Source organism: Clostridium sp. CAG:265 (assembly GCF_000436575.1).
GTDB classification, from domain to species: Bacteria; Bacillota; Clostridia; order Clostridiales; family Clostridiaceae; genus Clostridium; species Clostridium lentum.
On the sequence record NZ_FR886641.1, the window covers coordinates 1 to 57,671 of the forward strand.

General features: G+C 27.8%; 54 protein-coding genes (1 of these 54 running past the window's edge). 43 read left to right on the forward strand and 11 right to left on the reverse strand.

What is annotated here, in order from left to right:
• Positions 1-39: 39 nt before the first annotated feature.
• Together Q5O29_RS10160 and Q5O29_RS10165 are read right to left on the reverse strand one after the other, a co-directional pair.
• Positions 40-1,098, reverse strand: a complete 1,059-nt coding sequence (locus Q5O29_RS10160) for a transposase (RefSeq protein WP_308779189.1) — start codon at positions 1,096-1,098, stop codon at positions 40-42.
• A complete protein-coding gene (locus tag Q5O29_RS10165) occupies positions 1,088-1,459 on the reverse strand; it encodes a transposase (protein WP_022212833.1) in 372 nt (123 codons plus the stop codon). Before Q5O29_RS10165 ends, Q5O29_RS10160 begins: the two co-directional genes overlap by 11 nt.
• 162 nt (positions 1,460-1,621) lie before the next feature.
• Between Q5O29_RS10165 and Q5O29_RS10170 the strand changes: the two genes are divergently transcribed.
• The 8 genes from Q5O29_RS10170 to galU (Q5O29_RS10205) all read left to right on the forward strand — a co-directional run bounded on the left by Q5O29_RS10170 (position 1,622) and on the right by galU (Q5O29_RS10205) (position 9,456).
• Positions 1,622-2,407 carry a DUF4422 domain-containing protein gene (locus Q5O29_RS10170; RefSeq protein ID WP_022212834.1) on the forward strand — a complete coding sequence of 262 codons (786 nt, stop codon included), beginning with the start codon at positions 1,622-1,624 and terminating at the stop codon, positions 2,405-2,407.
• Position 2,408: 1 nt separating this feature from the next.
• Positions 2,409-3,290 (forward strand): glucose-1-phosphate thymidylyltransferase RfbA, encoded by an 882-nt coding sequence (rfbA, locus tag Q5O29_RS10175; protein WP_022212835.1) that lies wholly within the window; start codon positions 2,409-2,411, stop codon positions 3,288-3,290.
• 32 nt (positions 3,291-3,322) lie between these two features.
• Positions 3,323-3,901 (forward strand): dTDP-4-dehydrorhamnose 3,5-epimerase, encoded by a 579-nt coding sequence (gene rfbC, locus Q5O29_RS10180; RefSeq protein ID WP_022212836.1) that lies wholly within the window; start codon positions 3,323-3,325, stop codon positions 3,899-3,901.
• Between the two features lie 24 nt (positions 3,902-3,925).
• Positions 3,926-4,819: a dTDP-4-dehydrorhamnose reductase gene (gene rfbD / locus Q5O29_RS10185; protein WP_022212837.1), complete on the forward strand. Its 894-nt coding sequence runs from the start codon at positions 3,926-3,928 to the stop codon at positions 4,817-4,819.
• Between the two features lie 52 nt (positions 4,820-4,871).
• Positions 4,872-5,924: a dTDP-glucose 4,6-dehydratase gene (rfbB, locus tag Q5O29_RS10190; protein ID WP_022212838.1), complete on the forward strand. Its 1,053-nt coding sequence runs from the start codon at positions 4,872-4,874 to the stop codon at positions 5,922-5,924.
• Positions 5,925-5,938: 14 nt separating this feature from the next.
• A complete protein-coding gene (glf, locus tag Q5O29_RS10195; RefSeq protein ID WP_022212839.1) occupies positions 5,939-7,048 on the forward strand; it encodes a UDP-galactopyranose mutase in 1,110 nt (369 codons plus the stop codon).
• 5 nt (positions 7,049-7,053) lie between these two features.
• On the forward strand, positions 7,054-8,490 hold the full coding sequence (locus Q5O29_RS10200) for a flippase (RefSeq protein WP_022212840.1): 1,437 nt from the start codon (positions 7,054-7,056) through the stop codon (positions 8,488-8,490).
• 96 nt (positions 8,491-8,586) lie between these two features.
• Positions 8,587-9,456, forward strand: a complete 870-nt coding sequence (galU, locus tag Q5O29_RS10205) for a UTP--glucose-1-phosphate uridylyltransferase GalU (protein WP_022212841.1) — start codon at positions 8,587-8,589, stop codon at positions 9,454-9,456.
• Between the two features lie 92 nt (positions 9,457-9,548).
• On the opposite strand, the gene Q5O29_RS10210 is transcribed toward galU (Q5O29_RS10205), so the two are convergent.
• Both Q5O29_RS10210 and Q5O29_RS10215 read right to left on the reverse strand, forming a co-directional pair.
• Positions 9,549-10,484, reverse strand: a complete 936-nt coding sequence (locus Q5O29_RS10210; protein ID WP_022212842.1) for an LCP family protein — start codon at positions 10,482-10,484, stop codon at positions 9,549-9,551.
• A gap of 78 nt (positions 10,485-10,562) precedes the next feature.
• Positions 10,563-11,570, reverse strand: a complete 1,008-nt coding sequence (locus tag Q5O29_RS10215) for an LCP family protein (RefSeq protein ID WP_022212843.1) — start codon at positions 11,568-11,570, stop codon at positions 10,563-10,565.
• A gap of 177 nt (positions 11,571-11,747) precedes the next feature.
• Between Q5O29_RS10215 and galU (Q5O29_RS10220) the strand changes: the two genes are divergently transcribed.
• The gene (gene galU, locus Q5O29_RS10220) at positions 11,748-12,620 is read left to right on the forward strand and encodes a UTP--glucose-1-phosphate uridylyltransferase GalU (RefSeq protein WP_022212844.1); all 873 of its coding nucleotides are present in this window, start codon (positions 11,748-11,750) and stop codon (positions 12,618-12,620) included.
• Between the two features lie 82 nt (positions 12,621-12,702).
• Here the strand turns inward: galU (Q5O29_RS10220) and Q5O29_RS10225 are convergent, their stop codons facing one another.
• Complete coding sequence (locus Q5O29_RS10225) at positions 12,703-13,935, reverse strand: 3D domain-containing protein (protein WP_022212845.1); 1,233 nt, start codon at positions 13,933-13,935, stop codon at positions 12,703-12,705.
• Positions 13,936-14,166: 231 nt separating this feature from the next.
• Between Q5O29_RS10225 and wecB the strand changes: the two genes are divergently transcribed.
• From wecB to Q5O29_RS10325, 20 genes are all read left to right on the forward strand, one after another.
• Positions 14,167-15,285, forward strand: coding sequence for a non-hydrolyzing UDP-N-acetylglucosamine 2-epimerase (gene wecB, locus Q5O29_RS10230; protein WP_022212846.1), 1,119 nt, complete (start codon positions 14,167-14,169; stop codon positions 15,283-15,285).
• A gap of 164 nt (positions 15,286-15,449) precedes the next feature.
• Positions 15,450-16,463, forward strand: coding sequence for a UDP-glucose 4-epimerase GalE (gene galE / locus Q5O29_RS10235; RefSeq protein WP_022212847.1), 1,014 nt, complete (start codon positions 15,450-15,452; stop codon positions 16,461-16,463).
• A gap of 209 nt (positions 16,464-16,672) precedes the next feature.
• Positions 16,673-18,109 carry a flippase gene (locus Q5O29_RS10240; protein WP_022212848.1) on the forward strand — a complete coding sequence of 479 codons (1,437 nt, stop codon included), beginning with the start codon at positions 16,673-16,675 and terminating at the stop codon, positions 18,107-18,109.
• 21 nt (positions 18,110-18,130) lie between these two features.
• Positions 18,131-19,276, forward strand: a complete 1,146-nt coding sequence (locus tag Q5O29_RS10245; protein WP_022212849.1) for a glycosyltransferase — start codon at positions 18,131-18,133, stop codon at positions 19,274-19,276.
• Positions 19,277-19,397: 121 nt separating this feature from the next.
• On the forward strand, positions 19,398-20,342 hold the full coding sequence (locus Q5O29_RS10250; RefSeq protein WP_022212850.1) for a glycosyltransferase family 2 protein: 945 nt from the start codon (positions 19,398-19,400) through the stop codon (positions 20,340-20,342).
• A 24-nt stretch (positions 20,343-20,366) separates the two neighbouring features.
• Positions 20,367-21,842 (forward strand): glycosyltransferase family 39 protein, encoded by a 1,476-nt coding sequence (locus tag Q5O29_RS10255; RefSeq protein WP_022212851.1) that lies wholly within the window; start codon positions 20,367-20,369, stop codon positions 21,840-21,842.
• Positions 21,826-22,215, forward strand: a complete 390-nt coding sequence (locus Q5O29_RS10260) for a GtrA family protein (protein WP_022212852.1) — start codon at positions 21,826-21,828, stop codon at positions 22,213-22,215. Before Q5O29_RS10255 ends, Q5O29_RS10260 begins: the two co-directional genes overlap by 17 nt.
• 453 nt (positions 22,216-22,668) lie before the next feature.
• Complete coding sequence (locus tag Q5O29_RS10265; RefSeq protein WP_022212853.1) at positions 22,669-23,319, forward strand: sugar transferase; 651 nt, start codon at positions 22,669-22,671, stop codon at positions 23,317-23,319.
• Positions 23,320-23,345: 26 nt separating this feature from the next.
• A complete protein-coding gene (locus Q5O29_RS10270) occupies positions 23,346-24,281 on the forward strand; it encodes a glycosyltransferase family 2 protein (protein ID WP_022212854.1) in 936 nt (311 codons plus the stop codon).
• Between the two features lie 9 nt (positions 24,282-24,290).
• Positions 24,291-25,154: a glucose-1-phosphate thymidylyltransferase RfbA gene (rfbA, locus tag Q5O29_RS10275; protein ID WP_022212855.1), complete on the forward strand. Its 864-nt coding sequence runs from the start codon at positions 24,291-24,293 to the stop codon at positions 25,152-25,154.
• 140 nt (positions 25,155-25,294) lie between these two features.
• Positions 25,295-25,861, forward strand: coding sequence for a dTDP-4-dehydrorhamnose 3,5-epimerase (gene rfbC, locus Q5O29_RS10280; RefSeq protein ID WP_022212856.1), 567 nt, complete (start codon positions 25,295-25,297; stop codon positions 25,859-25,861).
• Positions 25,862-25,883: 22 nt separating this feature from the next.
• On the forward strand, positions 25,884-26,792 hold the full coding sequence (rfbD, locus tag Q5O29_RS10285) for a dTDP-4-dehydrorhamnose reductase (RefSeq protein WP_022212857.1): 909 nt from the start codon (positions 25,884-25,886) through the stop codon (positions 26,790-26,792).
• A 4-nt stretch (positions 26,793-26,796) separates the two neighbouring features.
• Complete coding sequence (rfbB, locus tag Q5O29_RS10290; protein WP_022212858.1) at positions 26,797-27,849, forward strand: dTDP-glucose 4,6-dehydratase; 1,053 nt, start codon at positions 26,797-26,799, stop codon at positions 27,847-27,849.
• Between the two features lie 45 nt (positions 27,850-27,894).
• Complete coding sequence (locus tag Q5O29_RS10295; RefSeq protein WP_022212859.1) at positions 27,895-29,376, forward strand: O-antigen ligase; 1,482 nt, start codon at positions 27,895-27,897, stop codon at positions 29,374-29,376.
• Positions 29,312-30,148 (forward strand): glycosyltransferase family A protein, encoded by an 837-nt coding sequence (locus Q5O29_RS10300; protein ID WP_186834445.1) that lies wholly within the window; start codon positions 29,312-29,314, stop codon positions 30,146-30,148. The genes Q5O29_RS10295 and Q5O29_RS10300 overlap by 65 nt, the downstream gene beginning before the upstream one ends.
• Before the next feature lie 33 nt (positions 30,149-30,181).
• Complete coding sequence (locus tag Q5O29_RS10305) at positions 30,182-31,135, forward strand: glycosyltransferase (protein ID WP_022212861.1); 954 nt, start codon at positions 30,182-30,184, stop codon at positions 31,133-31,135.
• 29 nt (positions 31,136-31,164) lie between these two features.
• Positions 31,165-32,199 carry a glycosyltransferase gene (locus Q5O29_RS10310; protein WP_022212862.1) on the forward strand — a complete coding sequence of 345 codons (1,035 nt, stop codon included), beginning with the start codon at positions 31,165-31,167 and terminating at the stop codon, positions 32,197-32,199.
• Positions 32,200-32,367: 168 nt separating this feature from the next.
• The gene (locus tag Q5O29_RS10315) at positions 32,368-32,994 is read left to right on the forward strand and encodes a sugar transferase (protein ID WP_022212863.1); all 627 of its coding nucleotides are present in this window, start codon (positions 32,368-32,370) and stop codon (positions 32,992-32,994) included.
• Positions 32,995-33,107: 113 nt separating this feature from the next.
• A complete protein-coding gene (locus Q5O29_RS10320; protein ID WP_022212864.1) occupies positions 33,108-33,788 on the forward strand; it encodes a hypothetical protein in 681 nt (226 codons plus the stop codon).
• 112 nt (positions 33,789-33,900) lie between these two features.
• Positions 33,901-36,852, forward strand: coding sequence for a glucosaminidase domain-containing protein (locus Q5O29_RS10325; RefSeq protein ID WP_022212865.1), 2,952 nt, complete (start codon positions 33,901-33,903; stop codon positions 36,850-36,852).
• A gap of 10 nt (positions 36,853-36,862) precedes the next feature.
• Here the strand turns inward: Q5O29_RS10325 and Q5O29_RS10330 are convergent, their stop codons facing one another.
• A complete protein-coding gene (locus Q5O29_RS10330) occupies positions 36,863-38,137 on the reverse strand; it encodes a glycosyltransferase family 39 protein (RefSeq protein WP_022212866.1) in 1,275 nt (424 codons plus the stop codon).
• Between the two features lie 235 nt (positions 38,138-38,372).
• Between Q5O29_RS10330 and galU (Q5O29_RS10335) the strand changes: the two genes are divergently transcribed.
• Together galU (Q5O29_RS10335) and Q5O29_RS10340 are read left to right on the forward strand one after the other, a co-directional pair.
• Entirely contained in the window at positions 38,373-39,245 is an 873-nt protein-coding gene (gene galU, locus Q5O29_RS10335; protein ID WP_022212867.1) for a UTP--glucose-1-phosphate uridylyltransferase GalU, read from the forward strand.
• A 135-nt stretch (positions 39,246-39,380) separates the two neighbouring features.
• Positions 39,381-40,307 (forward strand): glycosyltransferase family 2 protein, encoded by a 927-nt coding sequence (locus Q5O29_RS10340; RefSeq protein ID WP_022212868.1) that lies wholly within the window; start codon positions 39,381-39,383, stop codon positions 40,305-40,307.
• 82 nt (positions 40,308-40,389) lie between these two features.
• Here the strand turns inward: Q5O29_RS10340 and trpS are convergent, their stop codons facing one another.
• From trpS to Q5O29_RS10355, 3 genes are all read right to left on the reverse strand, one after another.
• A complete protein-coding gene (gene trpS / locus Q5O29_RS10345; RefSeq protein ID WP_022212869.1) occupies positions 40,390-41,397 on the reverse strand; it encodes a tryptophan--tRNA ligase in 1,008 nt (335 codons plus the stop codon).
• 121 nt (positions 41,398-41,518) lie between these two features.
• A complete protein-coding gene (locus Q5O29_RS10350) occupies positions 41,519-41,686 on the reverse strand; it encodes a zinc-ribbon domain-containing protein (RefSeq protein WP_022212870.1) in 168 nt (55 codons plus the stop codon).
• Positions 41,687-41,853: 167 nt separating this feature from the next.
• Positions 41,854-42,936, reverse strand: a complete 1,083-nt coding sequence (locus Q5O29_RS10355; protein WP_022212871.1) for an endospore germination permease — start codon at positions 42,934-42,936, stop codon at positions 41,854-41,856.
• 98 nt (positions 42,937-43,034) lie between these two features.
• Between Q5O29_RS10355 and Q5O29_RS10360 the strand changes: the two genes are divergently transcribed.
• From Q5O29_RS10360 to Q5O29_RS10415, 11 genes are all read left to right on the forward strand, one after another.
• Complete coding sequence (locus Q5O29_RS10360) at positions 43,035-44,465, forward strand: spore germination protein (protein ID WP_022212872.1); 1,431 nt, start codon at positions 43,035-43,037, stop codon at positions 44,463-44,465.
• A complete protein-coding gene (locus tag Q5O29_RS10365) occupies positions 44,449-45,570 on the forward strand; it encodes a Ger(x)C family spore germination protein (protein ID WP_022212873.1) in 1,122 nt (373 codons plus the stop codon). Before Q5O29_RS10360 ends, Q5O29_RS10365 begins: the two co-directional genes overlap by 17 nt.
• 172 nt (positions 45,571-45,742) lie before the next feature.
• On the forward strand, positions 45,743-46,756 hold the full coding sequence (locus Q5O29_RS10370; RefSeq protein WP_022212874.1) for a sensor domain-containing diguanylate cyclase: 1,014 nt from the start codon (positions 45,743-45,745) through the stop codon (positions 46,754-46,756).
• A gap of 337 nt (positions 46,757-47,093) precedes the next feature.
• Positions 47,094-47,507: a hypothetical protein gene (locus tag Q5O29_RS10375; RefSeq protein ID WP_022212875.1), complete on the forward strand. Its 414-nt coding sequence runs from the start codon at positions 47,094-47,096 to the stop codon at positions 47,505-47,507.
• Between the two features lie 115 nt (positions 47,508-47,622).
• Positions 47,623-48,843 (forward strand): tyrosine--tRNA ligase, encoded by a 1,221-nt coding sequence (gene tyrS / locus Q5O29_RS10380; RefSeq protein ID WP_022212876.1) that lies wholly within the window; start codon positions 47,623-47,625, stop codon positions 48,841-48,843.
• A gap of 219 nt (positions 48,844-49,062) precedes the next feature.
• A complete protein-coding gene (locus tag Q5O29_RS10385; protein WP_022212877.1) occupies positions 49,063-50,949 on the forward strand; it encodes a hypothetical protein in 1,887 nt (628 codons plus the stop codon).
• Positions 50,950-50,967: 18 nt separating this feature from the next.
• Positions 50,968-51,222 (forward strand): EscU/YscU/HrcU family type III secretion system export apparatus switch protein, encoded by a 255-nt coding sequence (locus Q5O29_RS10390; RefSeq protein ID WP_022212878.1) that lies wholly within the window; start codon positions 50,968-50,970, stop codon positions 51,220-51,222.
• A 17-nt stretch (positions 51,223-51,239) separates the two neighbouring features.
• The gene (locus Q5O29_RS10395) at positions 51,240-51,926 is read left to right on the forward strand and encodes a metallophosphoesterase (RefSeq protein ID WP_022212879.1); all 687 of its coding nucleotides are present in this window, start codon (positions 51,240-51,242) and stop codon (positions 51,924-51,926) included.
• A gap of 191 nt (positions 51,927-52,117) precedes the next feature.
• Entirely contained in the window at positions 52,118-52,912 is a 795-nt protein-coding gene (locus tag Q5O29_RS10400; RefSeq protein WP_022212880.1) for a GTP pyrophosphokinase family protein, read from the forward strand.
• Between the two features lie 229 nt (positions 52,913-53,141).
• Entirely contained in the window at positions 53,142-53,447 is a 306-nt protein-coding gene (locus Q5O29_RS10410; protein ID WP_022212882.1) for a PTS sugar transporter subunit IIB, read from the forward strand.
• An 87-nt stretch (positions 53,448-53,534) separates the two neighbouring features.
• On the forward strand, positions 53,535-54,200 hold the full coding sequence (locus Q5O29_RS10415; protein ID WP_022212883.1) for a hypothetical protein: 666 nt from the start codon (positions 53,535-53,537) through the stop codon (positions 54,198-54,200).
• Between the two features lie 93 nt (positions 54,201-54,293).
• Here the strand turns inward: Q5O29_RS10415 and Q5O29_RS10420 are convergent, their stop codons facing one another.
• A complete protein-coding gene (locus tag Q5O29_RS10420) occupies positions 54,294-54,626 on the reverse strand; it encodes a HesB-like protein (RefSeq protein WP_022212884.1) in 333 nt (110 codons plus the stop codon).
• A gap of 204 nt (positions 54,627-54,830) precedes the next feature.
• Between Q5O29_RS10420 and Q5O29_RS10425 the strand changes: the two genes are divergently transcribed.
• Positions 54,831-55,580 carry a hypothetical protein gene (locus Q5O29_RS10425; protein ID WP_022212885.1) on the forward strand — a complete coding sequence of 250 codons (750 nt, stop codon included), beginning with the start codon at positions 54,831-54,833 and terminating at the stop codon, positions 55,578-55,580.
• Between the two features lie 44 nt (positions 55,581-55,624).
• Here Q5O29_RS10425 and leuS read toward each other — a convergent pair whose 3' ends face one another.
• Positions 55,625-57,671, reverse strand: partial view of a leucine--tRNA ligase gene (gene leuS / locus Q5O29_RS10430; protein ID WP_022212886.1) — the 3' portion only. The gene runs 404 nt beyond the window's last position; 2,047 of the gene's 2,451 nt are visible here — the last part of the coding sequence; its start codon lies off the right edge, out of view; the stop codon is at positions 55,625-55,627.

The following is a 57,671-nucleotide window of genomic DNA, read 5'->3' on the forward strand; positions in this document are numbered from 1 at the left end:
GACTTTTTGTGTCCAAAATATTGACATAAGACCAAATAATTACCGAATTTTAAGATATAACTTTTTTATTGATAATATATTTTGGGTATTATTCATATTGTTAGCTATTAACACAACGATTAGTTGTGTTATAGCTGATAAAATCACTTCAGATTTAAGTGATTCTGTGTTGTTAAGTTTTGTGTACTGTAAAGCAAGTGGATATTTCATCATGAAATTTGTTCTTTCAATGATGGTTCTTGTTTTATAAATATTATTCCATTTGCTTGAATTTATTGGAATAACAGTATGTATTCTTATATTATTATCAATGGGAACTTGATAAATCTTGCCACACTTAGATGTTGTGCAAGGATTTTCACAAGTTAAGATATATTGAGTTTTCCCATTGATTCTAGTTTTTTTAGATTTGGGACAAATCCATTTAATTCTATCTGAACGTCCTTTTTCACGTCTTATTCCATCAAATTTCATAAGTAGCTTATTATCATTTGGGCAAGTTGGTACACCATTTTCATTAAATCCAGGCATAGGAGATGATGGCGCCCTGCGTAGCGGGATTATGGGTATTATATTCTTATCTTTATAAAGGTATTTATAATTATCAACAGCATCAAAACCAGCATCTCCAAGAAAGTATTTATATTCAAAATCATGTTTGGAGAAAAATTTATTTAATGTTGGAATTAGAGATTTTGCATCATATGTATCTTTAGCTTCGCTAGCGGTAGCTGCTTCGGTGATATTAGTTGATTTATCATTTAGGAAATCTATATCTCTGATTATACCTAGACCATTTGTAACTATTGAAGTTTTTAAAACATAACAATAATGACCATTCATATATGAAAGTTTAATATCAGGGTTTGCATATGAAACTTTAGGCATTTTACTACAAGCAAATGAATGAGCATTAAATGTTAGATTATTTTTGCTCAATGCTTTACATTGACGAAATAGTGTATCAAATTTTTTAGGATTATTTTCATTGACATAGGCTTCTATGCCAGTAGTATCAACAATTAAAATATCATTTAAGTATGAATTTATTTCATCGCAAATGGGATCTGTAATTTCAACTAAATAATCAAAAAAAATTTTTTAAATCTTTTTCAAATTTGATTTTGAATCTAGAAAATTGTGAAGCATTAGGAAGCGTAGTGAAACCGCAAATATCACGAAGTTCTGAACTAAGATTAAGAATGTTTATAAAAAGTGAAGTATCAGCAATTGATAGCATTGATTTAAGAATTAAAGCTGAAATCATAGAAGATAATTTATAAATTCTAGGATGGCCAGTATCAGAATGATAATGGTTATAAAAGCTTTGTGGTATTAAATTTTGTAAATCAATATGTTGTTCAAATAATTTAATTAACTTAGGTTTATCTTGCTGAAAGTATTCATCAACATTTGAATATATGTTAGTAAAAGATAATTGATTTAAATTTGTTTTCAAGGGAGTCCCTCCTAATCATTCGTTTTATTTAGTATATCCTAAATAAACAAATTTAATTATTGGTGGGGGAAAACTTGAAAAAATGAGTTTGTAAAACCACACCAAAACAAGGTTTTGGGGGTTATGCAATAGACTAATTGTTTTATACATAAGGAGGGTATTATGAAAGATTGTACGTTTTTTATAGTGACGCATAAAAGTTTTAATCAACCTAATATAGAAAACTATCATCCGATTATTGTTGGAAATAATAATCTAAATTTAAAAGAAGCATATTATGATAATAATGATGATAATATTTCATTTAAAAACAAAAATTATTGTGAATTAACGGCAATGTATTGGATATGGAGGAATTATCACAATTCAGATTATGTTGGAATATGCCATTACCGTAGATTTTTTATAAAAAATCGTTTTGTAAAAAATGAAAGTGGATATTTAACTTCAGATAAAGCTAAAAAGATATTGAAAAAGTATGATATTATTTTGCCTACACCTTGGGTTTCAGAAAACAAAAGTGTAAAAGAATGGTACTTAAGCACAGATGGAAAAAGTAAAGATTTAGATGAATTAAGAAATGTAATATATGAGCTATATCCTGAATATGTTGAAGAATATGATTATGTAATGAATGGAAATATTGCTTCATACTTAAATATGCTTGTAACTACTAAAAGTCTCTTTGATGAGTATTGTAAATGGTTATTTGATATACTGTTTGAATTAGAAAAAAGGATAGATATATCTTCTTATACACCACTTGAGGCAAGAGTATTTGGATTTTTAAGTGAAAGATTGCTAAACGTATGGGTTAGACATAAATCATTAAGAATTAAATGGTTACAGGTATATCAAACTGAAAAGCCATTTTCACAAAAAAAGATGTTAAAAGAAGATATTAAACGTATATTAATAGAATTAAAAAAGAAAAGAGGGATTAATTAGGATGAAGGGAATTATTTTAGCAGGTGGATCAGGAACAAGACTGTATCCAGTAACAAAAGCAATGTCAAAGCAAATGGTACCAATATATGATAAACCAATGATTTACTATCCAATGTCAGTATTAATGTTAGCAGGTATAAGAGATATTTTAATAATATCAACACCAAGGGATATAGTTAACTTTAAAGAATTATTTAAAGATGGTTCAGAATATGGTCTAAACATTGAATATGCAATTCAGGAGCAACCTAATGGATTAGCAGAAGCATTCATAATTGGTGAAGAATTCATTGGCGATGATAATGTAGCAATGATATTAGGAGATAATATATTCTATGGTCAAAGCTTTAGTGATCACTTAAAAGAAGCAGCACAATTAGAAAATGGAGCAATGGTATTTGGATACTATGTTCAAGATCCAAAGGCTTTTGGAGTAGTTGGATTTGATGAAAGTGGTAAGGTGACTTCATTAGAAGAAAAACCAGAGAAGCCAAAATCAAAATATGCAGTGCCAGGATTATATTTCTATGATAATTCAGTAGTAAAAAAAGCAAAGGAATCAAAGCCTTCGCCAAGAGGTGAACTTGAAATAACAGACTTAAATAAGATGTATATGGAAGAAGGAACTTTAAAAGTTAATTTATTAGGTAGAGGTATGGCTTGGCTTGACACAGGAACTCATGTATCAATGTTAAAGGCATCTAACTTTGTTGAAGCAGTGCAAACTACACAAGGAACATTTGTAGCTTGTCTTGAAGAAATAGCCTATAGGCAAGGATGGATAAGTACAGAACAAGTAAAAGAATTGGCTAAGCCTCTTATGAAAACTGAATATGGTAAATATTTAGTTGATATAGTGGAGGAAGTTGAAAGTAAAGCATAAATAAAAGAAGTTGTTACTACGGGGGTTAGGATATGGTTGAAGTAGGAAATTTTAAATTTATAGAAACAAAAATACCTGATTTATATATAGTTGAACCAAAGGTATTTGGAGATGCTAGAGGATACTTTATGGAAAGTTATAATAAAGAGCATTTTGATAAAGCAGGTTTAACTATGACTTTTGTTCAGGATAATGAATCAAGATCTAAAAAAGGTGTTTTAAGAGGATTACACTTCCAAACACAACATACACAAGGGAAGCTTGTAAGATGTACAGAAGGTGAAGTATGGGATGTTGCTGTTGACTTAAGAAAAGGTTCACCTACATACGGACAATGGGAAGGTGTATATTTAAGTGCTGAAAATAAGAGGCAATTCTATGTGCCAGAAGGTTTTGCACATGGATTTGTAGTTTTATCTGAAACTGCAACATTTAACTATAAATGTACAGATTTCTATTCACCAGAGCATGATGGCGGAGTTTTATGGAATGATGAAGATATTGCTATAGAATGGCCATTAGATGGAATTGAAGAAGTTTTACTTTCAGAAAAAGATAAAAAACAAAAAACATTCAAAGAGCTAGACTTACCATTTGTTTATAATAAGTAAGTAAAAAGTAGTGGAGGTTATCGCGTGAAAATATTAATAACGGGTTCAAATGGGCAATTAGGGAATGAATTTCAAAGAATAATAACTACAGGCACTGCTGAGATAGGAGAAGTTTCAGAGCAAATTAAAACTGCAGAAGTTTTTGCTGTAGATGTAGATAAATTAGATATAACTAATTTAGAACAAGTTAAAGTTGTTTTAAGAGAAGTAAAACCAGATGTAGTTATAAATTGTGCAGCAGCAACAAATGTTGATGGATGTGAAGCAAATAAGGATTTAGCTTTTAAAATAAATGCTTTAGGCCCTAGAAACTTAGCTAGGGTTTGTGAAGAAATAGGAGCTAAAATAGTTCAAGTTTCAACAGACTATGTATTTAGGGGTGTTGGAGACACGCCATTAAATGAATCAGACATAGTTGCTCCAGTAAGTTCTTACGGAAAAACTAAGCTTTTAGGTGAGGAATTCGTAAGAGAATTCTCATCAAAGTATTATATAGTTAGAACAGCTTGGCTTTACGGATATGTAGGACATAATTTTGTTTATACAATGATGAAGTTAGGAAAAGATAGAGATACTCTAAGTGTTGTAAATGATCAACTTGGAAATCCTACTCATGCAAATGATTTAGCATATCACATATTAAAACTTATAGAAACAGAGGAATATGGAATATACCACTGTACTGGAAAAGGTGAATGTAGTTGGTATGACTTTGCATCAGAAATAATGAAGCTTTCAGGAAGAAATTGCAAAGTTAATCCATGTACTTCAGCAGAATATAAGAGTATGTATCCTAATTCAGCTGATAGACCAGCATATTCATCACTTGATAATATGATGCTTAGATGCACTGTTGGTGATGAAATGAGACATTGGAAAGATGCTTTAAAAACTTTCATGGATAACGTTGAAAAATAATTATTAAATTATTGATAAACTTAAAATTTGGATATACAAGGAGAATTTATTTATGAAAACTTATTTAGTAACTGGTGGAGCAGGATTTATAGGCTCAAATTTTGTATTATACATGTTAAAGAAATATGAAGATATTAGAATAATTAACTTAGATAAGTTAACTTATGCGGGAAACTTAGAAAACTTAAAGTCAATCCAAGATGATCCAAGACACATATTTGTACATGGAGATATATGTGATAATGAAGTAGTTACTTCTTTATTTGAAAAATATGAAATAGACTATGTTGCTCATTTTGCAGCAGAATCTCACGTTGATAGAAGTATAAGAGAACCTGAAGTATTTGCTAAGACAAATATTATGGGAACAGTAAATCTTTTAAACTGTGCTAAAAATGCATGGGAAAACCAAGATGGAACATGGAAAGAAGGAGTTAAATTCTTACACGTTTCAACAGATGAGGTTTATGGTTCATTAGGAGAAACAGGATACTTCATGGAAACTACACCACTTGATCCTCACAGTCCATATTCAGCAAGTAAGGCTGGATCAGATTTAATGGTTAAGGCATACCATGACACATATAAGATGCCAATGAACATAACAAGATGTTCAAATAACTATGGACCATTCCAATTCCCAGAAAAGTTAATACCATTATTAATAAACAACTGTTTAGCTCATAAAGATTTACCAGTTTACGGTGATGGATTAAACATAAGAGACTGGTTATTTGTTGAGGACCATGCTAAAGCTATCGATATGGTTATAAATAATGGTAGAAATGGTGAAGTTTATAATGTTGGTGGACACAATGAAAGAACAAACATCACTATAGTTAAAACAGTAATATCTTACTTAAATGAAAATGTTGATAAGGAAGTTACTGAAAACTTAATTAAGTATGTTGAAGATAGAAAAGGTCATGATAGAAGATATGGAATCGACCCAACTAAGATTAAAGAAGAACTAGGATGGTATCCAGAAACTACATTTGAAGTTGGAATTAAGAAAACTATTCAATGGTACTTAGATAACCAAGAATGGATGAAGAACGTTACTTCAGGTGAATATCAAAATTATTATAATAAAATGTATAATTAGGAGAAAGATTTGAGATGAGTAAATATGACTATTTAATAGTTGGAGCAGGATTATTCGGATCAATATTTGCATATGAGGCAAATAAGAGAGGAAAAAAATGTTTGGTTATAGATAAAAGAGATCATATAGGTGGAAATATTTATTGTAAAGAAATTGAAGGCATAAATGTTCATGAATATGGAGCTCATATATTCCATACAAGTAATAAAGGGGTTTGGAACTATATAAATCAATTTGCTGAGTTTAATAGATATACTAATTCACCAGTAGCTATATACAAAGATGAATTATATAATCTTCCATTTAATATGAATACATTCAATAAACTTTGGGGAGTAAAAACTCCAGCTGAAGCTAAACTTAAGATTCAAGAACAGTTGGAAGAAACTAATATAACAGAGCCTAAAAATTTAGAGGAGCAAGCTATAAAGCTTATTGGCAAGGATATTTATGAAAAATTAATAAAGGGATACACAGAAAAGCAATGGGGAACAAGAGCTACTGAGTTACCTGGATTTATAATAAATAGATTACCAGTAAGATTTACTTATGATAATAATTATTTTAATGATACATATCAAGGTATACCAATAGGTGGATATACTAAGATAATTGAAAAAATGTTGGAAGGAATTGAAGTAAGATTAAAAAATGACTTTTTTGAAAACAGAGAATTATTTAAAGAAATTGCTGATAAAATAGTATTTACAGGTATGATTGATGAATTTTATAATTATGAGTTTGGCACCTTAGAATATAGAAGCTTAAGATTTGAACATGAAATACTAGATGAAGAAAATCATCAAGGAAATGCAGTTGTTAATTATACAGAATATGATATTCCATATACTAGAATTATTGAACATAAGCATTTTGAATATGGAACTCAACCTAAGACTGTTATTACAAAAGAGTATCCAGCTAAATGGAATAAAGGTGATGAACCATATTATCCAATAAATAACGAAAAAAATAACAATATGTATACTAAGTACAAAGAATTAGCAGATCAAGAAACTAATGTTATATTTGGTGGAAGACTAGCTCAATATAAGTATTATGATATGCATCATGTTATTGAACAAGCGTTAAATGCTGTAAAAAAAGAATTTAAGGGGGTTTAATTAATATGCAAGTTGTAAAGAATTTTCTTTATAACGTATCTTATCAGCTATTAGTTATAATATTACCTTTAATAACAGTTCCGTATGTTTCAAATATATTAGGGGCAGAAGGCATAGGAGACTATGCCTTTACTTATGCAAATGTACAATATTTTGTTATATTTGGAATGATTGGGATAAGTTTGTATGGTAATAGACAAATAGCATATGTTAGAGATAATAAAGAAAAATTAAAAAATACATTTTATTCTATTTATACATTACAATTAATAACTACAATAAGCTCTCTTATAGTTTACTTAATATTTGTATTAGTATTTAATAATGGAAGTTATAAATGGTTATGTATTGTTCAAGGAATTAATATATTAGCTACAATAGCAGATATTTCATGGTTATTCATGGGGTTAGAGCAGTTTAAGAAAACTGTAGTTAGAAATACAATTGTAAAATTAGCATCTTTAGCAAGTATTTTTGCATTCGTAAAATCATCAGATGATACAATAATATATACTGCTATTATTGCACTATCAGCTTTAATAGGTAATTTGACATTTTGGTTCTACATACCTAAAACAATAGGATTTAAAAAAATAAAAATTAGTGGATTAAGTTTACACCTAAAATCATCATTAGCTTTATTTGTACCACAAATAGCAATACAAATTTATGTTTTATTAGATAGAACAATGTTAGGGATGATAACGGATACTATACAGGTTGGATATTATGAAAATTCTCAAAAAATAGTAAAGGTAGTACTAACTATAGCAACTGCTATTGGAACTGTAATGATGCCTAAAATAGCTAATACAGTTGCTAGTGGAGATATGAAAAAGGTTAGATATTATGTTGAAAATTCTTTTTTCTTTGTAAGTGCACTATCTATTCCGTTGATGTTTGGATTAATGGGAGTAGCTAAAGAATTATCACCTTGGTTTTTTACAGATAAATTTTCAGGAATTGAAAATCTAATAATAATAAGCTCATTAATAATATTAGCTATAAGTTGGAGCAATGTATTAGGAATGCAATTATTAGTTCCATTAAATAAAACAAAAGAATTTACTATATCAGTGACTTCTGGTGCGGTAATGAATTTTATATTAAATTTAGTCATTATTAAAAGATTTGGTGCAATGGGATCTTGTATATCAACAATAATTGCTGAATTTACAGTAACTATAGTGCAAATTTATTTAATAAAAGATTTTATAAAGCCAAAAGAATTTATAAAACCTATATTATTATTTATACCATCAGCGGTGAGTATGTATATAGTTGTTAGAATTATAGGTAATGCTATGGGGCCAGGAATTTTAACTAATATAGTACAGGGAGTTATAGGTGCATTAACATATTTTATAATTACTGAGATGTGTTATAGAATATTAAAGAAACAAAGTATTGTAACGTATATAAAAAATATAATAAAAGAGTAAAAAGAAACATTACATTTAATAAGACAAATTGAAAAAGTTAATCTGCAATAGGAATATATATAATAAATACAATTCTATTTTAAAAGAGGAAGAATTATGACAAAGAAAATAAGAAAAGCAATAATACCAGCAGCAGGATTAGGAACAAGATTTTTACCTGCTACAAAAGCACAGCCAAAGGAAATGTTACCAATAGTTGATAAACCAACTATTCAATATATAATAGAAGAAGCAATAGCTTCAGGAATAGAAGAAATACTTATAATAACAGGAAGAAGTAAAAAATGTATTGAAGATCACTTTGATAAATCTGTTGAATTAGAGCTTGAACTTGAAAAGAGCGGAAAGCAAGAAATGCTTAAAATGGTTAGAGATATATCAGATATGGTGGATATTCACTTTATAAGACAAAAGGAACCAAAGGGGCTTGGACACGCTATTCAATGTGCTAAGACTTTCGTAGGAGATGAGCCATTTGCAGTACTTCTTGGAGATGATATTGTATATAACGAAGAAAAACCTTGCTTAAAGCAACTTATTGATTGTTATGATGAATATAAGACATCAGTTTTAGGTGTGCAAACAGTACCAGAAAAAGATGTTAATAAATATGGAATAGTTGATGGATTACATATTGAAGATAGAGTATATAAAGTAAAGGGCTTAGTGGAAAAGCCTGCTGTGGAAGAAGCACCAACAAATGTAGCCATATTAGGAAGATATATAATAACTCCACAAATATTTAAGGTGTTGGAAAATACAAAACCAGGAAAAGGTGGGGAAATTCAATTAACAGATGCATTATTAACTCTTATGGAAGAAGAGGCTATGTATGCATATGATTTTGAAGGAACAAGATATGATGTTGGAGATAAACTTGGATTCTTAAAAGCCACAGTAGAATATGCTTTAAGAAAAGAAGAATTAAGAGATGGATTTATAGAATATTTAAGAACTATAATATAAATAAAATACTTTAAGATTAGCTATACTATGGGGACTGTTTAAAGAAGTGATATTACACAATTCTTTCAACAGTCCTTTAAATCTTAAAATAGTTATTCATAAAGGAAAGACTGAAGTTTTTCTCTTGTAGTTTCTGTATCTATTATCATATGATACATGTCTGTCCATTCAGTATAGTGATCGCCATCTTCAGGAAATCTTCCTTGATTAATAGAGGCAGAGTTCATAGATAAAAGAGTTGCTCCTATGGAAATGATTTCACTGTCAGTAAGGTTTGTTGAAACAAGTCCTAAAATTTCATTACTTAAAGATAATCCTTCAGTTAATGATATATTTTTAAATTTATTAAATAGTGCATTTATAACAGTTCTATGACGTTCAGTTCTTTTATAATCACCACCAGATGTATATCTTATTCTACAGTATGCTGCAACTTGGGTACCATTTAAAAGTTGAGTTCCAGTGGTAGTTATATGTTCTGTAGATGTATTATTTTCTGAATCTATATTATCAATATAATTATTTATATAGTTTAATTCATCACTATAAATATTAAGTTCTAAACCACCTAGCTTGTCTATTATTATAGGAAGAGTGTGGAGATTAACTTGTGCAAATTTATCTATAGCCAAGCCAAAATTATAATTTATAGTTTTAAGTAAGAGTTCTGCACCACCATCATTTAATGTATAGTTTAAATTTGACATTCCACCATCAGGAAGATCAAGATACATATCTCTCATCAAAGAACATAAATTAATTTCATTTGTTTTTTTATTAATGGATAAAAGCATAGTTACATCAGCTGCACCATTATTATTACTATAATCAGCACCTAGTAAAGCCATTGTAATAACTTCATCGCTATTTTCAGGAACAGTTCCTTTAGAAACTTCAGTAATGGAAGTTCTATCAATATCAATACGTTCAACTTTAGAACTAAGTGTTTTTATAAAAGCAAATATTGATAAAGTTATTAAAATAATTGCAATAGATGAGAGTAATAAGATTTTCTTTAATTTTTTCATAATGTATGAACCTCTTTCGTTATAGTGTTTAAATAAAAAATGATGAATCAAAGAGTACTTTGACACATCATTTTATTTTTATTGAGGTAACTGATCATTAAATATATAATTCATAACTTGAGTTCTTGTAGCAGTAGCATCAAAAGTCAAATAATATATTCCATCAATCATAGTGCCTTCATAATAGCCATCAATAGGGAAACGTTCTTGTTCAATAGTTACTCCATTTAAGCCCATAGATCCTATTTTTGTTGCAAGTTTTAATATTTCATTAGTATTTAAATTAGTAGTTGCATATTGAGCTAAAGTTGAAATAACATCTAGATATTGAGTAGCAGGTACATTTAAAGCTTTATTAAATAAAGCAGTTAATACTGTTCTTTGTCTTTCAGTTCTTTTAAAGTCTCCTCCGGATGTATATCTTATTCTTGAATATGCAAGTGCTTGAGCGCCATCAACATGATGAGCTCCAGGCGTTGTTATAATAGGAGAGTTAGTACCACTAACAGAATTTATATTGTTTATATATCCATTTATATAATTTAATTCTTCTTCTGTTATATCAATAGTTATTCCGCCAAGGCTATCTATAATTTTAGGAAGAGAAGCGAAATCTACTGCAACAAAATCAGTTATATTTAAACCAAAGTTTGTATTTAAAGTGTTAATTGCTAAGTTAGCTCCGCCATAAGCGTAAGCATGATTTAATTTATCATATCCATAGTTAGAAATATTTACATATGAATCTCTCATAAAAGATGTAAGTTTAAGTTTATTATGGATTGGATCTAAAGTAGCTACCATAATTGAATCAGATCTTCCTGATGTACTATCAGTACTATCTATTCCTAAAAGAGCAATATTAATTATTTCTGTATAATCATCATATTGTTTTAGTTCTTCTTCATCAACTACACCTAACTCATCTTCTTTAAGATCAATTTTTTCAGACTTATTAACTATATTATTAACAGTATAATAGCTATAAGTATATAAGGCGGCTATAGTTAGAATAATTGCTGAAAATATACATAATACTATCTTTGTCCATTTAGGAAGTTTTTTTGTTTTTTTATCTTTATTCATTTTAAAACTCCTTACTATATTCTTATATCATTTAGTATAACAAAATGTTTACTAAATATAATAATGTATAATAATATTTATTATATCATAATAAACATTATTATGAAGAATATAATTGCGTATTTAATATTAAATACGGTATAATTTATAAGTGATATTTTTAGAAGGGGAATAATTATGAGTAAGAAAATTAGAAAAGCGATAATTCCAGCGGCAGGTTTAGGGACAAGATTTTTACCAGCAACAAAGGCACAGCCTAAAGAAATGCTGCCAATAGTAGATAAACCAACAATCCAATATATTATAGAAGAAGCAGTAGCTTCAGGAATAGAAGAGATACTTATTATTACAGGAAGAAGTAAGAAATGTATTGAAGATCACTTTGATAAATCTGTAGAGCTTGAGTTAGAACTTGAAAAAAGTGGTAAAGAACAAATGTTAAAAATGGTAAGAGAAATCTCTGATATGGTAGATATTCACTTTATTAGACAAAAGGAACCAAGGGGGCTTGGACACGCTATTAGTTGTGCAAAGACTTTTGTAGGTAATGAACCATTTGCAGTTCTTTTAGGCGATGATATAGTATATAATGAAGGAAGACCTTGTTTAAAGCAACTTATTGATTGTTATGATGAGTATAAAACTTCTGTTTTAGGTGTTCAAACTGTAGAAGCAAAAGATGTTAATAAATATGGAATAGTAAATGGAATTCATATTGAAGATAGAGTTTATAAAGTAAAAGGTCTTGTTGAAAAGCCACCAGTGGAAGAAGCACCAAGTAATGTAGCTATCTTAGGAAGATATATAATTACACCACAAATCTTTAAAATTCTTGAAGAAACAAAGCCAGGAAAAGGTGGAGAAATACAATTAACAGATGCATTATTAAAGCTTATTGATGAAGAAGCTATGTATGCATATGACTTTGAAGGAACAAGATATGATGTGGGAGATAAGCTTGGATTTTTAAAAGCAACTGTAGAGTATGCATTAAGAAGAGAAGACCTTAGAGATGGATTCATAGAATATTTAAATACATTAAAGAAATAATAGTTAAGATAAAATGGCATTGGACTGTAATCCAATGCCATTTTACTTTATTTCTTATTAATTGTTATTTTGAGTTTTAGAATTACCATTGACCAGGTAAAGCTAGTATTTCAACTGTAACATTTCTTCTTCCCCAAGCAATGCAATCTGCTTCTGAGTTAAAGTAAAGGTCAATAATATTTCCGTTTATAGCTCCCCCTGTATCAGCAGCAATGGCTATTCCATATCCTGAAACGTAAACTTTAGATCCTAAAGGAATAACGCTAGGGTCTACAGCAATGGTACTTATACCACCAGGATTATAAACCGGTTTAGTACCAGTAGCTGTTAATGTACCACCAGTATAAGCTGTTGATTGCATAGTTAATGTTGATAAGGCTGTAGAACCTGAGCTTGCCCCAGGTGTAAATGTGACAGTCATTGATTCACCTCTTGATGGAATGGCAGCTTCTGCTTTGGCCTTTTCTTCAGCATTAATTTTTTCAACTTTAAGATTACCTTGGGAAATACTATTATTAGCAGCTTCAATAACTGTAGAGCTATTTAAAGTAGGTATTAAATAAGTTAAAGTTGAAATTGATTCTTGTAATTCAGATATAGTATTAGAGTTTTCTATAATAGATACAGAATACGCAATAAGTTTTTGCTCATTTGCTTCTATTACAGATGAAACTTTAGATTGCTCTTCATTAAGTTGTGCCATTTTTGTTTCTTGTTCAGATTTCTTGCTTTTTAATTCTTTTAAAGAACTTTCAGTTTCTTCTTTTAGAGCTTGTAAAGAAGCTTCTTTACTGCTAAGCTCATCCATTGTAACTGTTAAAGTTTCTTTTTTTTCTTTTACTTCACTAATTAATTCTTTGTCTAGATATACTATCTTGCTTACAGCATCAAATCTGTCAAAAATATCAGTTAGGCTTTCAGAAGCAAGCAAGTATGCCAGCATATTGGACATTAGATTACTTTTTTGGATATTTCTAAGTCTTTTGCTTAAAATAGATTCTTTTTCTGATATTTCTATTTCTGTTTGTTCCAATAAAGCTTTTGTACTTTTAATTTCTGCTTCTGTATTTGCAATTTGTGTTTCGTTATCTTTTAGCTTAGTATTGATATTGTCTATTTCTATATTTATATTTGCAATTTCAGAATTAAGGGACAATATTTGTTCATCTAGTAAGTCATATTGGGCTTTGCTTTCTGAGATAGCTTGTCTTTCATTATCTAAATCATCAGCATAAACTGAAAATGATCCAATTATGTTAGTGAAGCAAATAGTTGTAGCAAGTAATACTGATAGTACTGTTGATTTTCTATTCAAGAAAATCACCTCCTATTTTTATTTCTAACTTATTACCAAGATAAATGATATATAAGTTAGATGTATCCTTGTTGGATATATAAATAATTCAAAGTCATAAGTTAGTAATATTTTACCACTTAAGAGGCAGTGAAATTATAATATGTTGCTATTATACCACAAGATGTTGACTTTGCAAAAAACCTATATAATAATAAAAATGTAAAAGGATTACCTAAAGGGGTGTATAGAATGGAAAAGATTAAAGTTTTGTCGGTATTTGGAACAAGGCCAGAAGCGATAAAGATGTGTCCTTTGGTTAAATTGTTGGAAAAAGACGAACGAATTGATGCAAAAATTTGTGTTACAGCACAACATAGAGAAATGCTAGATTCTGTTTTAGATATATTTGATGTTAAACCAGATTTTGATTTAAATATAATGGCACATGGGCAAACAATAATAGATATATGTAATAAAGTATTAACAGGAGTTGATAAGGTACTTAAGGAGTTTAGACCTGATATTGTCCTTGTTCATGGAGATACATCAACTACATTAAATGGTGCTTTAGCAGCTTTTTATAATAAAGTTCCAGTTGGGCATGTAGAAGCTGGACTTAGAACAGGAGATATGTATTCACCATTTCCAGAGGAAGCAAATAGAAAATTAACAGGGGCCATAGCTACTCTTCATTTTGCACCTACAGAAAGTAATGAAGTTAACTTAGCTAAGGAAGGAATAGTTGAGAATGTATTTAGAACAGGAAATACTGTTATTGATGCATTATTAAGTGTAATAAATAAAGAACATAAATTTGAAAATGAAGAATTAAATAAAATAGATTTTAAGAACAATAAGGTTATATTGCTGACTGCTCATAGAAGAGAAAATTGGGGAGAACCAATGAAAAATATTTTTGCAGCTGTGAGAGAAGTGGCAGAGCAAAATAAGGATGTGCAAATAATATTCCCAATGCATAAAAATCCTTTAATAAGGGATTTAGCAAGAGAAAGTTTTAAAGGAATTGAAGATAAAGTAGCTTTAATTGAACCATTGGAATATGTGGACTTTGCAAATTTAATGAATAAATGTTATCTGATAATGACTGATTCAGGTGGCATTCAGGAGGAAGCACCTGCACTGGGAAAACCTGTAGTTGTTTTAAGGACTGAAACAGAAAGACCAGAAGCTGTAAAGGCTGGAACAGTTAAACTAGCAGGTATTGAAAGAAATAAAATATTTGAAATCACTAATGAGTTAGTAATTGATAATTTAGAATATCATAAAATGGCACATGCAATAAATCCATATGGTGATGGAAAAGCTTGTGAAAGAATAGTAGAATTAATAGTGAAACACTTTGAATAATTGATAATTTAGAAAGAAAGTCCTTAGTGACTTTCTTAGTTATATTTATTTTAATATGATAAAAAAACTTTATTAAATTGATTAATAAAGTTTGATTTATGTAGTATGTTAGGTATATAATGAAAATGTAAACAATTTAATGTTTAAAATAGGGAGGTATATAAATGGCCGTTTTAATATCAGGTGGTATGGGATATATAGGAAGTCATACAGCAGTAGAGCTTTTAAATGGAGGTTATGATGTTATTATTGCAGATAACCTTTGTAACAGTAAAGAAATAGTTAAAGAGAGAATAGAAAAGATAACAGGTAAGACTACTAAGTTTTATAATGTTGATTTAACTTTAGAAGATGAAACAGAAAAGATATTCAAAGAAAATAATATAGATTCTGTAATTCACTTTGCAGCTTTAAAGGCAGTAGGTGAATCAGTAGAAAAGCCATTAGAATATTACTATAACAATTTAACAAGTGCACTTGTTATGTTAAAGGTAATGAGAAAATATAACTGTAAAAATTTTGTATTTAGTTCTTCAGCAACAGTGTATGGAGATGCTAAAGTAGTGCCAATAACTGAAGATTCACCACTTTCAGCAACAAATCCATATGGTCAAACTAAACTTATGATTGAAAATATGCTTAGAGATATCTGCCATGCAGACAAGACTTTAAATGTTGCATTACTTAGATACTTCAATCCAGTAGGAGCTCATAAGAGTGGAACTATTGGAGAAGATCCAAATGGAATTCCAAATAATTTAATGCCATACATCACAAAGGTTGCTGTAGGTCAATTAGAAAAGTTAAGAGTATTTGGCAATGATTATCCAACTCATGATGGTACTGGAGTAAGAGATTATATTCATGTTGTTGACTTAGCTGATGGACATGTTAAAGCATTAAAGAAACTTGAAACTAATCCAGGACTTGTAACATATAATTTAGGTACAGGAAAAGGGTATTCAGTGCTAGATGTAGTTAATGCATTCAGTAAAGCATGTGGAAAAGAAATTCCTTATGAAATAGTAGATAGAAGACCAGGAGATATTGCTACTTGTTATGCAGATCCAACAAAAGCTAATGAAGAATTAGGTTGGAAGGCTGAAAGAGGAATTGATGAAATGTGTGAAGACTCTTGGAGATGGCAAAGCAATAATCCAAAGGGATATGAAGAATAAACAAATAGTATTTTTTTAGTTAAAGTCTGCTTATTTTAGTATAAATATTGCTGAAATAAGTAGGCTTTTTTGTTTTTTAAATATCTAATTAAAACTTTTATTAACAAATTGGTTATATTATTGACAAATTTAGAGAGTTAATAAATAATTATTTAAGACAATCAATATAGAAAAATAAATAATTATAAAGAATAAGAGGTGCAAGTATTATGACCATGAGCGTTAAGAAGAATTATTTGTATAATTTATTATATCAAATGACTTCAGTTTTATTGCCTGTACTAACAATACCTTATGTATCAAGAGTTTTGTCTGCAGATGGAATAGGTATAAATACTGTTACATATGCAAATACACAGTATTTTATTTTGCTTGGTAGTTTAGGAATAAGTATATATGCAACTAAAAAGATAGCAACTATAAGAGAGAAGAAAGATAAGTTAAAGAAAACTTTTTGGGAGATATTTTCTATTCAATTTACTGGGTGTATTTTGGCTTACATGGTATTTGCTTTAACACTAGGGCAAAGTCACAAATATGGAGTTTTCTATATGCTACAAGGATTTTATATATTAGCAGCTGCTGTTGATATATCTTGGTATTTCCTGGGTATTGAAAATTTTAAAAATGCATCATTAAGAAGTTTTTTTGCCAAAATAATTTCTGTAATATTAATATTTATTTTTGTAAAAACAAGAGATGATTTATGGAAGTATATTTTAATTAACGCAGGAACAATGTTTGTAGGTCAATTAATTATGTGGTTTTATGTTGGTAAGGATATGCTTAAAGTTAAAGAAATTGGTAAATTAAAAATAGCAATGCACATTATGCCTATACTAGCATTATTTGTACCGCAAATAGCTACGCAAGTTTATACAGTTTTAGATAAAACAATGATAGATTTATTTAAGGGGGCAGTAGAAGCAGGATATTATGATCAATCACAAAAGATAGTAAGAATATTATTATCTGTTGTTACTTCTTTAGGTATTGTAATGCTCCCTAGAATTGCTAATCTATTTAGTAAAGATGATTTAAATGAAGTTAAAAAGAGTTTAAGAAAAGCATTTGTTGTAATTAGTTTTTTATCTATACCGATAACTTTTGGTTTAATAGGGATAAGTGATAAATTTGTACCAATACTTTTTGGTAATGAGTTTTTAAGTGTAATTCCATTAACTAAGATTTCACCGGTATTGGTAATAATAATAGGTCTTGGTAATGTTTTTGGTACACAGTATTTACTAGCTATAGGAAAGAATAAAGAGTATACAGCATCTGTTTGTATAGGAGCATTAGTTAATTTTTGCTTTAACTTATTATTAATACCACGATTTGCAGCTATGGGAGCAGTAATAGCTACAGTGTCAGCTGAATTATCAATTGCATTAATCCAGTTTTGGTTTGCCAGAGTGGTGTTTGATTTTACTTGGATAAAAGAAACATATAAGTATTGGGTAAGTGGGATATTGATGTTAGCAATTGTAAGATTGATTGGAAATGTAACACCAATTAGTATTTTATTCCTTGTACTTCAAATAGCGATAGGATCTCTAGTTTATTTTATATCATTAATCATACTAAGAGATAAATTTTTATTTGAAGCAATTGAAAATGTTATAGATAGAATTCGTAAAAGATAATTTATATAAAGAAGGTAAAAAATGATTAAAGTTTTAAAAAAAGTTAACTATTTAAGAAAACAAAGAAATTATAAAAAGTTTATAGATAATATTTTGAAAGTTGTAGATTTTACTCCTATTGAGAATAATGTTCCAGAAAAAGTAGAAAAGATAACTTTTATTATTCCTGGAATGCCATTATATAGTGGAGGTCATACATCAATTTTAAGATTAGGTACTGAATTAAGTAAAAATGGTTATGATGTAAGATATTTTTCAATTTATGATAATGAAAGTCTTGAAGAAATGAAAAATAATGCAAAAGCTACATTATCAGGATATAAGGGGACTTTTATTAATGGATTAATTGAAGATATTGAAACTGATGTAGTAATTGCAACTCAATGGGATACCGTTTATCATGCAAAAAAAATTGATGGATATAAAATGTATTTTGTACAAGATTATGAGCCATATTTTTATATGTTTGGTGAAGCTTTTATAATTGCACAAAAGACTTATGAATTAGGATTCCATATGATAAGCTTAGGAGCTTGGAATAAGCATATGGTAGAAAGAGAATGCTCAATAATTTCACCAATAGATGTAATTACTTTCCCTTATGAGGGAAAAGAATATTATGATAAAGGTAGAAATTTTGATGAGTATCCTAATAAAAAAGAATTCAATATGGCTGTTTATGTTAAAGATACTGGAAAAAGAGCACCATATATATGTCAACATATGGTTAAAAAGTTGCAGGGTGACTTATTTAAAGATGGTATAACTTTAAATGTTAAATATTATGGTGAATCTACTGATTTTAAATGTGATGGAGGAAAAAATATAGGAAAGCTTACTAAAGAGGAATTGTTAGAGTTATATAATAATTCAGATTTTGGGATGGTTGGATCGTTAACAAATATATCTTTAGTACCATATGAAATGTTAGCTACAGGATTACCTATATTTGAATTTAAGGAGGGAACCTTTAATTATTTCTTCCCTAAAGGTTCAGCTTTAGTTACATCATTTGATTATAATGAGTTTTATGAAATGTTTAAAAATGCAATTAATAATCCAAATTTATTAAAAGAAATAAATAAAGTTTCAAAGGAATATCTAAATACTTTAAGTTGGCAAAATACTGGTAAAGAATGTGTTGAAATATTAAAGAGCTTGAAATAGGAGGAAGAACTCTATTAGAGTTCTTTTTTAAAGTTTTTTAGAGAATTAATTATTTATGATATAATTTTATAAGTTGTAAAAGAATTAATTTTATAAATTAATATAAAGGAGAGAAAATTTAATGAAAACTATATATTTAGTTTTACCTTGTTATAATGAAGAGGCAGTGCTTCACGAAACATCTGCTAGATTAAAAATTAAAATGAATCAGCTTATTAGTGAAAATAAAATAAGCAAAGATAGTAGAATAACTTTTGTTGATGATGGGAGTAAAGATAATACTTGGAGTATTATTGAAGAACTTAAAGAAAGTGATGAATTATTTGCAGGGATTAAATTATCAAGAAATAGAGGCCATCAAAATGCTTTATTAGCAGGATTAATGACTGTTAAGGATTATTGTGATGCAGCAATCTCTTTAGATGCAGATTTACAAGATGATGTTAATGTAATTGATAAATTTATTGATAGGTTTATTGATGGGTGTGATGTAGTTTATGGTGTTAGAAGTGATAGAAAAACAGATACTGTATTTAAAAGAACTACTGCACAAGGATTTTATAAAGTAATGAAACTTTTAGGAGTTGACATAGTTTATAATCATGCAGATTATAGATTAATGAGTAAGAGAGCTTTGGAAGCTTTAGGAGAATTTGAGGAAGTAAATTTATTTTTAAGAGGAATAGTGCCTCTTATAGGATATAGAAGTGATGTGGTTTTATACGAGAGAAGTGAAAGGTTTGCAGGAGAATCTAAGTATCCACTTAAAAAAATGCTTTCTTTTGCTTTTGAAGGTATAACATCTTTTAGTGTAAAACCTATAAAATTGATATTAAATTTAGGTATTATAATGTTTACGACAAGTTTATTATTTTTAATATATTTTATAACTTTATGGTGTCTTGGCAAAACAGTTGAAGGATGGGCAACAATTGTTGTATCAATATGGATGTTAGGTGGAATTCAACTCTTATGCTTAGGAATAATAGGAGAGTACATAGGTAAAATTTATATTGAAACTAAAAAGAGACCTAAGTTTATAATAGATAAGTTTATAAAAAATTAATTATAGATTTAGGAGGATTTTAATATGAAGTTAAATAGTATAGGAAATATTTTATTAAAAATATTTGCATGTGTTTTTACAATAGTAAGTTTATATTTACTATTTATTAACATTACATCAAATTATGGAAGATTATTTCCTATGAATAAATTAATAGTAGTATTAGGGGCTATAATTATATTAGCTATATTATTAATATTAAAACATATATTTGATAGGTTAGATGATAAAAAATTGATTAAAATTAGTATTTTATTTGGGATAATATTATTAATTTTACAAGTTATTTTTGTTATATATTGCAGAGTTAAACCAAGTTGGGATTTTGGAGTTATATTTTATGACGCTCATAGAATAGCTAATTCAGTATTTGAATTACCAGAATATTATTATAATTTTTATCCCAATAATATTGGTGCACTTCTTATGTATACAGCATTATTTAAATGTATAAGTTTATTTACAACAAATGAAATAGTTTATCTTATTGTGGGGAGCATTTTTAATATAATAATGATAGATGGAGCTTTAGTGCTGACATATATTTTAGTTAAGAAAGTATTTAATTTAAAAATGGCAACATTATTTAGTTTTTTATCTATTTTTATAATTCCATTATTTGCTTATTCTCCAATACTTTATACAGATACAACAACTATGATATTTCCAGTAGCAATATTATTATTTTTATATAATTATAATGAAAGTAAATCATATTATAAGATTTGGAATTTAATAGGTATAGGTGTGTTTGGGGCATTAGGTGTTATATTAAAAACTAATATAATTATTGTGGTAGTTGCTATAATTATATATATATTATGCACTAACAAAATAATAAAAGGTTTGGTTAGTAATTTAATAATTTTGATTTCATTTTTAGTTATATTTTCAGGATATAAGGCTATTGCAAGTTATGTAATGCCTATAAAATATAGTGAAGCAGGACTTCCTATGACTCATTGGATAATGATGGGACTTAAAGGTGATGGCGGTTATAATAAAGAAGATGTAGATTTTACCTCTTCTTTTAAAGATAAAGAAAAAGCTAAGAAGGCTAATATAGAAGAAATTGAAAATAGACTTAGAGATTATGGATTTAAGGGATATTTAGAATTTTTAGATAAAAAAATAAAGTTTACTTGGAATGATGGAACATATTATTCTATTAATAAATTATGTAGACAGCCATTAGAAGATAATAAAGTAGAGGAATATGTAATTGGGGAAAAGAATAATATAATTATTTATATTGCTCAAATGAGTAATTTAGCACTTATAGCCCTTATATTTATTTCTTCAATTGCAGCATTTAAATATAGAGATAAGCATAAAATTGTGCAATGTGTGCAAATAGCTATATTTGGAGTATTTTTATTTTTAGTTATTTGGGAAGCAAGGTCAAGATATTTAGTTTGTATTTTGCCGGTGATGATGTTTGCTGCTATAGGAGGATTGTATTCTTTAGTGGGAGGAGAAGATCATGAAATTTATAAATGATGGTGTAATTAGATTTATAAAATTTGGCATGGTTGGAGTAATAAATACATTAGTAAATTGGATAATATTTTTTATTCTAAATGCACTTGGTATGTATTATATACTAGCCAACATTATTGCATATATTTTAGGTACTGTTAATAGTTATTTATGGAATACTTTATGGGTATTTAAATATAAGGATAAGGCATCAACAGAGACAACAATAAAGTTTATTATTTTAAATCTTATTGGACTTGGATTAAATACAGGAATATTATATGTATTAGTTGATTTATGTAATTTAAATAAATTTATAGGGTTGGTTATAACAACAGCAATAGTGATGATTATAAATTATATAGTTAATAAGCTATGGGTATTTAGTAAATGATAGCTAAAGTATAAAAAAAGAGACCTAAGTAGGCTCTTTTTTTATATCTGTATTAAAAAGTTTCTCTAAGTGCAGTTATATTTTTGGCAACATATATTATTGTATAAGTATCTCCAGTATTATATAATTAATAATACATTAAATAAATAGTTAAATTATTGTTATATAGTTAAAATAAACAAAATTAATAAAAAAGTTACATGCCATAAAGAAAACGATTCCAATGACATTTAATTGACAAAAACATAGCTATTATAGTATCATAATGGATAGCCTTAACAGTTATAATTTGAAGTATTAGTAAGTATAAACTACACTAACAATATTAGGTGTGGTTTTTATAATATAGTTGTTTTTTAGAACGTATGTTGTTTGTTAAATATAGAAGAAAACTTTAATGCAACGTTGCAAATAAAGAAAACAATAATAAATCTTTTAAGTGAGGGTTATAATATGAATAATGTAGCTTCTACAGATATTGTAGATAATGAAAAGGTAAGCTTATATTCAATTACAAAGAAGATTATGGATTTGGTTTTATCTTTTATAGGATTAATTTTATTGATTCCTGTATTCTTAATTTTAGCTATCTTAGTTAAACTGGATTCTAAAGGTCCAGTATTTTATGCACATACTAGGAAAGGTAAGAATAGAAGTGATATAAAAATATATAAGTTTAGGACTATGTATTCTAATTCAGATGAGATTTTTGAGTCTTTTTCAGATGAGCAAAAAGAGGAGTATTATAAAAATTTTAAATTAGATAACGATCCAAGAGTAACAAAGATTGGAGATTTTCTAAGAAGAACAAGCCTAGATGAAATACCACAATTAGCAAATGTTTTAAAAGGAGACTTAAGCTTAGTTGGTCCTCGTCCTATTGTAGAAAAAGAGATATGCAAATATGGACAATATGCAGATAAGCTTTTTTCAGTGATTCCAGGGGTAACAGGATATTGGCAGGCACATGGAAGAAGTGATACTTCTTATGATGAAAGAATTGAGATGGATATGTATTATATTGATAATAAATCAATATTACTTGATATTAAAATTATGTTTAAAACAGTTATATCTGTTATTAAAAAAGAAGGCGCAGTATAAATTGAAAGTTAAAATGGAGGATTATTATGTCAGTAACAGTAATATGTCCCTTATATAAATCAAAGCAATATATTAATTCATTACATAAATCATTACTTATGCAGGAAGATATAGATTTGAAAGTAATTAAATATATATTAACTGATACAGGTGATGGAGTAGATAAAATAGTAAATGACTTAGAAAAAGCAGAATTAACAATCATATCTATAAGTGATTTTTCACATAGTTTGACAAGAGAAAAAGCAGCAATGGAAAGTGATAGTGATATTATTGTGTTTATAACTCAAGATATTATTATTAAAGATAAAAAGTGGTTATATAAATTATGCAAACCTATTTATGAAGGGAAATGTGAGGCGGCATTTTCAAGACAAATATGTGATAATCAGTCTATTGAAAAATACACAAGAATAAATAATTATCCTAAGGAATCTAGAATTGTATCTAAGAAGGATACAGAAAGATTAGGAATAGTTACTTTCTTTTTCTCAGATGCAGCTTCTGCCGTTAAAAGAGATATATATGTTAAGTTAAATGGTTATGATGGAAAAGATTTATTGACTAATGAAGATATGTATCTTGCATATAAACTTATAAATAACGGTTATAAAATAATGTACAATTCTGAAGCAGAAGTTATTCATTCACATGATTATAAATTTAATGAATTATTTAAACGTTACTTTGATCAAGGAGCGTTTTTAAGTGATAATGCATACCTTACTCAGTATGGGACTAATGGTAGTGCATTTAAATTACTAAAAGTAGTAGCAGTTGAATCACTAAAAGATAAGAATTTTAAAGTGTTTTTCAATATAATACCAAATTTTTCTGCTAGATTTTTAGGAGATAGATTTGGAAAAAGATATAAAAAACTTTCACTAGAGAAAGTGAAGAAGTATTCTGGTAATATAGGTTATTGGAATAGAATAGAAAATAATTTAAATAAGAAAAGGTAGGTAAAAGATATGAAGGGAATTATATTAGCAGGTGGATCTGGAACAAGACTATATCCTGTAACAAAAGCAATGTCAAAGCAAATGGTTCCGATATATGATAAGCCGATGATTTATTATCCAATGTCAGTTTTAATGCTTGCAGGAATAAGGGATATATTAATAATATCAACACCAAGAGATATTATTAATTTCAAAGAATTATTTAAAGATGGAAGTGAATTTGGATTAAATATAGAATATGCAGTACAAGAACATCCAAATGGATTAGCAGAAGCATTTATCATAGGAGAAAAATTCATTGGCAACGATTCAGTGGCAATGATATTAGGAGATAATATTTTCTATGGACAAAGCTTCACAAGTCATTTAGAGAATGCAGCAAAACTGGAAAAAGGAGCAACTGTTTTTGGATATTATGTTCAGGATCCAAGAGCATTTGGCGTGGTTGGTTTTGATGAAAAAGGTAAGGTTACTTCATTAGAAGAAAAGCCAGAGTATCCAAAATCAAAATATGCAGTACCAGGGCTTTACTTCTATGATAACTCAGTAGTGGAAAAAGCTAAGAATATAAAGCCTTCTGAAAGAGGAGAATTAGAAATAACTGATTTAAACAAAGTATATATGGAAGAAGGAACTTTAACAGTAGAGTTATTAGGTAGAGGAATGGCATGGCTTGATACAGGAACTCACACATCTATGCTAAAGGCATCAAATTTTGTTGAAGCAGTGCAAACTACACAAGGAACTTACATAGCTTGCTTAGAAGAAATAGCTTATAGAAAAGGATGGATATCTAAAGAACAAGTTATAGAGTTAGCAAAGCCTCTTATGAAAACTGGATATGGTAAATATCTTATGGATATAATTGAATAGTAATTAAGTGGTATAAGATAATTATGGATTTAATTAAAAAAATAGTGAAATAAATATCAATGAAGGCATTAGGAATTATTGCAGTTGTTTTAGTATACAATGCATTTCCTTATTTATTAAGAAAAGGAAAGTGATATTAAATGGGTAATTTTAGATTTATAGAAACAAAGATTCCAGATCTTTATATTATAGAGCCAAATGTATTTGGTGATAATAGAGGTTACTTTATGGAAAGTTATAGTAAGAAGGATTTTGAAAAAGCAGGTCTAACTATGAACTTTGTACAAGATAATGAATCAAGATCAAGTAAGGGAGTACTTAGAGGATTACACTTCCAAACGAAGCATACTCAAGGTAAGTTAGTAAGATGTACTGAAGGAGAAGTTTGGGATGTTGCTGTAGATTTAAGAAAGGGTTCACCTACTTATGGTCAATGGGAAGGTGTGTATTTATCAGCTGAGAATAAAAGACAATTTTATGTTCCGGAAGGATTTGCTCACGGGTTTGTAGTTTTATCAGATGTTGCAACTTTTAATTACAAGTGCACTGATTTTTATGCTCCAGAATATGATGGTGGAATTCCGTGGAATGATAAAAATATTAACATACAGTGGCCAATAGAAGGTTTGGACATATTATTGTCAGAAAAAGATAAAAATCATAAGCCATTAAAAGAACAAGACCTTCCTTTTGTATATGAAAAATAATGAGAGGTATGGAGGAAAAGTTATGAAAATAGTTATAACAGGTGCTAATGGGCAACTTGGAAAAGAACTTCAAAAGATAATAAGAACAGGTAAAGCAGAAATTGGAGAAATATCTAAAAGTGTAGCTTCATCTGAGGTTTTTGCAGCAGATGTTGATGTTTTAGATATAACAAAGCTTGATAATGTGAGAGATTATTTAAATGATATTAAACCAGATGTAGTAATAAACTGTGCAGCATTTACTAATGTTGATGGTTGTGAAGAAAATTATGATGCAGCATTTAAGGTAAATGCAATAGGACCAAGAAACTTAGCTATGGTTTGTGAAGAGTTAGGTTCTAAGCTTTTAAATGTATCTACTGATTATGTTTTTGATGGTAAGCTAAGGGAAACTCAATTAAGAGAATATGATAAGGTAGAGCCACAAAGTGTTTATGGAACGACTAAATTACAAGGTGAAAACTATGTAAGAGAGTTTTCGTCTAAGTATTATATAGTAAGAACAGCATGGCTTTATGGATATGAAGGAAATAACTTTGTATACACTATGATGAGACTTGGAAAAGATAAAGATTCAATAACTGTTGTTAATGATCAAAAAGGTAATCCAACATCTGCAAATGATTTAGCATATCATATTTTAAAACTTATTGAAACGGAAGAATATGGTGTATACCACTGTACAGCAAAAGGTGAATGTACATGGTATGATTTCGCTAAGAGAATTATGGAACTTGCAGGATTAAACTGTGTTGTTAATCCTATTTCAACTGAGGATTATATAAAAGGTCTTAATAAGAAAATAGCTAAAAGACCAACTTATTCATCACTTGATAATATGATGCTTAGATGTACAGTTGGTGATGACATGAGAAATTGGGAAGAAGAACTAGAAACTTTCATGGAAAATATTAAGAATAAGGGAGAATAGTGAAATGAAAACATATTTAGTGACAGGTGGAGCAGGATTTATAGGTTCAAATTTTGTATTATATATGCTAAAAAAATACCAAAACATAAGAATAATAAACTTAGATAAGTTAACTTATGCAGGAAATTTAGAAAATTTAAAGTCAATCCAAGATGACCCTAGACATATATTTGTGCACGGAGATATTTGTGATGCAGAATTAGTATCATCATTATTTGAAAAGTATGAAATAAACTATGTAGCTCATTTTGCAGCAGAATCACATGTTGATAGAAGTATAAGAGAGCCAGAAGTATTTGCTAAGACAAATGTAATGGGAACAGTTAATCTTTTAAATTGTGCAAGAAATGCATGGGAAAATGAAGATGGAACTTACAAAGAAGGAGTTAAGTTCTTACATGTTTCAACTGATGAAGTTTATGGTTCACTAGGAGAAACAGGATATTTCATGGAAACAACGCCGCTTGATCCACATAGTCCATATTCATCAAGTAAGGCAGGATCAGATCTAATGGTTAAGGCATATCATGATACATATAAAATGCCAATGAATATAACAAGATGTTCAAATAACTATGGTCCATTCCAATTCCCAGAAAAGTTAATACCATTATTAATTAATAACTGCTTAGATCACAAAGATTTACCAGTATACGGTGATGGAATGAATATAAGAGATTGGTTATTCGTTGAAGATCATGCTAAAGCAATTGATATGGTAATAAACAACGGAAGAGTTGGAGAAGTTTACAACGTTGGAGGACACAACGAAAGAACTAATATCCAAATAGTTAAGACTGTTATTGAATATTTAAACGAAAATGTTGATAAGGAAATAACAGAAACATTAATTAAGTATGTTGAAGATAGAAAAGGTCACGATAGAAGATACGGAATTGACCCAACAAAGATAAAAGAAGAATTAGGATGGTATCCAGAAACTGCTTTTGAAGTTGGTATAAAGAAGACTATTCAATGGTACTTAGATAACCAAGAATGGATGAAGAATGTTACATCTGGAGAATATCAAAATTATTATAATAAAATGTACAAATAAATATAATAAGTATAAATAGAGGTAGGTTAATTAGGAGTATAAATTATGATAGAAGAGAAAAATGAGATTTATAAATTAGTATATGTACTAATGGCTTTAGCTATACTTTTAATTCCTTTTAATAATTTACCATATCTAAATAATATATTAAAAGAATTATCATTTAGTGCTACATCTTATCCTATGTTGATATTGATAACAATTATGGCTATTTATATATTAAAGGAATCGAAGGTTGTTAAAGTTAAAGATAAAAGTATTTATATATTAATAACTTTTGTAATTTTATGTTTTATATTTTCATTACTTAACATTAGTGATATAATGACAAATTCATTTAAAGGGAAAACAGGAATAAGAAGATTTGTATTTCAATATCCAATGCTTGTTTTTGGAGCTATAACTAGTTATTGTTTTTATTATTTTTTAAGAAAAACTAAAATAATATTATGGACTATAAGAAGATGGATTTTATTTTCTACTATAATAGCAAGTGCCTACGGATTTGTTGAAATGCTTAATATGTTAAATATTATAGACACCAGTGAAATATTAAAAGCAGTATCAAATGTAATTCAACTATATGCTAGAGGAGAATTATATCCTAGAGGTATAAGAACAGTTTGTGGAGAAGCATCTTATTTTGGTATGTATGCAGCATTTGTTCTTCCATGGATTTTAAGTTATATTTATACGGAAAAGGAATATTGGAAAAAAGGAATAGCAGTTGTATATGCACTATATTTTATAGCTTTAGTTTTATTATCAAAATCAAGAATGGGATTACTTATTTTTTGGTTAGAATTTATTATTTTTGCAATTGGAATAATTATCATGAAAGGTAATTGGAAGAAAAAGCTTATAACAGTTCTTTTATTCCCATTGGTATTTTTAACATCTAACATAGTTAATAAAGTTGGATTTAATGAAGAGGTGAAATATGAAAATACTGCATCAAATGCAACTGTTGGAGCAGTAGTAGAGTCTTTAAATGATGAAAATAATATGTCTAATGTAGCTAGGTTTTCAATGATGAAAGCTGCTTTCAGAATAGGAAATCAACACTTATTAACAGGTGTAGGTGTAGGACAATATGCTTTTTATGCTACAGATAATGTTGAATCAGATGATTATAGATCAAGTGAAGTTACTAGATGGTTAGATCCAAAGCAAACTCAATATTGGCCTACTGTATTTGCATTACATGCTAGAATATATGCTGAAAATGGAATAATATGCTTTTTAATTTGGGTAGCATTATGGGCATATATTGGTATATCCTTATTAATTAGATATATTAAGTATAACGATATTAAAACTTTGATTTTAATGTCAAGTGTAGCAGGTGTTTTATTAGCATGCTTTAATATTGACACATATATATATTATCCATTATGGATTCTTATAGGATTGTATTGGAGATTTGGAAAAGAAAATATAGAGGAAAACAGTGGTGAAAGAGATGAAGAGATTTTCTTTAATTATGGCGACTTATGGAAGAGAAAAAGAGGTAGAAAGCTTTCTTAACAGTCTTAAAAAATCAAATTATGATTTATCTTTAGTTGAAGTAATTATAGTTGATCAAAATGATAAGATTGATTTAAATCATATAATAGAAAGACATAATGATTTAAATATTAAGCATATTAAATCAACAGTTAAAGGATTAGCTAAAAATAGAAATATTGGTCTAGAAGAGAGCCATGAAGGAATAGTTGCTTTTCCAGATGATGACTGTGAATATCTACCAGATACATTGAATATTATAAGTAATATTTTTGAATCTAATTCGGAAATTGACGTAGTTATGGGAAGAATAGTTGAAAGAGATGGTTCAGATTCATTAAGAAAGTGGCCTAAAGAAGAAATAAAAATCAGTAAATCTAATTTTTATACTAAATGTTCATCAGTAACTATGTTTTATAGAAATGGTTCTTCTTTAAGATTTAATGAAAAGTTAGGTGCAGGTAATTATTTAGGCTCATGTGAAGATAGTGATATACTTTATAGAGCTTTAAAGAGTAGTAAGAATATAGTATATAAACCAGAAGTGCAGATATATCATCCTCATTATAGTTCAGATACAAATATGAATGAAGGAAAAGTTAAAAGTTATGGCTTGGGTTTTGGAGCTTTTTGTAAATTTAACTTTGACTTTAATATATGTATTCTTTTTATTAAAGCAGAGGTATTCCATGTATTAAATACTATTATAGGAATATGTACATTTAATAAAGAAAAAATAAGAAAAGGATATATTGCATTTTCATCAAGATTAAAGGGACTTACCGTTGGGTAGTCCCTATATAAGCTTTTTAAGGTGGTGAATTATATGAAAGAAATAGATGTATCTGTTATATTATCAGCGTATAATGAGGAAGAGCGCTGGTTTAGGGAAGCTGTGGAATCAATTATAAATCAAAGCTATGAAAACTTTGAATTTATTCTTATATTAGATAATCCTAATAATACTTTATTAGAAGAAATAATAAATGAATATTGTAATAAAGATAATAGAATAGTCTACATAAAGAATGAAAAGAATTTAGGATTGGTAAAAAGTTTAAATAAAGGCTTAGAATATGCAAAAGGTAAGTACATAGCTAGAATGGATGCTGATGATATTGCAAATGTTGATCGATTAAAAAAACAATATGAGTTTATGGAAGCTAATAAGGACATAGACTTAATTGGAACCAGTGTTGACTTCATTGATGAAAATAATTGTATAATTCAGAAAAATACTTTTGTTGTAAAGAATAGTGATAAAATTAAAGATTATTTAAAATATACTAATGTTGTTATACATCCAACATTTTTCTTTAGAAAAAGTATTTTGCAGAAAGTAAATGGGTATAGAGAAATTTTATTTGCTGAGGATTATGATTTTATTTGCCGTGTTGTTGCTGCTGGATATAAAGTTAGTAATTTATCGGAATCATTATTACAATATAGAATAAGAAAGAATAGTATTTCAAGAGATAAAACATTAGCACAGATATATAATGCTTTTTATTTAAAAAAATTATATAAGGAAAGACTGAAGTGCGGAAAAGATAGTTACTCTATAGATGGCTTGTATTCTGAAGATAAGATATCAAAAAAAGAAATAAGAAACTTTGATAAGTCGGAGCAATTAAAATCTACAGCTGATAATAAAAGAAAAAATGGTAAAGCATTAGAGCGAAAAATAATTTTTGCATATTCCAAAATTATATCTAAATATGCAAGAAGAAATGCCATGTGCACAGCTTGGTATAAGATACTTGCAAAAATGTATGAATAAAATAAATATGTTTTTTAGAAAGGTAAGAAATGAGCAAAAAAGAAGTTTTAATTGTAGGACCTAATTTTTATGGTTATAATGAAAGTGTTGCTAAAGCTTTTCAAGTTAAAGGCTTTAAAACTAATATAATAAATTTTGAAGAAGAAAATATTCCAGTTACAGGGAATAAACTTGTAGATAAATTTTTACTTAAAGCTAAAAGAGAATATTATGTAAATGAATATGGTAAAAAAGTTAATCAGGAAATAATTGATTTTGTTGATAAGAATAATATAAAAAATATAGTTGTAATTAAAGGGAGCTATATTACTAGAGAAACTTTAGAATATATTAAGAAAAAAGGATGTAAACTGATAATGTGGATGATGGACTCTGTATATAGAGAGAGTCAATCAATGGATACTTTAGAATTATATGATTTTAGATTTATGTTTGAAAAAACCGATATAAAAAAGTTGCAAGAAACAAAGAATATAGATAGCTATTTTCTTCCTCTATGTTATGATAATTTTGTTTATGATGTTAAAGGAATTAAAAGAAGTATAGATATTTCTTTTGTAGGTAGTTTTGCAAACTATGAGCATAGAGTAATATTATTTGAAAAAATAATAGAGGAATTTAAATATTGTAATATTGAAATTTATGGTAAGTATTTAATGCCTAGTAAGCCAAAGAGATATATTAAATATTACTTAAAAGGATATAGAAAATATTTCAAAAATAGATTTTTATCACCTAAAGAAGTAAGTAATTTATATTCTAGATCAAAGATATGTATTAATATACATAATAAACAATCTAAAGAAGGATGTAATCCGAGATTTTTTGAAATAATAGGTACAAAATCTTTCGAATTAGTAGATAATATAGAATATATACAAAAGAATTTTAATGATTATACTGTTATTTATAAAGATACAGATGACTTAATAAATAAAATTAGATTTTATTTAAAACATGAACAAGATAGAGAGTGCATTATAGATAAAGGATATGAATATATTTCCCAAAATCATACTTTTATAAATAGAATAGAAGAAATTATTTCTATATGTGATATATAATACGATATAAGTATTTATGACTATTTTACATTAGTTCTTTTTTTCAATACAAATATTAATATTTTCTTAAAAATAATATTTTTCTTTATTACAAGAAGAATTAATAATATAATATATATGTTATTTTGAGTAGCGTTTAAGCGTAGGAAGAATTTAGGGAGGAATTTTATGGCTAATTCAGTGAGGAAAAAAGTATATTTAGCAATAAAAAGGTTAATTGACATAATAGGTTCTTTAATTGGCATAATATTATTAAGTCCCATATATATTATTATTGCAATTTTAATTAAATTTGATTCACCAGGAAAAATTGTTTTTGGACATACAAGAAAAGGTAAAGGTGGAAAGGATATAAAAGTTTATAAATTTAGAACTATGTATTCAAATGCAAATGAAATTTTTGAAAGTTTCACTTCTGAGCAAAAAGAAGAGTATTATAAGAATTTTAAACTAGATAATGATCCAAGAGTAACAAAACTTGGAGGTTTTTTAAGAAAGACAAGTTTAGATGAACTACCACAATTATTTAATATATTAAAAGGTGATATGACTATTATTGGACCAAGACCAATTGTAGAAAAAGAAATATCGAAATATGGAAATAAGGCAGAAAAGTTATTTTCAGTTGTACCAGGATTAGCAGGATATTGGCAGGCAAATGGTAGAAGTGATACTACATATGAAGAACGTGTTGAAATGGATATGTATTATATTGATAATATGTCATTTTATCTTGATGTAAAAATTTTATTTCAAACAGCAATTTCAGTATTAAAAGGTGAGGGTGCTATATAAGGAGTTAACTATTGTTAGCTCTTTTTTTGTTTTATATAGTATATAGAAATTTAAATTAAAACAATTTTAGTTTAGTAAAAATAAATCGATAATAGATTAAGAGGTGAAGTAAAATGAAGAAAAAATTTATTATATTTTTAATAATTGTATCAATATTTACATTGGTATCTTGTTCTAATGAAACAAATAAAAGTGAAAGTAGTATAGATAAAACTGTAGAAGATAATTCAGTACCAGCAGATAAAGAAGTATCTCAAAAAGAGGAAAATAAAGAAGAGAAGAATAAAGAAGAGAATAATAAAGAAGAGAAGAATAAAGAAGAAGTAAATAATGAAAGCAAGGAAAATGTAGAAGAAAATAAAATAGATAATAACAGTATTGATGATAATATAAATGAAAAAGAAAAAAAATATAATGATAAATATAATATAATAAAAGATTTAATTGAAAATAAAAAGATGACTATAAAAAATTCTAATTATAGAGAAATTGAAGCAGAAAATGGATTAGGAGAAAATATAGTATATAAACTTAACGAAAATAATAAAATTGTCATAAGTTCTTCTGTAAGATTAACAACTATATTAAATGATGGAAAGTATGATATTAGTGGAAGCATATTTAGTAATATTTTAATTGAAGTATTAAATGATAGTAAATATATAAAAGATATAAATGAAGCAATTGGAAATTATTTTACTGAAGAAAAAGATATTTATACAAAAGATATTAATGAATTAAAAATAGATGTAAGTCAAGAATTTGATTTTATAAAAATAACAGTAACAGTTTAATATTATATTAAATAAGCTTATATTATTTTAAAATTATATTCACCAATTGGATATTTTATGGTATATTTATAATTGTCTGTTAATTAAATAATTTAACGAAAGGAGGGAGAATTTGAAGAAGATAGCTTTAATGATTACTACATTATTTGCATTAACTAATATAGTGGTGCCATCTACAGTAAGTTATGCTCTTAATAATATAGAGAGTGTTAAAGTTTTGGATGAAAATAGTAATTCTAATGAAATAATAGAAGAAAATTTATCGGAAGAAAATACTGAGGAAGATATAGAAAATATTATCAGTGAAAATGTAGAAAATAATGTGGAAAATCAAGAAGATATTGAAGCTTTAGAAGAAGTCACTGAAGATTTAAATATTAATAATGAGTCTGATATTTCAAATGATGAAGCCCAAAAAAAGAAGGAAATTTCTAAATCTATTGATAATAATATTTATGAAAAAGTAAAGAAGAATCCAAAGGAATTAAATGATTTTGAAAGTGATATTCAATTAGTTGCTAGTGAGAGATCAAGAACTACACGTGAATCAATAGTTGATGATGATATTTATATTGCCGCAGAAGATGTAGAATATCATGTTAAAGCTGAAGGTGATGAAGTTATACTTGTTGGTGAGTATACAGATGGTACAATTGAAACAAGTAAAGAAGTAGCAATTTATGATGATGCATTAATTGAACAGCTTGAGCAAGAAGAATTTAAAGCTAACTATGAAAATGCATTAAATTTTGAGTATTTAGTTAAAAAAACTGATGCTAATTATGAAATTGTAGAAGCATATTCAGATGGAAGTTTCAAGTATATAGAAAGTGCAGATACTATTGGTGAGGCAATGAGTATTGCATTAAATGAATATGAAAGTGATGAGGCAATTCCATGTGTAATTGATAATTATGGTGTTGTAGTATATTCTACAAATGCTATGGCAAGATTTTTTAAGCATACAAATGGAAAGGTTGATAATTCTAACGTTACTTTATTATATCAAAACTCTAATCTTTCGGGGGTAACCAATTATATTAATCATAATTATGTTGATGATGCTCCTATTTTAGAGGATAATGGGAATGCTGTTAGGGTAATGGTTAATGGATATAAGGGTTGGACTAAAAAGGATACTAATACTGGTACATATGACGCGGTAATAGTTCCAATGAATCAAGTAACTAATCCTAGTTATTATACTGTAAACAATGGACAACTTCAACATTATATTACTACAGATATAACTGCAAAAAGTGGAACTTCAGGGAGTTTTAGAACAGTTGGTGTAGCACCAAGTTATTTAAGTGAAGGTGTAAAATATTATAGTTATGACGCTAGATATTTTTATACAAATTTACATACATTAATTAATGATATGAAAGGAAATTCATATTTTAATGCGGTAAATGGATCAAATCCTTACTATAATTACTATCAATATTTACCATTTAGAAGTAAAAGTATTTATAGTGCAAGCCAATTAAATTCTTTTATAGAAGCTAACACTCAAAATAACAGTAAATTAAGAGGGATAGGGCAATATTTAATTAATGCCCAAAATACTTATGGAGTAAATGCTCTTCTTATATTAGGTATTGCAATAAATGAATCAGCATGGGGATTATCTAGTTATGCTCAAAATAGAAATAATTTATTTGGTTTAAATGCAGTAGATTCTAATCCAGATGATGCAAGTAGATTTAATTCAGTAGAACACTGTATAAATGAATTTGCTAAATATTGGATTTCTTCTGGATATAGTGATCCTCAAGATTCTAGATATTATGGTGGATTTGTTGGAAATAAGTATATGGGAGCTAATGTTAAGTATGCTTCTGATCCATTTTGGGGAGAAAAAGCAGCATCTTATGCTTTTTCAGCAGATAAATATTTAAGTGGAAATAATATTAATTCATTGAATGATTATAATTATAATCAGTTAGCAATTTATTCAGCAGCTGGAAAAGTTGTAGATAGAAATAACAACTTATTGTATAATGTTTCTAATTCGATGGATTATTATGTTACATTTGTAGGAGTTCCTGTAGTATTAACTACAACAAAAACTCATGTAATTGGACAAGATGTATGTTACGAAGTATATCCTGAAAGAACTACGCCTTTATCTTCAAGTGGCGGTAGTGAATTTAGTGAAAATTATGATTGGAATAATAGAGGATATATTAAAGCATCTAATGTAAAACTAATTAATACTGGTAAAAATACTTCTTCTAAAGATGAAAAGCCAGGAATAACATATCAGGCACATTCTGCTAAATATATGTGGCTTCCAGAAAAGCATGAAGATGAAGTTGCTGGAACTGTAAATGAGTATTTAAGAATGGAAGCTATAAGGATTTCTCTTCAAGGATATAATGGTGCATCTGTTAAGTATAGAGTTCGTGGTGAAGGCTATAATTGGCAAGAGTGGGCTAGTGATGGACAAGTTGCAGGTACAACAGGTCAAAGTAAGCGTATTGAAGCCATTGAAATAGTTACTGAAGGAATGCCAGAAGGATATTATCTTCAATATAGAGTTCTTGTTCAAGATTATGGTTGGATGAGATGGGTAAATGAAGGAGAAACAGCTGGAACTATCAATGAATGGAGAAGAATTGAAGCTATTCAAATAAGAATAGTTAAGGGAGAGTCTAACATTAAATATAGAACACATCTTGCAGATACTATGTGGCAAGATTGGCGTTATAATGGACAAATGTCAGGTACGGTAAACCAATATAGAAGAATTGAAGCAATTGAAATAATAGCTCCTGATTTACCAGAAGGTGCAAGTATAAGATATAAAACACATCTTGCAGATACTATGTGGAGTCAAGATTGGGTATATAATGGTACTATGTCTGGAACAACTGGTCAATCTAGAAGAGTAGAAGCAATAATTATTGAATTAGTTAATGCTCCGAATTATGATGTTATGTATAGAGTTCGTGGAGAAGACTATGGTTGGACAAATTGGACAACTGGAGGACAAATTGCAGGAACAACTGGACAAGGTAAAAGAATGGAAGCTATTGAAATAAAACTTATAAAACATTAAAGAAAAGCAGCTACGATTTATGTAGCTGCTTTTTATTTAATGTTTTGCGAAATTTAAAGTTAATTGGTAGCAATAATATTATTATGTATAGTGGAAGCCACATTAAAGCAACTCGATTGATTATAAACGAATCCTTACATAATACTAGTAAGCCACATAATAATGTGAAATATATTGAAAATTTAAATAAATAAGTTAATGAATTATTTTTATTTACAAATATACTTATTAAAAGCTTTATGGCAAATACAATTGTTAAGATAGTACCTACAATATTTCCTAAAGAAAATAGTATTAGATATAATGATCCAGATTTTAAGAACTCAGGGAAAATAGGATCAACAACTATATGAATAAATGTTTGAACAAATATATTAATTACAAAGGTAATTCCACTTCCATATAAATTTTTTAATGCTATTTGTAGATTAGACATTTGACCATCATTAAAGCCTAAGAACATAAGCTCACCATTATTAAACTTAAAATTGGAGAAGAATAATAAAGTTAGTATAATTATTAAAAAATAAAGTATATCTTTAATTGTAATAATTTTTTTATCATTTTTATAACAAAATATTAATACTACTGGTAATATCAATGGCAAATATCCTCTAATAGGAAATATTAATAATAAAAATAATAATAATTTTTTATAATTAAGAGGCTTTTTTAATGAATAATATAGAATTATTATTAAAAGCATTAAAATAATATTATCTCTCATTAATATTGTATTAGTAAGTATATAGCCAGGTAATAAACTAAAAATTGATACAGTTATCAAGGATTTTTTTTCATCTAAATATATTCGTGCTAACTTGTATAAATATATACTTGTTGGTATGTATGCAATTAATTTTATAAGTATTAAATCAACTACACTATTAACTCCTACAAATCTAAGTAATGCTAAAAAGATTACAAATATGTTTTTGTATCCAAAACCAGGAATATCTGCACCAGTTATATATTCATAGGCTGGAAATGAACCTTTTAAAAGATCTAATAATTCACCATTTTTTAAATGTTCACTTAGCAAAGCAGATTCAAAAAAGTATCTTTCTTCATCACAAAAATAAGAACCAGCCACATCTCCAAATAAGATTCCATATTTAAATCCAGAATTAATGTTATTGTAATAAATTAATATGGTAATAAGTGAATATATTCCAATAAAAATAGAAGTAATAGTAAATAGATTTTTATTTATTATGTTTTTTCTATATAGATAGTAAGAAATACCCATAAGAAAAGCAATAAGTATAACTGACAAAAAAGTCATAATGAGTTCCTCCCACAATAAGTTAATTATATGTGATTTTATTATTAAATAATAGTTTTCATTCTAAAGTATTTTAAGTATTGACTATATTAGAAAACTGTAAACATGCACTATATACAATATAACTATAAATTATAATTAAGTAAAGATGATATGAGGAATAATTATTGAAATAATATTTTATTATGCTATTATTAATTAATAGGCTATTTTAATTGTTAGAGAGGTATTAGTAATGAAAGTAAGGAAAGCGATTATTCCAGCAGCTGGGTTAGGTACAAGATTTTTGCCAGCAACTAAGGCACAACCAAAAGAAATGTTACCAATAGTTGATAAACCAACTATTCAATATATTATTGAAGAAGCTGTAGCATCTGGAATAGAAGAAATATTAATAATTACAGGAAGAAATAAAAAATCTATTGAAGATCATTTTGATAAATCTGTAGAATTAGAATTAGAACTTGAAAAGAATGGTAAGATAAAAATGCTTGAAATGGTTAGAAATATTTCTGATATGGTGGATATTCACTATATAAGACAAAAGGAACCTAAAGGATTAGGGCATGCAATACATTGTGCTAAATCTTTTGTAGGGGATGAACCATTTGCTGTAATGTTAGGTGATGATGTGGTGGATAATGATGTCCCATGTTTAAAGCAACTTATGGATTGTTATGATGAGTATAAGACAACAATTTTAGGTGTACAAGAAGTAATACCTGAAAATGTAAATAAATACGGAATAGTAAATGGTATACATATTGAAGATAAAGTATACAAAGTAAAAGATTTAGTAGAAAAACCTTCAATAGAAGAAGCACCGAGTAATGTAGCTATTTTAGGAAGATATATAATAACTCCTAAGATATTTGAAATATTAGAAAATACTAAACCAGGAAAAGGTGGAGAAATTCAATTAACAGATGCTTTAAAAACTTTAGTGGAAAATGAAGCTATGTATGCTTACAATTTTGATGGAAGAAGATATGATGTAGGAGATAAATTAGGTTTCTTGCAAGCAACTGTGGAAATGGCTCTTAAGAGAGAAGAGTTAAGAGATGATTTTATTAAATATTTAGAAACAAAGCCATGGGAAAATAAATAATTATAGAAGGATATATAAAGACTATAAAAAGTTTTTATATATCCTTTTTGTTATAAAAAGGATATAATTAAATTGTATATGTTAAAAAAATCAATATATGTTAAAAGTATTAAATTATGAAATGAGTGTAGTTATATGGATAAGCTTTCTGTGATAGTTCCTTGTTATAATGAAGAAAAAGCCATACTTTTATTTTATAAGGAATTTTGCAAAATTTATAGTTGTATGAAAGATGTTGAATTTCAAGTAATATTTATTGATGATGGATCTAGTGATAATACGTTAAATGAAATTAAAAAGATAGCCGATGGAGATGAATGTTGTAGTTATATTTCGTTTTCAAGAAATTTTGGAAAAGAAGCTGCGCTATATGCTGGTTTAAATAAAGCAAGTGGCAATTACATAGCTATGATGGATGTAGATCTGCAAGATCCGCCAATATTATTGCAAGAGATGTTTTATTTTATAAAAGTTAAAAGATATGATGCTGTTGTAGCAAGGAGAGTAAATAGGAAAGGAGAGCCTATAATACGCTCTTGTTTTGCAAGGCAATTTTATAAGATTATTAGAAGGATATCTAAAAATAATATTGTAGATGGTGCAAGAGATTTTAGAATGATAACAAGGCAAGTAGCTGAAGCAGTGCTTGGTATGAATGAATTTAATAGATTTTCCAAAGAGATGTTTAGTTGGGTTGGGTTTAAAACTAAATGGATTGAGTATGAAAATAAAAATAGGATTATAGGAGAAAGTAAGTGGTCATTTATAAAACTGTTTACTTATGCCATTAATGGAATTATGGCTTTTTCAACTATACCTTTAAGTATAGCAACAATAGCAGGTAGCTTATTTATTGTGGTATCAATGATTATGATTTGTATATTTATTATAAAGATTTTATTTTTTTCACAAAAAGTTGGTGAATTATCATTGTTAATATTGGCAATGTTTTTTATTGGAGGAATTCAATTGTTTTGTACAGGAATTGTAGGGCAATATTTAGCAAAGGTATATGTTGAAACTAAGAAGAGACCTATTTATATTATAAAAGAAGAAATTTAGATAATAATTAGCTTTTATAAAGTGAATATAGGGTATATTAGATTGTTTTTAAACAGTCTAACACACCCTATATTTTTTAATTTTAACGAGGAATTAAACCAATCTTTTTTTGCATCTTTCTAAGAAGTTTCATAGAAACGTAATTAGCTTTTTCAGCACCTTCTTTGTAAATTGCTTCTAAAGCTTTCTTATCACTCATAAGCTCGTTAAACTTTTCTTGAATTGGAGCTAATTCATTGATGATAACTTCTGCGGTATCTTTCTTTAAATCAGCATATCCTTTTCCTACATATCTATCTACAACTTCATCTGGAGTAACATTTTCAATAGCACAGATAATATCTATAAGATTTTTAACACCAGGTTGTTCTTCAGTGTAATTTATTACACCGATACTATCAGTAACAGCTCTAGCAATCTTTTTTCTAATAACGTCTGGTGAATCCATAATCAAGATGTATGAATTAGGGTTTTCATCAGATTTAGACATTTTCTTAGTTGGTTCTTGAAGACTCATTATTTTAGCACCAGTCTTTGGAATATAAGGTTCTGGTACTTTAAATGTATCGCTGTAAGTTGTATTAAATCTTGAAGCTAGAGTTCTTGCAAGTTCTAAATGTTGTTTTTGATCTTGCCCTACAGGTACTAAATCAGTATTATATAAAAGAATATCACAAGCCATAAGTACTGGATATGTAAATAGACCAACACCGATAGATTCTCCCATTTTTTTAGATTTATCTTTATATTGAGTCATTCTGCTAAGCTCACCCATGTAAGTAGAGCAACTTAATAGCCAGCAAGCTTCACTATGGGCAGGAACATGTGACTGAATGAATAATGTATTTTTAGCTGGATCGATTCCAGCTGCTAAATATATAGCTAAAACTTCAAGAGTTCTTCTTCTTAAATCTTTAGGTTCTTGTTTTACAGTTATTGCATGTAAATCAACAACACAATAATAACAGTCATATTCATCTTGTAGCTTAACCCAATTTTTAAGAGCTCCTAAGTAGTTTCCGATTGTTAAGTTACCTGATGGCTGAACACCACTAAATATAACTTTTTTATTTTCTGTTGTATTTTCCAAAAAAAACACCTCTTTTCATATTTTACGTAATTACATATTAGTTTAATTATAGAAGTAGGAAAAATTTATGTCAACGATTTAAATAAATAATAGAAAAAGCAGCCTAAGAGCTGCCTTTTGTCTAGTATTTCTTATCTCTGTTCATTTTTTGAGTTTTTCTTGCTTTTCTGCATTCTGGGCAACGAACAGGATCATTTTCAAATCCTTTTTCTTTGTAAAATTCTTGTTCTCCTACAGTAAAAATAAATTCTTTTCCGCAGTCCTTACAAGTAATTTTTTTATCTTCCATTTTTAACCTCCTCAAAATTTATAGGGCTTATTGACACTTGATACATAACCCTTTAAATATGAAGGGGTACTTTCTAATGATCATATAAAATCCTACTAAATTTCATTTATAATATTATTATATACATATATTTCCAAAAATGCAATTGAATTGTTTGTTGGAAATAATTATGCCTTTTTTGAAGATTTCATTGAAAAAGCTGTAAAAGCTATCAATGGAATCAATATAAAGAAGAATAGATTGCTATAATTATAGTATTTCAAAATATTAAATAAAATATAATTATTTTTTGAGAAAAGTGAAGCTAAAATAAAAATAATTATAGAATATGTAGCAATATATATTTTGTCATTTTTAATATATTTTTTATAAATAATATATATTCCATATGTACTTAAAAGATATTTTAAAAATAATCCTACTATAGCTTCCATTAAGAAAAATAATTCACCAAAATCAATGAATCCACCTAATTGAATGCGTTGACTCATGGTATATTCAGGGTAAAATAAATTAGCGGCTCTAGATGGTCCAAAGCAAGAAATAATACCTATTATTGAATATACAGAGTATAAGGCTATAGTACATAAGGCAATAAGGCTATGTTTTTTTAAATTATCTGCTTTTGTAAGATGCTTCAAATATGGTAGTGAAATAGCAAATGATGAAATGCATCCTAATAAAAGTAGAATACAATTAAAATAGTTTCCTATTGTTAAATTGTTTGTAAAAATCGGAAGGATATACTTAGTGTTTTTATAAGGCTCAGAAAATATGCTTAATATTAAACAGTTTACTATAAAAGAAATAACATTTATCGTAGTGAAAATTAATATTGTACGAACCTTTTTTCTTATTAAAAATAATGAAGGTAATAGGAAAAATAAAAGTATATACCATTGAGGAGTAGGTAGGAAAAAGCAGGTTTTAATGCAATTAGCTTCTACCATAGCTGCTTCCAATGAAGATAAAAATAATCCTATAGCAAATAAGAAAAGTAGAATATTTCCCATAGTTTTAGATAGACCGATGGTGAAAATATTATTTATATTGTAGTTTCCTTTTCTTGCTATTATATCTAATAGATAAGTAGCAATGCCAATTAATAATATAAATGCTGCAATTAAGCATATCCAAGTATCTCTTCCCCCTATGGTAATAAATTGTGAACAGTAAATTTTAAGACTTACAAAGGTTACTGCATATATAAAAATTATATAGTGTTTTGTTGATATTTTATTTTCATTCATCTCTCCACCTCGTATATATTTTAGTATTCTAAAATAGTATTCTCAAAAAAATGAATATTAAACACTATGGGAGGAATAATATTCTTAGGTGATGAATTATGAATAAAAATATCGATTATTTAAAGGAAAGGTTTAAAGACTGCTTTGATGTTAAGTTTAGAGAGTTATCTACTATACTTGGAAATGGGACAGTGGTATTTATTGATGATTTATGTAATAGTCAATGGATGATGGAGTATATGATACTTCCTCTTAGAGGGTTTGGAGAACTTAAGGGAGAAGAAGGTATTAGTACTCCAAAAGATTTAATAGATAAAGTTTTAGATATGAATATGACTGGTATAGCCAAGGATGTAGATGATGCAATATTTCATGTTTTAAGCGGAGATGTAATATTAGTATTAAATGATTATGAAGAGATAATATACAGTGAAGTAAAGAACATGGTAAGAAGGGGAATTGGAATACCTGATACTGAATCTGTATTGAAGGGACCAAGAGAGGGATTTAATGAGCTCATAGTAGATAATGTTGCTTTGATAAGAAGAAGGCTTAAAAATCCAGATTTGAAATTTGAAGCTGTATATGTTGGAGAAAAATCTCAAACAGCTGTAGCCATAACATATATAAAAGGAATTGTAGATGAAAATGTACTAGAGGATATAAGAAAAAAAGTTAAAAGTTTAGATTTAAGATTTGTACTAGATTCTAATTATATTGAATGTAACTTAAAGAAAGAAAATTCATTTTTTGATACAGTAGGATATACAGAAAAACCTGATGAAGTTTGTGCAAAAATCTTAGAAGGAAGGGTAGCCATTATTGTTGATGGCACATCATTTGTAATAACTGTACCTTATTTTTTTATGGAAAATTTTCAAATGCCAGATGATTATTATGTAAATAAATATTTTACTAATTTTAATAGGGTATTAAGATGGATTGCCTTTTTTATAGCTTCATTTCTACCAGGATTATATGTAGCAGTAATAACTCATCATTTCTCTATGATACCTACATTATTTATATTTAGGCTTGCTGTATCAAGGGCTGGAGTTCCTTTACCAACTTTTGTTGAAGTAATAATAATGATGCTTGCTTTTCAATTTATAAAAGAAGCAGGAATAAGATTGCCAAAGGCCATTGGAAGTGCTATGAGCATTGTATCAGCATTAATTTTAGGAGATGCAGCAGTTGGTGCTGGAGTAGCATCAAGAATTACCATAATTGTAGTAGCTATAAGCACATTATGTTATTTTCTAATACCAAAACTTTATGGAGCAGTATCATTTTGGTCAATAGTTATTGTTTGTTTTTCAGCATTGCTTGGACTTCCAGGATTCCTTTCAGCTTCGCTTATTTTTATGACTCAGATATGTGAGTTAGATTCTGTAGGATATCCATTCCTATTCCCATTAGGAAGCTTAAGTGAATATAGATTCAAAGATATATTGTTTAGAGGAAGTTTAAATAGGATATCAAGAAAAATAATTGGAGTAGGATGTGATAAAGATGGCAAAAAGAAATAAAATATTCAAAATACTTATCATCTTACTTATTCCATTAACTTTAACAGGTTGTTTTAATTATAGGGATATAAACAAGGTAACTTTTGCAACAAGTATGATTTTTGATACAGATGATTTGAGTCAGGTGATAGTATATCTAGATTGTATTAAGCCTTATAGAAGTACTAATGAAAGTTCTGATAAAGGTAGAAGGCTTATTTTTAAAGGTGTAGGAAAAACTACAGAAGATGCTTTAGAGAAAATTGATAATTTCTCCAGTGCTAAGCTAAATTATAGTCAAGTAAAAGCATATATATTTACAGAGAAGGCAGCTAAAGTAGGAATTAAAAAATATTTAGATTTAATAAATAATTATGGTGAAATGCAAATAAAGCCTAGTGCATTTATTTATTATGGAGATGTTGAAGAATTGCTTAAAGCTACGTCTGGTGATGATGAATTCTTAGGTATGTATTTAAATGATATAATGAATAAAAAACCATTTAATAGTCTTTCACTTCAAGCTAATGTAAATTATTATTTAAGCAATAGACTTATGGGAGATAATACATTGTTACTTCCAGCAGTAAATTTAAAGAAGGATGTTTTAGACCAAAAAGTTCAAATAAATGGTTCTGGTATATTAAAAGACAATGTACTTGTTGAAAAGTTGGATCAGGAAGATACATTATTATATGAACTTATGATGGGAAGTGTCTATGAAGGTACATTTGAAATTGGTAATCCTAATACGGACACTGATTTTATAAGTTTAGATGTTTTATCAAGTTCTGAAGATAGTATGTTGAGATTTGATAATAATAAATTTACTTTGGTAAAAAATATTGAGGTTGATTTGGAAATTTCAGATATTCAAGGAGAGGCTATTGTAGATAGTGAATTTATAAATTATATAAAAGTTAATGAAGAAGAATATATTAATAGTTATATAACTCAATTGTTTAATAAGTATAAAGAAAAGGGAATAGATATATTTAATGTTTATAGAATGAAGGAAATTTATTATGGAAAAGAATCTATTGATGACCCTTTAAGTATTTGTGATTTTGAGGTAAATACAAAAGTAAACATAAATGGAACTGGATTATCAAAAAATGCTTTATAAATATTAAAAAAAAGATGAAAAATAAAATAAAAAATAAAAACTTGATATTTTTACCAATAAAGGGTAAAATTATATTAAGTTAAATTAAAATATAGATAATATTACTATTATATTATCTATATTTTTTAATGTAGCTTTTAATTTTTTTATGTTAATTATTGAGAGGTTTAAAATGAATAATACTATTAAGGCATATGATTATATAAATGAAGAATTTAAGCTATATAAGGATGAAATGGAGAAAAAAGTTAAAATATTAGAGAATATAGTTGAAGTTGAATTTTATCTAAATAGTATTGTAAGCAAATCGGATTTTTTTAAAGAAGTAAATAATATTATAATATCCGCACTAAAAATTGATTATAGTACCATATATTTAATAGAAAATGATAAATATGTAGCTAAAGTATCAAATAATAAGTTTAGTATGAAGGTATTAGAAGAAAAGTATATTTACCTATATGACGGTATTGATGTATCAATTTTTAATATGGAATATGAAAATAGTAAGAATAATATCACTAATTCTAAGTCAATAATGCTGATTCCTTTAATATTAGGGGATAGGATTATTGGATATATATTTTTAGAACATTCGGAAAAGGGATATTTTAGTTATAAATACCAAGAATATATTAAGAAAATGGCTAATTTGATAGCTGTAGCTATTAAAAATGCAGAGTTATATAGAAAATTAAAATTAGCAGCAAAAATTGATTATCTTACAGGTTTATACAATAGAGATTATTTTTATAATAGAGTAGCTAAGAGTAGTAGAGATAGAAAATATTATGCAATTGTTATGATTGATATTGATAATTTTAAGAGTATAAATGATGAATATGGACATCCTGTAGGTGATATTGTTATTAAAAATATTTCACAGATAATTATGGATAACATTAGGGAAAGAGATATTGCTGCAAGATATGGAGGAGAAGAAATCATACTATATATTGATAATGAGCAGGTAAATGAGGAAGAGATATATAATATGATTGATGATATAAGGAGAAAAATAGCTAATAATAGCATTATAATAGAAGAGGATATAATTAAGGTAACTGCGAGCTTTGGTGTAAGTTTTAGCAAGTCAGAAGATCACATTGATGATGTTATCAAGGAAGCAGATAGGCTTTTATATAAAGCAAAAAGTATTGGAAAGAATAGAGTTATTATACATTAATATAATTGTTGCATGTCTATTATAGAGTAATGTGATTATAGATATGCAGCATTGTTATTTTATTTTCATAAAAACTTAAAAATAGTTGGAACATTTTCAGTATGTTTTGAATATTATATAGTACAGGAAGGTATAAATTTATAGAGAGCTGAAGAAAATGTTGTTATAAATATGGGCGATTTTTTCATTTATATATAGAATTAATTAGTGAATAATGCAAAGTAAATTGAGAATAATAATTTTAAGTAAGGTAAGTGCTTTAATATTGTTAAATGTTAATTATAATGATGATTTAATCATCATTAATAAATAATCATAGAAATAAGGAGTGGTTCCAATGATACAAGTTTTTTGTGCAAGGAGAGGTTCTGGAAAGACTAAAAGGTTAATAGAATTAGCTAACCACCAACAATTAGAAGCTAAGGGAGATTCAGTTTACATTGATGATGATTCAAGACCAATGTTACAGCTAAATAGATCAATAAGATTTGTTGACACGATGGAGTATGAAGTAAGAGATTGTAATGATTTTTATGGCATGATTTGTGGTATAATCTCATCAAATTATGATATAGAAAATATATATGTAGATGGGTTATTTAATATAATCAATTGTACAATGAAAGAATCAGCCAAATTAATAAAAAGAATAGCCAATTTAACTGATAGATTTGGAATAAATGTATATATTAATATAAATATTAATGGCAGTGAAGAGGTGCCTGAAGGAATAAAACAATATGTAGCATAAAAATGAAAGAGGTCAGTAATGATCTCTTTCATTTTTTAAAATAACATTTTCTTGATAAAAAACGTTGTTATAAGATATACTGTATATAGTGATTTACGTAGGAGGTAAAGTTAAGATGGCTAATGTTTTAGATGAATTATTAGAACGTGGATACATAAAGCAATTCACACATGAAGATGAGACAAGAGAGTTATTAGAAAAGGAAAAAATAACTTTTTATATAGGTTTTGATCCAACAGCTGATAGTTTACATGTTGGACACTTTATAGCAATGATGTTTATGGCTCATATGCAAAAGGCAGGTCATAGACCAATAGCATTACTTGGTGGTGGAACTGCCATGGTAGGAGATCCATCAGGAAAAACAGATATGAGATCTATGCTTACAAAAGAGCAAATTGAACATAATGTTTCATGCATTAAGAAGCAAATGGAAAGATTTATAGATTTTTCAGATGATAAGGCTATATTAGTAAACAATGCTGATTGGTTATTAAACTTAAATTATGTAGATTTCTTAAGAGATGTGGGAGTACACTTCTCAGTAAATAGAATGTTAAGTGCAGAATGCTTTAAGCAAAGACTTGAAAAGGGACTTTCATTCTTAGAATTTAACTATATGTTAATGCAAGGATATGACTTCTATGTATTAAATCAAAAATATAACTGTAAGATGGAACTTGGTGGAGATGATCAATGGTCGAATATGATTGCTGGTGTTGAACTTGTTAGAAGAAAAGCTCAAGGTCAATCTATGGCAATGACTTGTACACTTTTAACAAATAGCCAAGGACAAAAAATGGGTAAAACAGTTGGTGGAGCTTTATGGTTAGATCCAGCAAAAACATCTCCATTTGAATTCTTCCAATATTGGAGAAATGTTGATGATGCAGATGTTGAAAAATGCCTATCATTATTAACATTCTTACCAATGGAGGAAGTAAGAAGATTAAGTGCTTTAGAAGGTTCTGAAATAAATAAAGCCAAGACAGTACTTGCTTATGAAGTAACTAAACTTGTTCATGGAGAAGAAGAAGCAACAAAAGCTAAATCAGCAGCAGAAGCATTATTTGCTGGTGGAGTAGATATGAGCAATGTACCAACAGTTACTATAAGTGCTGAAAGCTTTGGTAAAACAGTTCTTGATATTATAGCTGAAACTAAAATAGTTCCATCAAAAGCTGAAGGAAGAAGATTAATCCAACAAGGTGGTCTTTCATTAAATGGAGAAAAAGTTACAGAAGTAGCAAGAATATTTACAGAAGAAGATATTCAAGATGGATCTGCTTTAATTAAAAGAGGAAAGAAGAATTACACTAAAATAGAAGTACAATAATTCAATAAATAAAGGAGATAGAAATTTTATCTATCTCCTTTATTTTATATAGTTGGATTATTTCACTGAATATATAAATAAGAAGTTTAGAAGATAATATTTTTTACGATAACTAAATTAGATACTTAAATATGGTTAGCTAAGCCATAATGAATGGAGGGGTGAAAAATTAATAATATATCAACATTTACTTATGGAAAATATATAACAACAGAAAAGGTGAGCTTTAGAGGAGGCTATGAATTTAATCAAGGAGATACTTTAAAAGGAAGAGTTATTAAGGAGGATTCCCAAAGTAATAAGGTTACCATAAAATTAACTAATGGAATGGAGATAGAAGCTGAACTGCAAGGTGAAGTGGATTTAAAAGGTGGCTTATTAAATTTTGAAGTAGCAGAATTAAAAGATAATATGTTGTTTCTTAAGCTAACTGCTAATAATACGGAAGTAATAAATGAAGAAATTGCCAAGGAAAGTATTGATGAGATAATGAACTTTATCTTGAAAGAAGGTTTAAAGAAGGAAGATTACAATATGCTTAAGGCTATGGTGAAATACAATATACCTCTTACTAGGGAAAATATTACTACTGTAAAGAGCATAATGGAATTTAGTGATAAGATGAATAATAATCCAGTAGAAATAAAAAATTTTATAAATTCTTATTTAAATAGTAGGGATATTGCAGCAAATAGTAAAGAAGGAGTTTATGTATCACAAAAGCTTTATGAATTCTTTGAAGCTTTTTCTAAGACTAATTTACAAGAAGTACTTCTATTCTTAGAAAATGACATTGAATTTACTAAAGAAAATTTAGAGAGTTTTAATAAGTTATTTAATAATGAAAATGCTATGGAAAAAGTAATTAATGAGGTTAATGAAAAATTAGGTAATGCTATAGCAATTGAAGATAATACTTTAAATAGAGAAATTTTAGAAAAAACATTAAAGCAAGAATATTCAAAAGATGTTATTGATTATAAGAATAATAGCAATAATGACATTAATGATATGAAAGAAGTTAAAGATATTAAGAATATTAATGATATTAATGATATCAAAGATATTAAAGATATTAAAGATATTAAGAATATTAATGATATAAAAGATATTAAAGATATTACAGATAATAATATTAATAATAGTAGCATATTATCAAAAAGCTCAACAGGAAAAACGATTCAAGCAACATTAATAAAAGAAAGTTCAAAGGATAATATAATTAATGATGGTGCAAAAAGTGATTTTTTTATGGAAGATGATGTTAAAGAAATCATTAAAGTACTAAAAAATGAAAATAAGTCCATGGTTAATGAGAATAAGTCTGAACTTAATATTAATAAAGAAGTTTTAAGGGAAAGTATATTAAAACATACAGGAAAAGAAGTAAGATTAAATGATGCTGAAGCAAAGTTATTGGAAGTTATAATTAATAAAGATGAAATTAAAGATAAAGAAATAAATTTTATAAAAAATTTATTTAATAGTGTAGAAAGTAGACAAAAAGGTGAAGAAAAAGAGTTAAAATCCAATGATATAAGAGAAAATATATTTAATATAAGTAAGGATTTATCTAAAAATATTACAGAAAAATCTGAAGGAGCTAAAGAGGTCATAAGAAATATAATTTCTAATTTAAAAGAAAGTGACGAAAATTCTTCGCAAATTTTAAATATAATGAAAAATAGTATAAATGATTTAAAGTTATTCAATAAAATTAATGATCAATATTATTGCTTAGATGTACCAATAAATTTTAAGGAAAATGAATATCCATGTAAGCTTATTATTAAGGATGATAGGAAAGAAGGAAAATCTATAGATAGCAGTAATTTCAAGGTGGCTATATCAGTTAAAACAGTAAAGCTTGGCACAGTTGATGCTCTTTTAAATGTAAAAAATAGGAACATTGATTTGCAATTAAAATGTGATAAAAGTGTTATGAATTTATTTGTTATTTCAAAGGAGAAGTTAAAAGAAATAGTTGAATCATCAGGATTCAGTACTAAAATAGAAATTGTTGAAAGGACAGAAGAACTTCAACTATCGTCTTGTAGAGAATTTTTTAATGATAATAATATTGCGGCAGTGGATATTACAGTATAAGATAGTAGGTGGAATATAGTGCAAAATAGAAAGAAAGCTGTAGCTTTAAACTATGATGGAGCTAATGCACCAATAGTTACTGCAGTAGGAATGGGAATTATAGCAGATAAAATATTAGAAAAAGCAGAAGATAGTGAAGTTCCAGTGGTTTTTAATAAGGAACTGACAGATTTATTATGCAATGTTGATGTAGGAGATGCTATACCAACAGAAGTTTATGAGGCTGTAGCTCATATAATTGCTTATATTACTGAATTAGATAGCTCTTTATAGGAGGTTGAAGTTAAAAGATGGCATTATATGCGATATCAGACTTACATTTAGCTTTAAATGTTGATAAGCCTATGGATATCTTTGGAGAAAGATGGCTTAATCATGACGAAAAGATAAAGGAAAATTGGATTAGTAGGATTACAGATGAAGACACTGTACTTATAGCAGGCGATATATCATGGTCTATGAAAGCGGAAGATAGCAAGGTTGATTTAGACTGGATAGATAGTCTTCCAGGAAAAAAGATAATTTCTAAAGGAAATCATGATTATTGGTGGAGCAGCATAAGCAAGTTAAATGCAATGTATGAAAATATGAAGTTTATTCAAAATAATTTTTATACATATAATGATTATGCTATTTGTGGAACTCGTGGATGGGTATCGCCTGATAGTGAGAAATTTACAGAAAAAGATGCAAAAATATATGCTAGGGAAGCCATAAGATTAAGGTTATCTTTAGAAAGTGCAAAGAAATTAGGATATTCTAAAATAATTGTTATGATTCATTATCCGCCATTTAATGAAGGTTATGAAGAGTCAGAATTTATGAAGATTTTTAAAGAATATAATGTAGAAAAAGTTATTTATGGACATTTACATGGATTAGGAAGATTTAAAGCAAAAACTGGAATAATAAATGAGATAGAATATATTATGACTTCTTGTGATTTTATTGATTTTAATCCAGTAAGAATTTTATAAGTAATGGGGATATCTCAAAATAAAATAGGTTATTTTGAGGTATTTTTATTTTAAATAGAGAATAAGAAATTATTTTAAAAAACAATTTTTAAACAAAGATAGTGAAATTTTGTTATAATAGTAATGAAGTAACATGAAATTTACAAAAGTTTTTATTTTATAGTAAACGATAAATAAGGGTGATAAAAAGAATGGCTATTCAAAATTGGAAGAATTTTTTAATGGCTTATGAACAAGCTGTTGATGAATTAAAGGTGAAGTTAAGAAGCATAAGAAAAGAGTATAGAAGAAGAAATGAATATTCACCAATTGAATTTGTAACAGGAAGAGTTAAGGAAGTATCAAGTATATTAGAAAAGGCTAATAAGTTTGAAATTCCTTTAGATAGGCTGGAACAAGAGATGGAGGATATAGCTGGTATAAGAATTATGTGCCAGTTTGTTGATGATATAGATAAAGTGGTGGAGCTTTTAAGAGTAAGAAAAGATATGCAAATACTTTACGAAAAGGATTATGTAAGTAATGTTAAGTCAAGTGGATATAGAAGTTATCATGTAATTATTAAGTATACAGTTAATATGGTTGATGGGGCAAAGGATATATTGGCTGAATTTCAAATAAGGACATTAGCAATGAACTTCTGGGCAACGGCAGAACATTCATTAAATTATAAATATAAGCAGCATATACCAGAGGAAATAAAGGTTAAGCTTAAGAAAGCTGCTGATGCAGCCTTTGAATTAGACCAACAAATGCTTGAGATAAAGGATGAAATAAAAGATGCACAAAAATTATTTGAAGTTAAATCAGATATTATTTCGTCTATTATGAATAATATTTTAACATTAATATCCTTAGGTAAGGTTGCTGAAGCTACTAGGTATGAAGTTCTTTTAAATAGGCTTATAGAAGAGGGAGAAGTTTGGGAATTAAATAATCTTCTTGATATAACGAAAAAAGATTTGGAAAGGTATAAAGACAACTAAAATATTGATAATAAATAAAATACAATAAAAATATAATCATGCACAGGATCATTTTATGGTTGCAATGGAAGTAATTACTTTGGTAGAAAGAATGATTAAATTATATAAGATTATATATAAAGAAGTAGATGAAGAAAATAATAAACTACATACTACGTAGTTTATTATTTCTATATATTTTTTTTATGTCAGTAAATGTTTTCAGAAAAAGTTTAAGGAGGAGTTTAGAATGAAGGTATTATTTGTTTGTGTTCAAGGTTTAGCTAGTGCTATAGTTATTAGTTCATTAAAGAAACAAGCTAAGAAAGAAGATATTGATATGGATATTCTTGCTGTAGGTATACGTGAGTTTGAAAAGGAAATAGAAAAGGGATGCAATCTAGCAGTTATAGCACCACAAGTAATGCACAAGTATGATTATTTGAGTAAGATATCCAATGATAGAGGAATACCATGCATATTAGTAGATAAAGATATTTATGGGTCAAGCTCAGAGATGAATCTTCTTAATATGGTTATGAAGGAAATAAAGTAAATAAAGTATTCATAAGACATTAACGTAGTTTTTTCTATTGGGACCTAGCATTAAATATTTATGATATAATATTGATGGGGGTGTACTATGAAAGATAAGATAACTAAAAAGGATAAATGTTTTATAGCAATATTGACTATTTTATTTATAAGCTTTTTCCTAAATTGCTATCAAGTTATAGTAAACAAAAGATATAAAAGAACCATTGAATTGACTTGTTATGGAAATATTGAGGAGATAAGGATAAAAAATGAAAGTGTGCTTAGTATTTTAGATAAATGTATTAAGGCTAGGAATATTAGTAATGAGGAACTATTAAAACTGTATAAAAATTATTCAGCTATTGCTAATGCTGAAATAGATCTATTGGAATACTACTTAGAATATAGAGATAACCCTAATATAAAAACCAGCAATAAAAATGTATCCATTGAAAATAAAAATATTAATGGCATATATTGGCAAATAGAAGAGGTTATTTATAGTTATATTAAAAGCAATTTAAGTGAAAAAACTGAAAGTATGAAAATTAATGATGATAAGTTAGAGGAAGTTAGTGTGCTAAAAGAAATGGCAGAAAAATTAAATGAATATTACATAAGTTTTTATAATGAAAATTGCTCAAATTTAGACGAAGATTCTAGAGCTGATAAGATAATAAAACATGCATATTGGATTAATATATTAAAGGAAATACAAAATATTAATGAAGAATATATTGATTATGAGTTTTCTAATGAAAACATTAGTTAATATTGAATTATGAATTTTGGAATAAATTCATTAATGGAGTTAGAATAATATTTAAAAAATCAATTAAAAAAGAGTGCCACTAAGCACTCTTTTTTAATGACCGCAGCCACCTCCGCAAGAACCGCATCCACCTGCAACTTCGATAACTGGTTTAAGAGATAATCCTCTTCCATCATTTTCTTCAGAAGAAAGTAATTTAAATCCACCAAATTCATCAACTAATTTGCTTTCAGCTATGAAAGTTATATCATTCATTGTTTCAACAACATCATTTTCATTTGCTTCGTCAACAGTTATATTAAAAGCTGGACCACTGCATCCAAAACCTGCTAAGTTTATTCTAATACTATATTTTTCCACTTCATTTTCATCTAAGAAAGCTTTAAATTCTTTATATGCTTCTTCGCTTACTAAAAACTTATTCATATTATCACCTCAAAAATATTTTTCCAAATTATATTCATAGTATACCATATTACTCGGAAATAGCAAGGAATTTTTAAAAGGAGTATATGAGAGTAAAGGACATTTTTACAAAATTATAAATTATATTGAAAGTTAAACAAATTAACAATATAATAAACCTATGTATATTGGCTAAAAATGTTGCTAAGAAAGGAATTGTTTGATTTGAAGCCCTTTAATAATAGTTATGTTTTAGAAAAAATAGATGAATATAGCAAAATAATTTCACCAGCTAAGGTTGGTAGCTATGAAATAAAAGCAATTGATGGATTAAAAGGAATAATACAAGGCTATTTATATGCTAAAGAAGGAGAAGTTAATAAACCTATATTAGAACTTCATGGACCAGAGCATATATGGATGAGACTTACTCCTTTAGAAGTAGAAGGTGCGTATTTTTCAATAAAGAGAGCTCATGGAAAAGTAGGTGTAGTTGGCTTAGGGTTAGGCTATACTGTTTGGGAAATGGCTAAGAAAGAAAATGTTAGTGAAGTAACTGTTTATGAAATAAGCCAGGAAGTAATTGATTTGTATAATAAGAATTTTGCTGACAATCCTAAAATAAAAATAATTCAAGGAGATGCCTATACTGCAGAAAAAGATAAATTTGATTTCTTTTATGCAGATATATATGAATACAAATTAACTTCACAAGTAGTAGATGATTATGAGAAGTTTAATAGGCTTCATGAAATAGAGGAATATGCTTTCTTTGGTATGGAACATTTCTTATTAAGCTGTAAATATGAAGAAATCGTATGGGTTTACATACCTGAAAGTTGGATGGAAATGAGTAAGGATGCTTACAGAGCATTAGGTGAAGCAGGATACCTTTCTTATTATACTGCATTAAATGAAGAATTAGTAAGTCAATTACTTGCTAAATTTAAACCAGTGCTAGAAGAGCTTAGTTAATTCATAATAATCAAATAAAAAAAGAGTGATTAGGCACTCTTTTTTTATTTTACTACTATATTAACAAGTCTTCCTTTGATTACTATGACTTTAACAATATTTTTACCTTCTGTAGCAGCAAGTATATTTTCATCAGTTAAAGCAGCTGCTTTAATTCCTTCTTCATCTAAATCAGTAGATACATTAATCTTAGATTTAATTTTTCCGTTTACTTGGATAGCTATTTCTACTTCATCTTTAACAAGAGCATTTGGATCAAATATTGGCCAAGCTTCGTTAAATACTGAGTATTCACCAGTTAATAGATTCCATTGTTCTTCAGCAAAGTGAGGAGCAAATGGTGCTAAAGTCTTGATGAAGTCTTTGCATACAGTCTTTAAGAAGTCTAAGTTTTTAGTTTCTTCTTGAAGATATTTAGAAAATGCATTAACAAATTCCATCATTCTTGCTATAGCAGTATTGAATTGCATCTTATCAGCATCTTCAGTAACACCTTTAATTGCGTTGTTTAACCAGAAGTTTAATTCTTTTTCAGTTTTATCAATAGTGATTTTATTGTTTTCTCCATTAGCAATAGCTTCTCTAGCTAAATCTAAGTATCTTTCAATTCTATCTACGAATCTAGCAACAGATTTAATTCCATCATCACTCCAAGCTCCACCTTCTGTGTAAGCAAAACCAAACATTAAGTACATTCTAAATACGTCAGCACCGTATTCTTTAATGTAGTCATCTGGAGAAATAGTATTTCCTTTAGATTTTGACATCTTTAATCCATCTGGTCCTAAAATTAAACCTTGGTGAGTTAAGCTCTTAAATGGTTCGTCAAAGCTTAAGTATCCCATATCTCTTAAAGCTTTAGTGATAAATCTAGCATATAGTAAGTGCATGCAAGCATGTTCAGGTCCACCAACATATTTGTCAACTGGTAGCATTTTGTCTACTAAGTCCTTATCGAAAGCTTTTTCTGAGTTTTTGTTATCTACATATCTCATTTGGTACCATGAAGAACATACGAAAGTATCTAATGTATCGCATTCTCTTTTAGCTGGTTTACCACAGCATGGGCAAGTAGTATTGATGAATGATTCACATTTAGCCAGTGGAGATTTTCCATCAGGTGCAAATTGAACATCATATGGTAATTGTACTGGAAGATCTTTTTCTGGAACTGGTACAGTACCACAGTCTTCACAGTAAATCATAGGGATTGGGGCTCCCCAGTATCTTTGTCTAGAAACTAGCCAGTCTCTTAATCTATAATTAACTTTTGATTCACCTAAGTTATTTTCTGCTAATTTAGCAACAATTTTTTCTTTAGCTTCTTCAGTAGTTAAACCATCAAATTGTCCAGAGTTAACAAGTACTCCGTATTCACAGTATGGAAGTTCAACTTCTTCACCTTTTTTGTTAGTGATAACTCTTTCTATTGGTAAGTTAAATTTAGTTGCAAAAGCAAAGTCTCTTTCATCGTGAGCTGGAACAGCCATAACAGCACCAGTACCATAAGTAGCAAGTACGTAATCACCAACCCATACAGGTACTTCTTTACCGTTTATAGGGTTTATTGCATATGAACCAGTGAATACACCAGTTTTTTCTCTTGAAAGAGATTGTCTTTCTATATCAGATTGCTTTTTAGCAGCTTCTTTGTATTCTTCAACGGCAGTTTTGTTTTCTGCAGTAGTTAGTTCATCTACTAATGGATTTTCAGGTGCTAAAACAACATAAGTTACACCATTTAATGTATCAACTCTTGTTGTAAATACATCAAAGCTAGTTGCTGAATTTTTAACTTTGAAAGTAACTTGTGCACCAGTAGATTTTCCTATCCAGTGTTTTTGCATAGCAACAGTTTTTTCTGGCCAATCTAAAGTATCTAATTTTTCTAATAACTCATCAGCATATTCAGTTATTTTAAAGAACCATTGAGTTAAGTCTTTTTTAGTTACTTCAGTAGAACATCTTTCACAACATCCTTCATGAACTTGTTCATTAGCTAAAACTGTATTACATGATGGACACCAATTTACAGGGGCTTTCTTTCTGTAGGCTAATCCCTTTTCATAAAGCTTTAAGAATATCCATTGA

Excerpts from the sequence above, each read along its gene's own strand:
- Q5O29_RS10365 (WP_022212873.1), top strand. The coding sequence starts at position 44,449 with ATGGCAAAAAGAAATAAAATATTCAAAATACTTATCATCTTACTTATT.
- Q5O29_RS10400 (WP_022212880.1), top strand. The coding sequence starts at position 52,118 with ATGGCTATTCAAAATTGGAAGAATTTTTTAATGGCTTATGAACAAGCT.
- rfbB (WP_022212858.1), top strand. The coding sequence starts at position 26,797 with ATGAAAACATATTTAGTGACAGGTGGAGCAGGATTTATAGGTTCAAAT.
- Q5O29_RS10320 (WP_022212864.1), top strand. The coding sequence starts at position 33,108 with ATGAAGAAAAAATTTATTATATTTTTAATAATTGTATCAATATTTACA.
- rfbA (WP_022212855.1), top strand. The coding sequence starts at position 24,291 with ATGAAGGGAATTATATTAGCAGGTGGATCTGGAACAAGACTATATCCT.
- Q5O29_RS10305 (WP_022212861.1), top strand. The coding sequence starts at position 30,182 with ATGAAAGAAATAGATGTATCTGTTATATTATCAGCGTATAATGAGGAA.
- Q5O29_RS10355 (WP_022212871.1), bottom strand. The coding sequence starts at position 42,936 with ATGAATGAAAATAAAATATCAACAAAACACTATATAATTTTTATATAT.
- Q5O29_RS10200 (WP_022212840.1), top strand. The coding sequence starts at position 7,054 with ATGCAAGTTGTAAAGAATTTTCTTTATAACGTATCTTATCAGCTATTA.
- Q5O29_RS10250 (WP_022212850.1), top strand. The coding sequence starts at position 19,398 with ATGAAAACTATATATTTAGTTTTACCTTGTTATAATGAAGAGGCAGTG.
- Q5O29_RS10410 (WP_022212882.1), top strand. The coding sequence starts at position 53,142 with ATGAAGGTATTATTTGTTTGTGTTCAAGGTTTAGCTAGTGCTATAGTT.
- wecB (WP_022212846.1), top strand. The coding sequence starts at position 14,167 with ATGGAAAAGATTAAAGTTTTGTCGGTATTTGGAACAAGGCCAGAAGCG.
- Q5O29_RS10270 (WP_022212854.1), top strand. The coding sequence starts at position 23,346 with ATGTCAGTAACAGTAATATGTCCCTTATATAAATCAAAGCAATATATT.
- Q5O29_RS10340 (WP_022212868.1), top strand. The coding sequence starts at position 39,381 with ATGGATAAGCTTTCTGTGATAGTTCCTTGTTATAATGAAGAAAAAGCC.
- Q5O29_RS10255 (WP_022212851.1), top strand. The coding sequence starts at position 20,367 with ATGAAGTTAAATAGTATAGGAAATATTTTATTAAAAATATTTGCATGT.
- galE (WP_022212847.1), top strand. The coding sequence starts at position 15,450 with ATGGCCGTTTTAATATCAGGTGGTATGGGATATATAGGAAGTCATACA.
- Q5O29_RS10370 (WP_022212874.1), top strand. The coding sequence starts at position 45,743 with ATGAATAATACTATTAAGGCATATGATTATATAAATGAAGAATTTAAG.
- glf (WP_022212839.1), top strand. The coding sequence starts at position 5,939 with ATGAGTAAATATGACTATTTAATAGTTGGAGCAGGATTATTCGGATCA.
- rfbD (WP_022212857.1), top strand. The coding sequence starts at position 25,884 with ATGAAAATAGTTATAACAGGTGCTAATGGGCAACTTGGAAAAGAACTT.
- rfbC (WP_022212836.1), top strand. The coding sequence starts at position 3,323 with ATGGTTGAAGTAGGAAATTTTAAATTTATAGAAACAAAAATACCTGAT.
- Q5O29_RS10215 (WP_022212843.1), bottom strand. The coding sequence starts at position 11,570 with ATGAATAAAGATAAAAAAACAAAAAAACTTCCTAAATGGACAAAGATA.
- galU (WP_022212844.1), top strand. The coding sequence starts at position 11,748 with ATGAGTAAGAAAATTAGAAAAGCGATAATTCCAGCGGCAGGTTTAGGG.
- galU (WP_022212867.1), top strand. The coding sequence starts at position 38,373 with ATGAAAGTAAGGAAAGCGATTATTCCAGCAGCTGGGTTAGGTACAAGA.
- Q5O29_RS10260 (WP_022212852.1), top strand. The coding sequence starts at position 21,826 with ATGAAATTTATAAATGATGGTGTAATTAGATTTATAAAATTTGGCATG.
- tyrS (WP_022212876.1), top strand. The coding sequence starts at position 47,623 with ATGGCTAATGTTTTAGATGAATTATTAGAACGTGGATACATAAAGCAA.
- Q5O29_RS10210 (WP_022212842.1), bottom strand. The coding sequence starts at position 10,484 with ATGAAAAAATTAAAGAAAATCTTATTACTCTCATCTATTGCAATTATT.
- rfbB (WP_022212838.1), top strand. The coding sequence starts at position 4,872 with ATGAAAACTTATTTAGTAACTGGTGGAGCAGGATTTATAGGCTCAAAT.
- Q5O29_RS10245 (WP_022212849.1), top strand. The coding sequence starts at position 18,131 with ATGATTAAAGTTTTAAAAAAAGTTAACTATTTAAGAAAACAAAGAAAT.
- Q5O29_RS10420 (WP_022212884.1), bottom strand. The coding sequence starts at position 54,626 with ATGAATAAGTTTTTAGTAAGCGAAGAAGCATATAAAGAATTTAAAGCT.
- Q5O29_RS10330 (WP_022212866.1), bottom strand. The coding sequence starts at position 38,137 with ATGACTTTTTTGTCAGTTATACTTATTGCTTTTCTTATGGGTATTTCT.
- Q5O29_RS10350 (WP_022212870.1), bottom strand. The coding sequence starts at position 41,686 with ATGGAAGATAAAAAAATTACTTGTAAGGACTGCGGAAAAGAATTTATT.
- Q5O29_RS10300 (WP_186834445.1), top strand. The coding sequence starts at position 29,312 with ATGAAGAGATTTTCTTTAATTATGGCGACTTATGGAAGAGAAAAAGAG.
- Q5O29_RS10395 (WP_022212879.1), top strand. The coding sequence starts at position 51,240 with ATGGCATTATATGCGATATCAGACTTACATTTAGCTTTAAATGTTGAT.
- Q5O29_RS10310 (WP_022212862.1), top strand. The coding sequence starts at position 31,165 with ATGAGCAAAAAAGAAGTTTTAATTGTAGGACCTAATTTTTATGGTTAT.
- galU (WP_022212841.1), top strand. The coding sequence starts at position 8,587 with ATGACAAAGAAAATAAGAAAAGCAATAATACCAGCAGCAGGATTAGGA.
- Q5O29_RS10240 (WP_022212848.1), top strand. The coding sequence starts at position 16,673 with ATGACCATGAGCGTTAAGAAGAATTATTTGTATAATTTATTATATCAA.
- rfbA (WP_022212835.1), top strand. The coding sequence starts at position 2,409 with ATGAAGGGAATTATTTTAGCAGGTGGATCAGGAACAAGACTGTATCCA.
- Q5O29_RS10415 (WP_022212883.1), top strand. The coding sequence starts at position 53,535 with ATGAAAGATAAGATAACTAAAAAGGATAAATGTTTTATAGCAATATTG.
- Q5O29_RS10315 (WP_022212863.1), top strand. The coding sequence starts at position 32,368 with ATGGCTAATTCAGTGAGGAAAAAAGTATATTTAGCAATAAAAAGGTTA.
- Q5O29_RS10265 (WP_022212853.1), top strand. The coding sequence starts at position 22,669 with ATGAATAATGTAGCTTCTACAGATATTGTAGATAATGAAAAGGTAAGC.
- rfbC (WP_022212856.1), top strand. The coding sequence starts at position 25,295 with ATGGGTAATTTTAGATTTATAGAAACAAAGATTCCAGATCTTTATATT.
- Q5O29_RS10360 (WP_022212872.1), top strand. The coding sequence starts at position 43,035 with ATGAATAAAAATATCGATTATTTAAAGGAAAGGTTTAAAGACTGCTTT.
- Q5O29_RS10170 (WP_022212834.1), top strand. The coding sequence starts at position 1,622 with ATGAAAGATTGTACGTTTTTTATAGTGACGCATAAAAGTTTTAATCAA.
- Q5O29_RS10375 (WP_022212875.1), top strand. The coding sequence starts at position 47,094 with ATGATACAAGTTTTTTGTGCAAGGAGAGGTTCTGGAAAGACTAAAAGG.
- Q5O29_RS10295 (WP_022212859.1), top strand. The coding sequence starts at position 27,895 with ATGATAGAAGAGAAAAATGAGATTTATAAATTAGTATATGTACTAATG.